Here is a 57,671-nt window from a genome sequence, read left to right on the forward strand (position 1 = left end):
TTAACGAACAGTTTCGGAATAAGGGGATAGGCAGCAGGTTACAAGAATTTGTAATGGAAACATTTCCTAAGAAGAATGTAATATTAGTGGCCGACGGAGAAGACACTCCCAGAGAAATGTACAAAAAGCAGAGCTATAAGTATCACGGATTTAAATATGAAGCACAAAAAATATATCAAGATTAGTATTCATTAGTTGTTCAACAAGTAAGAGTAATGATTTTTTCGTGGGTATGGATTCCACCACCAAGTCCAATTACCATACCGTTAGCGATATATTCCATAGCAGCTTTGGCACATGCCTTTTTTGGATTCATGTTAGCACCCCATTTTTAAAAGTAGTAAAAAATAACCATTAATAATTATATATATCCGGTTAATGATAGTAACGTAATAAGTAAATTTTAAGGAGAGGTTTATATGCCACAACAAATTGATGTAAATCAGTTAGACCAAGCAAAAGGTAGTGCATCGTTAACAAAAGAATTATTAACACAAGCTATTGAAAAGTCTTCGTCAGATCAGGCAATGTCAAAAGAAGCAATAAAACAAGCACAGACTGAACTTGCACAAGCACAAACTGCAGTTAGCCAAGTACAAAGTTCTATCATGGCTCAAGAACAACAGCAACAAGCAAAACCAGAATAACCTTCTCCATTTAATTCTAGCACAAACGATTTAAAGCGCCAAAACACTAGATAGTTTGTCTAACCTACTACCAATAGGATGAATGAAGGGAGCCTGGCATTAAGCTAAGGCTCCCTTTAACAACGCTAGATATAGCTTGTAACACAATTGTCATTACTTTCGTTGATTTGCTATTGAATCGTCTAGTCCCTTTTCATTACAATTAAAGGAGTATGTAAAATACACTTTTTAAACAGTAAAGTATAAAAGGGGAGTTAGTATGACTATTCAAAATCAACCTATCTTAGATGAAAAAACAATTAGTATTATAAAATCAACAGTACCAGTACTTGAGGTTCATGGAGAAAGTATCACAAGTCTCTTTTATCAACGACTTTTTGAAAATCATCCAGAATTAAAAAACATTTTTAATCAAACAAATCAACAAAAAGGAAAACAATCAAAAGCACTAGCTGGTGCTGTTTATGCTGCAGCTGTTCATATTGATAATCTAGAAGCGATACTACCTGCAGTTAAACAAATTGCGCATAAACATAGAAGTCTGAACATTTTACCAGAGCATTACCCAATTGTAGGGGAACACTTATTAGCTGCAATTAAAGAGGTACTCGGTGATGCTGCTACAGACGAAATCCTGAATGCATGGGAAAAAGCGTACGGAGTTATTGCTGATGTATTTATTCAAGTAGAAATTGATATGTATAAAGAAAATGAAGATAAAATAGGAGGCTGGAAAGGTTATCGTGACTTTGATGTAATGAAAAAGGTAAAAGAAAGTGACGTTATCACATCTTTCTATCTAAAACCAAGTGACAATGGATCGATACCATCATATCAAGCAGGACAATACATAACAGTCAAGATAGAAGAGGGTGCACCTTATAACTTCTTGCGCCAATATAGTTTATCTAGTAGATCCAACAATGACTATTTTAGAATAAGCGTTAAAAGGGAAGCTGGAATTGATGGTAACCCAGACGGAGATGTATCAACGTATTTGCATGATTTTGTAGAAGAGGGAGATACGCTTCCGTTAAGCGCACCTTCAGGTGATTTTGTTTTAGGAGAAAGCGAGAAACCACTCGTGTTAATTAGTGGTGGTGTTGGGTTAACGCCATTAGTTAGCATGTTAGAAACGGCTGTAGTAGAACAACCGAATCGTCCGATTTACTTTATTCATGCTACACAAAATAGTAATGTACACGGGCTAAGAGATGCAGTAAAAGATATTACAGATAAATATAGTCAAGTAAAGAGTTATGTAGTATACGATAATCCATTGGAAAATGACCAATTCGATAAAGTAGGATTTGTAGATTTATCTTGGCTTCAATCTATTATTCCAACCAACCAAGCTTCATTTTACTTCTGCGGTCCAGAAGGTTTCATGCGCGTAATTAATCGTGCATTAAAAGAATGGAATGTTGCGGAAGAAGAAATAAACTTTGAATTCTTTGGCCCTGCAGGAAGTCTTGACTAAAATAGAAAGGTGAACGTGGTATTGATGTCTTTCATTCTTTACTTTTTGTCTATTCATAAATTGTGAATAAGAAAAGTTAAATATTTAGCTAAAAACGTTCAGGAAAGGGTGGTTATCCCCAAAACTGAGCGTTTTTAATTGCAATTTATACCGTTATTTATGGTGTTAAACATACCATTTTTTAGTGCGTTAGAATATAAAATGAAGGTGTATTCTTCACTTATCTTTTTTCTATAATAATACGACTTAGTATTAAAAGCTTTAAATAATGGTTATATTACACAATAACCCAATGAGGGAGTTGTGTTTCACTCTAACATTGGATAGATAAGTCATAACATGCACCAAAAAGAATTAAATGTGGATAATCTTTAAACTACTGTCACTCTATCTTCGTACAAAAAGTAGTAATTACGATTCATTTATCAGAAACTAAATATCAATTATTGAAAACCAATGCTCATTCATATAAACTGAACGGATTAGAAAGGAAATGAGGTGAAAGCATGAAGGGAATAAAACGATTTCTATTCCTTACTATAATGATGCTTTTTATTACTGCTTGTAGTACAGAAGCACCGAATGATGAAAAAAATAATTCAACCGATCAAACTAATGACGATATAGTACAGGAAGAAGTATATGATCAAGATAACAATAATGGAACTGATAAAGCAGAAAATGAACAAGACAATTACCCAGAACTATCTTATATTAGTGAGAAAATAGATATCGATCGTTATGATCTTATAGTAGAAACGGATAATCAAGGTTCGCGTGTATTATTCTTTACATTAGACAATAAAAAGTACTATAAATCTGTTTATATTATAGAAGAACAACGTTTGAAGTTATTAGATATTGATCAAGGTGGAGAGCCGTTAATCAATGGAATAATCAATGAATAAGTCGATGTTAATCGGTAGTAATAAAAAATAACCGATTTGTTTCACACACAATTTAATGGGTCAAATTAGATAAGGGATATAGCGTTCCTTGGGCTGATGTAGGTTTAAAATGGGGTAATAAAATTGCTATGCGAGAGAATGTATTTAATTATAATCGTACATTTTAACTTGAAAGCAGTTGAAAATACATCTGGGAAAACAATTAAAAGTGAAATGCGCTCCACAGTAGCTTATTTACTATGGAGCGTGATCAAATAAATTAATTTGGTCGATAAACATTCTCTACCAACGCGATTAGACAAAGAACTATAAAAACACCCACAATTCTTATAAAAGAAAGTGGGTGCTACATTCATTACTTATTTCTGAGCTGCTTTACTCGCTTTTTCATTAACAAACAGAGCAATGATTACACCTAAAATTGCAAGAATAGAAGCGAATATAAATGCACTACTATAACCGTTAAGTGCGGCATCATTAGCTAATTGTATTTTTGCATCACTCTGTGAGAGATCTGCTAAAGCTGCCATGTCCGGCTGATAATTTTTAGTTCCAGTCGATAATATTGTAAACAATATTGCTGTTCCAATAGAACCAGCTACTTGCTGCAGCGTATTTGCCATCGCTGAACCGTGTGCATGCAAATGGTCTGGAATTTGATTTAGTCCGGCAGTCATTACTGGCATCATCGCCATTGCAAGTCCGAACATACGAATGGCATAAATTGTTGATATGAATGCCAATGGTGTATCCATATCAAGATTAGTGAAGAAAAATGTAGTAACTGCTACAATTGTTAATCCAGGTACAGCAAGTACTCTTGCACCATATTTGTCAAATAGCATACCAGTGATTGGCGACATAATTCCAATTACAATTGCACCAGGAAGTAACACTAACCCTGATTCAAGCGGTGAGAACCCACGCAGTGTCTGCATATACATCGGTAAAATCATTTCGGCACCAATCATCGACATCATAACGATCATGGTGATCACAAGAGATAACGAGAAAATAGTAAATTTGAATACTCTAAATTCTAATAGTGGTGTGTGTAATTTCAATTGTCTCCATATGAATAGTCCAAGAATAATTGCTCCAGCTATAATAGAAATAACTACAATTTCACTAGTCCAACCTTCTTCTCCAGCGGTACTGAATCCATATAATAATCCACCAAAACCAAATGAAGATAGCAGAATCGATAGGATATCAATTTTAGGTTTAGTAATTTTGGTAACATTTTTCACCTTAAATGCAGCTAAAATGATCGTTAAAATAACGATTGGTAACACGACGTAAAAAAGTGAACGCCATGAGAAGTATTGTAATAATATTCCTGATAAAGTCGGTCCGATTGCTGGGCCAAATGAGATGACAACTCCAGCCATCCCCATTGCTGCTCCACGTCGCGCTTTAGGAATAACAGTTAAAATTACTGTCATCATAAGTGGTAACATAATTCCAGACCCTGTGGCTTGCACGATCCGACCTGCTAATAATAACGGGAACGTGTGGGCGATGGCACTAATTGCTGTACCTAATCCGAAAACAGAAAAAGCGGTTAAAAATAATTTCCTTGTTGAAAAGGTCTGAATTAAAAAGGCAGTAATTGGAATCATAATTCCGTTTGTTAATAAAAAGGCAGTGGTCAACCATTGCACCTTGTTTTGGCTGACATCTAAATCAACCATAATACTAGGCAATGCAGTTGCAAGTAGCGTTTCATTTAAAATGCCGACAAAGGCACCAATCAACATTACTGCTAACATCGCTCCCATTTTTTCGTTCTCTACTTTATCTTGTTTTATTGCTTGTGACATAAATTATTTCTCCCCCTCGATCAAGTTATCAACTAACTTTTCGAAATGTATTATTTTTTTCTCTAATTCCGGTTGCTTCTTTAAATATAATGACAATGCTTCTATCAGATATAATGCAGGATGCTCTTGTTGACATTCTCTTCGAAGGTTAGTTAAGCAATCCAATAACTTTGCTTTTTCATTATCAGAAATGGACAAGCTTTCTACTGTAGGCTTGATCATCGAAAGAACATCATCTAATTGTTCAGGTATTGATAGTAAACTTGATTGATTCGAACTACATAACAGTTCTTCGTTAAGAATGGGTTCCATATCTACAATCGATGCAGCAAGTGTATCCATATGTGCAACGACAAAATTTGTAAGCTTTTTAATAGAGATCGTTATACCTTGAAAGACAATTAGTGAAATATACTCCTTCATCATGCCTTCAAGAATAATCGTTAAATCCCAAACCATTGTCTCAATTTGGTCACCATATACTTCTAAAAGTTCATCTTTATGCCTTCTAATTATACGCGTACGAAAATCCTCATTCATTTTAGACATTACATCGTCATTTTTGTGTGGAAACTCTTTGAACATGATTAACAAAAAGGAGCGATTTTGATGAATTTGTTCTAACTCTATTTCTAGCTTTTTAGTGAATACTTCTTTTTTATTTAAAGAAGTAGATAAATGAAGGGAATCTAATTTTTGATATAATTCTTCATGATGATTTTTCATTAATTCAATAAATAATTGTTCTTTCGAATCAAAATGGTTGTAAAACGCGCCTTTAGAAATAGTGGCAGTTTTGGCAATTTGCTGAATAGATGTATGGTGATAGCCTTGATCAGCAAATAACTTAATGGCAGCTTGTTTCAGCTCTTGTTTTTTGCTAATTGTCATCCCTCCTGAATAAACGCACGGTCATTTTATGTAACCGATTGGTCAACGATCATAAAGATTATCATAATTAATAGTTAACCTATTGTCAAGAAAAGCGCACGCAAATAAAAAAAGCCTCTCTCCATTTGGAATAGATAGCTTTGAATTACTCGTTTATTTTATTATAAACAGTAAGATACACACACGTTTTCAAGACATAAAGCGCCATTAACTGAAGTCCATTAAACTTTTTAAGTCTGCTTGGTTTTCAATCACATCTGCTAGCGTATAGGCATCTAATACTTGAAAAAAGGCAAGTAGTGCTTTATTTAATGCGTGTTTTAACTTACAAGCTGGACTAAGGATACATTGATTTGTTTCCCTGTTAAAGCATTCTAGGATCACAAAGTCATTCTCCATCAACCGTACTACTTTTCCGATGTTAATTTCATGCGGATCTTGCGCAAGTTTTAATCCACCATTTCTACCCCTACTAGTTTGAATGAAACCTAATTTATTTAGCTGAAAAACGACTTTTCGAACATGTTCTATCGAAATAGAATAGGTGTCTGCTATTTCTTTAATACTAGTTAACGTATTATCCTCTTTTGAACCAGCCAGCATTAAAACGCGCAAGGCATAGTCTGTGTGTTTTTTTAAATGCATTTTCTTCACCCTATCCAACGTATGTTTACTTGCAATCATATCTTATTTCCAATAAAAAGTCTCATAAAAAGATTGAAAACTTAATATTCAATCTTCTCTACATATTCAACCATGGTAATCGCTTACAAAAACGAATAGAATAGATTACATAGACAATTTATGCTTGAGAGGAAGCGATTAAATGAAAGTATTATTTATTGGTGGAACAGGGCTTATTAGCAAAGAAGTTTCAAAGGCAGCTGTAGAAGGAGGGATTGAGCTTTACTTATTAAATAGAGGGAACCGAAAATCTTTCGTACCAGAGGGGGCTAAAGTGATTTATGGTGACATTAACAACCGAAAGGAAATGAATGCGTTATTAGATAAGCAACATTTTGATGTGGTTGTTAACTGGATCGTATTTAAAGAATTGGATATTGAGCGAGATATTGCTTACTTTACTGGTAAAACAGATCAGTATATTTTCATTAGTACTGTCGCTACTTATCAACGACCTCCGCATCATTACATGGTCGATGAATCAACGCCACAGCATAATCCATGGTGGGAATATGCTAGTGATAAAATAGCGTGTGAAGATAGATTGAGACAGGAATTTCGTGAAAATGATTTTCCAATGACAATTGTCCGACCTTCACATACATATGGAAATACGAGTATACCGTTTGCTGTTACAAGTGGCGAACATCCGTGGACATTGATTGATCGGATTATAAACGGCAAGAAGATTATCGTACCAGGTGATGGAAGCTCATTATGGACAATCACCCATAATACCGATTTTGCAAAAGGTTTAGTTGGTTTATTGGGAAATAGCCAAACAATTGGGGAGGCCTTTCAGATCACTTCTGATGAGGTTAAAACATGGGATCAATATCTTGGTCTTTTAGGTCAAGCTGTTGGTGTTAAACCAAGGATTATGCATATGACCTCAGAATGTATATCCCTGTTTATGCCGGAGTTTAAAGGATCGTTATTTGGTGATGCCTCTACTAGTTATGTTGTTGACAACAGCAAGATAAAATCCTTTGTTCCTAGCTATCAAGCAACAACTAATTTTGAGGATGGGATACAAGAATCGATTACTTATTTTAGAGAAAATCCGGAATTACAAACAATTGACGATGAACTAAATGTAAAAATGGATAACGCAATAGCGATCTATGAGGCGTTTTTATCGCAAATTAAATAGAAAGAAAGCGTCATAACCTATCTAGAGGTATCTGACGCTTTCTTTGTTTTTTTCGTTTCAGTTAAATAACTTAGTACACCGATTGCAACACCGAGCATAGCACCACCTGCCACTTCAATTGGCAAGTGACCGAGCATTTCTTTTAATTCTCGATCTCGTTTTTCGTGGTAAACGCCACTTTGGTCAAATGAAAGTTCGTCTATTTGTTCATTCAAGTCATTTACGGCAATCGCAATTTCTCCCGTTTGCCAACGAATTCCCATTGCATCATACATGACAATTAAACCAAAGATCGTACTAACGCCAAAATCTACTGAGGGTACACCCTTTTTCAAGGCTACATATGTAGTAAGGGATGTAACGGCGGAGGAATGCGAACTTGGCATATCCCCTGTACCAAAAAGTTTTGTCCAATCCCAAATGCCGTTTTCCAAATAGTTTAATGGTACCTTTAAAAACTGTGCTGTAACTATTCCTGTTAAAGCCGTTGTAATCGCGCGATTCATCATTACATCACCTCTAGGTATAAGATGAGAAATAAAGGCTTATTTTATACAGGAAAATTATGAGTTTATCTTTAGTTTGTAAAATTAGAGCGATTCAGAAGCATGCATTACAATTTTTTAACTTCATCGCGCCAATTATAAATAGGTTCCCAACCGAGTATTTCCTTACGTTATAATTGAAAATACATGATCTGACGTTAGAAAAGAGGTATGCAAGCTAGTTATAGGTGGGAGGGGTTTTAGCCAAAAAAAAGCTAATGGATGAGTGTATAAATAACTCTTCCATTAGCTTACTTCTAGTAGGGTAAAAAGCCTCCGCCAATTTGTTCAAGTGCATTTGCGATGATACTAGCACCTAAAACCGAAATAACAACTGACATCGCAATAAACATAAGTAAAATGGAATAGTATATATCCAGTCCTTTATCGTTAGAAGGTTGGGAAGAAGCTGAAAAGACCGATACAATTGCTGCAATAGAAACTAACATAAGTGAAAAGGAACTAAGCATAACACCAAGAAATGTAGCAGATATTAATGATGAAAATACTGCGATTAACATTGCTGCAGTTGGAAGGATCATTAATAGTCCAAATTTAGCAGTAATAAGAAAGAGGGAAACTTTCTCAACTTTCATTAGCTTTACAACACCGAATACAATGACAATAAAGGCAGCGAATATAAGTGAAGTGAATAGGACAGGTAATAAATATGCTCCCCAAAAGCTAGGGGTGCTCCAACCTTTTAATAGATTAATATAAGTGTGTAATGGAAATAAAAGAGCGAAAAGAATTAGTGTAATTAATCCATTTGTTTTATCTGCCTCGATAACTTGTTTACTAGCATGATAGGGTTTTACTACAGCATCTTTTAACGTGCTTATATAACCTGAACTAATCTCCTTAACAGATTCCATGAATTGATTTTCGTTTGTTTCGTTGGTGCTTGTAGCGACAGCCGTTACTTCTAAGTTTGCTGTTTCCGTTGTAGCAGCTATATCATCACTTGCTGGCTTTCCACAATTGGAACAAAACTTTTCTTCGTGAGATAATGGATGCCCACATTTTGTACAATGCATAATAAATCTCTCCTCTTTTTAATAGTATTATAAATACACATAGGTTTTTTATATAAAACCCATCTTTACAATAGTATGGTAACTTCATCCAAAATTCAAATGCACCTAAAATCATAAATAATGATAGAGTCCTAGTATAAAAATCCTATGCTTATAAATCAGACATTTTGCTTAAAAACGTTTAATGAAGGCAAGTATAGCACATCAGTCAACTGCTAAGATAAAAGTGTATTTTTATTATTTTACATAAAAAGGGTTTTAGCTAAGTATATAAGCCTGCTTTTACCACTGTGAGTTAAAAACAATTATATGGAAAAAAATGAAAGTTGGTTCCAAATACCTATATGTATTATAGGAAATTAATTGTAAAGTTAATAATAACCAAATATATGACTGTTTTTGTACATATATGAATTAATTGAGAAGATTTAGGCTTATTATGAATACTAACTAGTAAATACAACATAAGATGATACACTGTTTTATGTTTTTTGTTTTTTTCTTTATTTAAAAAATGTTGGAGGCATAAGATGGATAATAAACATATGCGCATTGTTATAATTCTGGGCGTTCTTTCCCTTGTGCTTATTCTAGGTGGGGTATTGAAACTACTTGCTATAATTTAAAATATCCATTTTGGGAGGGCGAAAATGAAAAAAATCAGTTTAATCATTGCAGATCAAGATGCGACGTATATTGAATCGTTTGCGCGTTACATAAGAAATTCTGAATTTGCTTCACGTTTTGATGTAAAGCTATTCTCTCAACAAGAACGTTTAGCGCAATTCTTATCTAGTGGGGAACATATCAATGTCTTATTATGCTCACCAGAGCTATTATCTCCACCGAAAGATGAGAAGTTGGTCGATTCCATTATCCAATTAAAAGAAGAGATGGAAGAAGATACGGCTTATCCGCAAGTGCGTAAGTATCAACCTTTAGGAAACATACTGTCAGAAGTATTACAGGTTCATTATGAGCGTGGTGGAAAAAAGGAAAAGAAACAAATGAGTGATGGAAGTACGGAGGTAATCTCTGTGTTTGCAGCGAGTGGTGGTACTGGTAAGACGACGGTAGCATTTAATTTAGCACGAGAGATGGCTGACCAAGAAGCGACTGTTTTATATTTGAATTTGGAATTAATTAATTCTACGCCACTTTTATTTGATGTAACGAATAAAGAGTCGTCATCCCCTTTACTCTATTATGTGAAAACAAATGAGGAACAACTGGCAGCCAAAATAGAGGAAATGAGCATTACGGATAGCGAAACAAATATTGACTATTTTCATTTAGCCCCAAGTGCAGAAGAAATGAAAGAACTTACAGAAGAAGAACTGGAACAACTAATCAACACCTTGGTAGGTATCAACAAGTATAACTACATAGTGATTGATTTAGACAGTTCGATAGACGAGCGTTCCTTGACTGCGCTTAAGTTAAGCAATCATATTTGTTGGTTACTAAATAATGATAGCTACAGTTTTCATAAAACAAGTCACTTGTTAGAAGAACTTCATGCATTTTTAAATGATGCGAGCTTTAGCGACCGTGTATCGCTAGTTTTAAACCGGTATACAGGTAAAGTAAATACGAAATTAGAAGACTATGATTTGGATATTGTTGCTTACTTACCATACGTACCGCAATGGAAAGAGGTAGTCAGAAGCGAGCAACTCTCCTCGATTCCGATTTTCAATCAATATATTCGAGAGCTATATCAGCATGTACTCGAATCTAGAGGTGTGCTCCATGATGGATGAACAAACAACACAGGCGCTAATTGATCGTGTTAGAGAAACGTTAAATGAACGCCAAGAAATGAATGATGAAGAGTTACAGACGTATATAGAAACGCTCGTCTTTGATTATGCAAGCCAATATCAACTAACAGCAAATAAGATGAAAACACTTGTTGAGCGTGTATACAATTCATTTCGTGGTTTAGACGTCTTACAACCTTTGATTGATGATAAAACAGTTACGGAGATTATGATTAACAGTCATGAAGAGATATTTGTCGAACGTAATGGAGCAATTGTTCAATCAGATGTTCACTTTGAAAATAGTGATAGGTTAGAGGATATCATCCAAATGATTGTTGGTAGAGTAAACCGGACAGTAAATGCATCAAGTCCGATTGTCGATGCGCGCCTTCAAGATGGTTCCCGTGTCAATATTGTTTTACCGCCAATCGCATTGAAAGGTCCAACCATGACGATCAGGAAGTTTCCGGAGAAGGCTTTAACAATTGAGGACCTAATTAATAAAGGTTCGATAAGCAAAGAGGTTTCTGAATTCATTTATAAGTTAATTTTAGCAAAATATAATATTTTTATAAGTGGTGGTACAGGCTCTGGTAAAACGACTTTTCTAAATGTGCTTTCTAATTTCATCCCAGAAGAAGAACGAATTATTACGATAGAGGATTCTGCTGAATTACAAATTAGTAAGATCCCTAACTTAGTAAGCTTAGAAACACGAAATGCGAACACGGAAGGTAAAGGGGAAATAACCATTCGTGATTTAATAAAGTCTTCCTTACGAATGCGTCCAGACCGAGTCGTTGTAGGGGAAGTACGTGGCGTAGAAGCATTAGATATGCTACAAGCGATGAATACGGGTCATGATGGTTCTTTATCGACAGGTCACTCGAACTCAACGATTGATATGATTAGTCGTTTAGAAACGATGGTGCTAAGTGGGGCTGATTTCCCAATACCAGTTATTCGAAAGCAAATTAGTTCTGCACTTGATATCATGATTCATTTATCGCGTTTACGTGATCATTCACGCAAAGTAGTAACCATCAGTGAAATGATTGGTGTGGTAGATGGTGATATTCAACTTAATCCAATATATGAATTTGTTGAAGACTCCGAAGATGAGAATGGCAAGATAGTTGGTGCGTTGAAACCAACAGGGAACGCGCTGCAAAACACATTGAAACTAGAGTTAGCTGGGTTAGCTTAGAAATAAACAAGCTAAAAGGAGGTGAGCAAAATAGACGTTATTTTGTTAGCTGTATTAGCGGTAGTCATTACAGTTATTGCATTTATTATTTATGATAAGAAAAAGAATAAACCTAAAGAAACATCTGAGTTAACCAAAGAAAAGCCTAAACCACTTGCAGAAACAAAAGCTAGTATGGGGGCAATTGACTATAATACGTATGTTTTTAAGAAACCGGAGTATATTTTTATTTCTGTAGCGGCTGCTGCTCTTCTTTTTGTGATTGGCTATATTTTTTATCAAAGTGTGATAACAGCTGTTATTTTTTCAGCACTAGGATTTTACTATCCTAAGTTGCGTAAGGAAAAACTAATTCAAAAGCGAAAAGATGAACTAAGCCGACAGTTCCAGCAAGCGTTATTCTCATTATCCTCCTCACTTGTTGCTGGTCGTTCGATTGAGAATGCGTTTCTAGAAGTAACAAAGGATTTATATTTAATGTATCCGGATCCGAACACATTGATCATTAAGGAATTTGAACTTATTAATAAACGAATTGCGAACAGAGAATCAATTGAAACTGCGATAGAAGACTTCAGCAATAGAGCAGCTGTTGAAGACATTACAAACTTTACAGATGTTTTTGTGACGTGTAAACGAACAGGTGGGGACTTGGTTGAGGTCATTCGAAGAACCTCGAACATGATTAGTGAAAAGTTTGAGATTCAGCAAGAAATTGCCGTTATGGTTGCGCAAAAGAAGTTTGAATCAAATGCTTTAGCTGTAGCGCCACTTGTAATGATTGGCCTGCTCACCTATTCATCAGGTGATTATATGGCACCACTGTACCAATGGTCTGAATTAGGGCCAGTTGTGATGACAATCTGTTTAGTTGCGTTAGGATTTTGTTTTTGGCTTTGCCAACGAATAATGAATATTAAGGTGTGATGGCGATGGTACCGATAGTGATTACTAGTGTTGTAATAATCGGCGCTGTATTAACACTGTTTGTGTTAGCAGGTAAACAATACAGTACCTTTATTGAGGAGAATAAAGCAGACTTTCAATTTGTATTTCTGGCACCTGCCTCTTTGTATCTAATAGATAAGACGAAATTAATCGAACGGTTAGCAGGACGCTTAATAGTGATTCAGCAAAGGGTTGCCGTGTTGTATATGGCTGGTAAAGCTGTTCCACAATATACGAAAATGTTTCTCGCACAAGTTGTCTCTAGTGCGCTGATCTGTTTGCTCGGTGGTGCGGTATTTGCTTTGTTGGGCGGTGGTGACAAGCGGTTCATCGTCATTGGACTCATATTAGCCTTGATTTTGCCGGCAATATCGATTCAAAAGCTAGGAGAAAAGACAACAAGACGCAAACAAGATATCATCTTCGAGCTTCCAGAATTCTCTAGCAAGGTTGCGTTATTAGTGAATGCTGGTGAAACAGTTCAAAAAGCGATTGTTCGTTGCACATTGATGAAGCAAGATAATCCAAATCCACTGTACAAAGAACTCGGTGAAGCAGTAACAAAGATTCGCAACGGGGAATCCTTTGGTCATGTCTTGGAGGATTTTAGTAAACGATGTGCCGTACAAGAGGTATCCGTATTTACGACTACTATTCTATTAAACTACCGCCGTGGTGGCGATCAATTATCGTTATCATTACGAGAATTATCACAGGGTTTATGGGAAAAACGAAAAACGATTTCTAAAACCCGAGGTGAAGAGGCTTCATCTAAATTAGTCTTTCCAATGGTATTAATATTTGTAGTTGTTTTAGTTATCGTAGCATTTCCAGCGCTTAGAATATTTTAATGGTGTAATCAAAGATCAAGTCGGAAATGGATAAAGTTATTTGTGCCGTTCTTGGTATTTGTAAAATAAATAGACAAAAGGGAGTAATTTATATGCAGAAAATAAAAGCAGGTATTATCAATTTTTGGAATGATGAAGAAGGAATGGGTACGTTAGAAATCTTACTTATTGTAGTTGTCCTAGTAGCTGTTGCGTTATTGTTTAGTGATCAATTAACTTCATGGGTGGAGAAGCTTCTTGAAAATATTGACACCAAGATACCTGGAGAATAAATTAGGGAACTAATGAAACAGTCCTATTTATTGTAAATAAGACAAGAAAGGATTCCTATGAGCCTTTTAAAAAGAATAAAGCAGCTAAGGCGAGAAGAAAAGGGAATGTTCACTTTAGAGACAACGTTGATCTTCCCAACCATTTTTATCGTTACGATCGCAATGATCCTATTTAGTCTGGTCATCTACCAAAAAGTAGTCATCTTCCAGCGGGCGCACATCATTGCAGAACGCGTCGCCTTTACTTGGGATAATAGTGAAAAAGATTTTGAAACGGGTGCATTTGAAATTTATGAATACCCGTCAATGGATGATCAGGATGGTTTGTATTGGCGCACGAATTATATTGGCGAAACTTTTATCAAGAAAGTTTTTGGTGATGATATAGGGGATAGTGGCGTTACAGATGATAAGATCGAACACGCGAATACGGGTGGTCAAGCAATGTTTCCGAGTGGTAACGTGACGATTGAAGCGCCAGCTAGTGTAGCGATTAACCCCCAAGTGAAGGTGACTGTGACAGGCAATTTAAAAGTACCTGATATTGTTGGTTTGATATCAAGTGGTGACTTTGAAGCGACGGCATATGCGTCGGTCAAAGACCCAGTCGAACTAATCCGGATGACAGACTTTATTATTCAGTATGGGATGGAGATAAAGGATAGCATTTCAAACTAAGATACAAAAATAAAGCAAAATAAAACAAAGTCATTTATGTGAAGTTGCTAGGGAGGGGTGGCCAGTGAAAAAATTCATACACAAAATAAAAACTGACGTTAAAGGGTCAGTTACGCTCTTCTTCATCTTAATAACAGCAATAGTTTTTGCGTTTAATGCAATTCTAATTGACTATGCCCGAATCCTAGCAGCAGAACAGCAAACCGAATATGCCCTGCAAAGTGCAGTTCGTTCTTCATTAGCTAGTTATCAAAGCGAATTAAGAAATTATGGCTTGTTTGGAATCGAAGAGTCTGAAGCACAAGATATATTTGATAAAATAATCAAGGCGAATATTGAATCTGATGTGGATGAAGAATCGTTTCAATTCATTAATCCAAAAATAGTGGACAGCAGTTTAGTAGCATCACGTCCGCTAGCTAACCCAGACATCTTGGAGAATCAAATCCTTGAAGAAATGAAATACAAAGCACCAGTAGAAATAACGAAGAACTTACTAGAAAAGTTTAGTTTTGTTTCAGAAGCAATGCGGAGCGCCTCAGAATTCGTTGATATCGCAGAAGAAATTCAAGAGGATTTTGAAGATCGTGAAGAGCTCCTTGATGATTCAGAAGCAGCATTAGAGAAAGGGACAAGTGAAAAAGCCTCGATTAAGAAAAGGCTTGATACATTTAAGGAAAGTATGATAGAAACCAAGGGAAATGATTATCCTGAGGTTATTAGTTTTAAAGACATAGTAGTGCACTATGATACCTATAAAAAAGCACCTCAAGTGATAGAGGTGTTGGAAGAATCTAATGCAGCTTTAAAAGATAAGAAGACTGCGCTGAAGAGTAAAAAAACGAGCACAGAAGAAGCCTTAGAAACACATAAAAAAGATTTAGAAGAAATGGACGATGATACACCCGATTCTGAGCGAGAAGAGCTAGAAGAATTCATCGAAGAAGCAGAGGAAGAAATAAAAGATATAGAAGATAAAATCAAGAAAAATGAGAAAGAACAAGCAGATAATGAAATATTAATTGATGAAGAAGAACAAGACATAGAAGATTTTGAAAAAGATGCAAAAGCAAAAGCAGAAGAAATGGAGACTTTAATAAAAGAAATAGTCGACGACCTTGAGCAAGTCAAGGAGGACATAGAAGCTGCAAAAGTGCATAATCAGGCAATCCAAGATGCAATAGATAAGGCAGAAGAAAATAGTGAAGACAACTATGGGAATGCGATAAGTAAGGCAGAGGCACCACCAGATGGAAAGATAGATGAAGCTATAGGTGAAATGGAAGCAAACACGGAAGAATTTAAGAACTATCCATATGATCCCTCTTACTTCGAACAGATTAGTGCACCTGTAGATGCAGCAATCGAAAAATTAAAGGATATCCCAGACATTGTGTCAGGTGTCAAAGACGCTATTGAAAAAGACGACACAACGCAAAAAAGTTTACAAGGAGATTTAAATAAAATCAATGAATTGCTTGACGGTGGGATAGCAGAAACAACAAAAGGAACGAAGGAATTAATCGATGACCGAAAAGAATTTAAAGAAAGTGAAACTGCAGCAGCAGATGAGACGAAGGCGGAGAATAATAATAACAAAATACAGGAAATGTTAGATGGTTGGGATGAACTGGTAAGTGATGATGAAATATATACACAATTAGAAGAAATTATTGCTGATTACAATGCGTTGGCAGAGGATGAGGCAAAATTAGAAAAAATAGTTATAGGCGATGACGCTAGTAAAAGTGCTGGCGATGCAATGGACTTGGTAGATAGCTTATTCAGTAGTCTAGGAAATGTATTAGTACATTCCCGTGACAAATTATACGTAAATGAGTACGTATTGATGCATTTTGAGAGTGCAGAGCCTACTGGTATTGGTAATTCTGAGGATTATAAGTTTGATAATCGTGAAGTTGAGTATATTTTGTACGGTTTAAAAGAACCAGGAGCTAATTATTCTGCCGCACTGGCTCAACTGTTTGTTATTCGCTTTGCATTGAATTTCATTGATGCTTTTGCAGACAAACTGGTGACAAAAGTACCAACACCACTAGGGGTATTCGTTGCAGCTTTAGCTTATGCGTTGGAGCAAACGTATAAAGATATGAATGCTATAAGTGATGGTCGGAAATCACCACTCATGGATAAAATAACACCCAAATTAATGTTAGATTATCATGATTATCTAAGGCTATTCTTATTTATGAATCCAAGTGGTGATAATCGATTAAAACGAATCATGGCAGTGATTGAAAAAGATACAGAATTAGAATTGACCAAACAAATGACTTATGTGCAGGGTAACGTGACAGCATCCTCACGGTTACTGTTTGTACCAGAAATAGCAAAGACCCTCGATGTGACTGGCGCATTAAATGGTGATGTGGATGGTAATATGTTTGAATTTACAAATGAAGCACATTTTTCATATTAAAAAGGAGTGTATAAAATGAAGAATCTAATAAAGTTAATAGTAACAGGAATGGTAATAGCGTTTGTACTAGTAGGTTGTAACAATGATGATGAAGCTAATGAAACGAGTGAAAATCAAGAGACAGAAGACTCGAATGAAGCGTCAGAAACAGCAGGAGAAGCAGAAACGGATGAGGCTGAAGGGGAGGAATCAACCAGCGAAGAAACTGATTCCTCAGAATCTAAAGGGGAAATATTAAGTTTAGGTGAAACTGGAACAATGGAAACGATATTAGGTGACTTTGAAGTTACACCTACGGGAGTTAAATTCCTAGAAGAAATTGAAGATGGAGGTTCGAATGTTGAACCAAGTAATGAAGTCTTTATAGTGGTGGATGTTACTGTTAAGAATATTGGTGATGAGGCATTTGAGAGTGGCGAAAGTATTACAGCAGATCTTTTTGATATGTCAGATGCTGGTTTAGGTAATACTCCAGGATATAGTTCTGTAGAAGATTTTGATGGTGAGGTTGCTCCTGGAGAAGAAGTTTCTGGGCAGTTAATATTTGATTTTTGGGAAACAGACCCTTATATCCTTATATTTGGATATGGATATACTAGTGATTTATCGAATGAAGTAACGTGGGAATTCACTGCTGACGAAGCAGAGTAATATTTTAATAGAATACTTCAAAGAAAAGGGTTGATGCAGATCTCCCTTTTCCTTTTCTGGCAATTGACATAGTGGATTGTAGGAAAAGGAAAGGGATGAGATCTGAGAGGGGTGTATAAAATGAAGAATCTAATAAAGTTAATGGTAATAGGAATGGTAATTGCGTTTGTACTAGTAGGTTGTAACAATAATGATGAAGCTAACGAAATAAGTGAAAATCAAGAGACAGAAGACACGAATGAAGCGTCAGAAACAGCTGGAGAAGGCGAAACAGATGAGGCTGAAGGGGATGAATCAGCAAGCGATGAAACTGATTCATCAGAATCTGAAGGAGAAATTTTGAGTTTAGGTGAAACTGGAACATCGGAAACGGTATTGGGTGATTTTGAAGTTACACCAACGGCGGTTAGATTCTTAGATGAAATTAAAGATGGACCTTATTCTGAACCACACAATGACGGTGTGTTCGCAGTGGTAGATGTTACTTTAAAGAATATAGATGACGAAGCCATTGAGAGCAGCGATATTACTAATGTACACATTTTTGGTGAGGATGGAGATAGTGTAGTTAGTAATCCGACATTTCCCACATTAGAAAATTTTGAAGGTGAGATTGCTCCGGGGGAGGAAATGTCTGGGCAGTTATTATTTGATACTGGGCAATCAGATTCTTATAAACTTGTATTTGGATATGGACGAAGTACAGTGTCCAATGAATTGACTTGGGAATTCACTGCAGATGAAGCTGAGTAATATTCTAATAGAGATAGAATAGTTCAGAGAAAAGGGTTGATGCAGATCTCCCTTTTCCTTTTCTGGCAATTATGAAGGTAGATTGTTGGAAAAGGAAAGGGATGAGATCTGAGAAGGAGCGTTTAAAATGAAGAACCTAATAAAGTTAATGGTAACAGGAATGGTAATAGCGTTTGTACTAGTAGGTTGTAACAATGATGATGAAGCTAATGAAACGAGTGATAATGAAGTAACAGAAGATTCGACTGAAGCGTCAGAAACAGCTGGTGAAGCGGATGAGGCGGAAAGTGAGGGATCGGATAGTGATGCATCTGACTCATCGTCAGATTCCAAAGGAGAAATTTTGAGTTTAGGTGAAACAGGAACAATGGAAACGATATTAGGGAATTTTGAAGTGACACCAAGTGCGGTTCAATTCTTAGAAGAAGTTGAAGATGATGGTTCTTATGCTGAACCTGGTAATGGTGTGTTCGTAGTGGTGGATGTTAAGGTGAAAAACATTCATGACAAACCTCTTGAAAGTAGCGATATTATTAGTCTAGATCTAGTTGATAGGGATGGGGCTGGATCGACTGACAATCCAACATTTAGCTCAATAGAAAGTTTTGAAGGTGAGATTGCTCCTGGAGAGGAAATGACTGGTCAATTGATATTTAATCATTTTAAAGAAGATTATTATCAACTTCAATTCGGAGCAGATTTAAGCACGGTATCAAACGCGGTAACGTGGGAGTTCACTGCAGATGAGGCAGAATAAATAGTATAAAGAAAAGGGTTGATTTAGATCTCCCTTTTCCTTTTCTGGCAATTGACGAAGCTAGATTGTAGGAAAAGGAAAGGGAAGAGATCTGAGAAGGAGCGTTTATAAATTGAAGAATCTAATAAAGTTAATGGTAATAGGAATGGTAATTGGGTTTGTACTAGTAGGTTGTAACAATGATGACGAAGCTAATGAAACGAGTGATAATCAGGTAACAGAAGATTCGACTGAAGTAACTGGAGAAGACTACGAAGCAGAAGAGGCTGAAGGGGATGAATCAGCAAGTGACGAATCTGACTCATCGTCAGATTCTAAATTAGAAATTTTAAGTTTAGGTGAGACTGGGATAATTAAAGATAGCATTGGTACATATGAAATAACCCCAACTTCTTTTGAACTTTTAGAAGCTACTGAAGAAGCTGAACCAAGTAATGGAGTATTTGTACTTATTAATTTAACTATAAAAAATATTGGTGATGAATCAGTGGATAGTAGTGGTTTAGTGAATGATAGTGCAGCGCTTATAGATAGTGATGATATTGCAGAATTTAATGAAGATTATTATAAATTTGTTGACGCATTCGATGGTGAAGTAGAATCTGGAGAGGAAATTTCAGGTCAGTTATTATTTGATCAAGCTAAAACAGACAATTATAGTTTGATGTTTGGTTATGGTTTAGAAACAGTATCAAACCAAATAAAATGGGGATTTTCCGCAGAAGAGGCAAAGTAAGTTTTAGTTTTGAAAAGAGTTTAATCTGAGGAGTCAAGCTGGAGTGTATATAAAATGAAGAACATCATAAAGTTAATTTTGCAGGAATGGTAATTGCGTTTGTACTAGTAGGCTGTAACAATCATAAGGCTAATGAAACGAGTGAAAATCAAGTAGCAGAAGGCTAAAATGAAACAACAGAAGAAGAAGTGAATGAAGCTAAAAGTGATGAATCAGATAGTGATGTACCTGACTCATCATCAGATTCCGAAGGGGAAATTTTAAGTTTAGGTGAACGGGAACAATGGAAACGGTATTGGGTGATTTTGAAGTCACGCCAACGGCGGTTCATGAACGATTGCACCTGAGTGCTCGGATAACGCCCCGTCAGTGACTTTCACTGACCGATTTACTTTGTAAAGGGGGTGATGCAAACAGCGTGACTCGTAATGGGTAGACAATATAAAAAAGATAGGACGATGATTGATGAAAGCAAAAACAATAGCAATTGTAGGAACAGCCGTAGCACTTAGCCTAATGGTGCTAGCAGGGTGTGGTGTTGACGAAGAAACAGGTTTAGACATTGTAAAAAAATCAGTAGATCAATCAGAGGAAGATGATAATTTTGAAAATCTATCTGAATTTGATGGTGAATTTTACGATTTAGGTGAAGCCGTAACCATTACAGATGAATACGCAACCTATGAAGTGGTCGTATCAAACCCGCGATTAACAGACGATACGGAAGACCTCGGTAAATTAGACAACAACCGATTATTAGTGGATTATACCATTAAGAAAATTGGCGATGACACCATAGAAATGCATGGTAGTGGTGATTTAGACGCTGAAGTTTACCATAAGGGTGCAGGGGACAGGATAGACAGAATGGGCGAAACAAGAGTCTCGAGTTTAGCCTTAGACGCTTTAGACACAGACGACACGGTTACAGGTACTATGATTTATCTCACAAACAAAGAGGGGTACTATCAGATTGTACTGACACCGGGGCATATAGAGGTCGACAGTGAAGGGTACGGGATACCAAACCCTGAACTTAACAGGCGTTTTGAGTTTGAGGTAAGAAAACCAGAAGAACCAGAAGAAGAATAAACAGACAAAGGGTTAGTGTCAGCACTAGCCCTTTCTTAGAAAAAGTTGAAGATGGGGATTCTTATGCTGAACCAGGCGTTGGTGTGTTTATATTGGTGGATGTTACCTTGAAAAACATAGATGAGGAAGCCATTGAGAGTAGTGATATTGCAAGTGCAGACCTTTTTGATATTAGTGAAGATGGATATGGTGTAGGTAATAGCCCTGGATATAGTTCAGTTAATGATTTTGAAGGTGAAATAGCTCCTGGAGAGGAAACGACTGGTCAATTATTATTCGATCATTTTGATGTGGATCTCCCTTTTCCTTTTCTGGCAAATACGAAGGTAGATTGTAGGAAAAGGAAAGGGATGAGATCTGAGAAGGAGCGTGTATAAAATGAAGAACATCATAAAGTTAATTTTTGCAGGAATGGTAATTATGTTTGTACCAGTAGGTTGTAACAGTGATGATGGAGCAGAAGACTCGACTGAAGTGTCAGAAACAACTGATGAAGAAGTAGATAATGACGCTAGCAGTGAGGAAACAAAAGATTTAGAGGAAGAAAATACTGCTGAGGAAGAGAGTGGTAATGATGGACAGGGCGTACTTAGTTTAGGAGAAACCGGTCAAGTAGAAAGCACAATAGGAGATTATGAAGTAACTGTTGAGTCATTTCAAATTCTCGATGAATTTGAGGATGAGAAATCTTTAGATGAAGTATTTATACTTGTGAATTTTTCGTTAACAAATATTGGAGAAGAAGTGATACAGGGAGAAGATGTATACAGAGCAAAAATATTTAATAACGGGGATATCGGGTATGGAAATATTTCTGACTTTGAATCTGTTGAAATACTTAAAGGAGAAATAGGTTTAGGTGAAACAGTGGAGGGCCAGTTCCTTTTTGATCAAGAGAACTCAGATTACTACGAATTAATAGTTAACTATGCTCTATCTACAGTTGCTACAGAGTTAACATGGCGTTTTGATGCAGATGAGAAAAGTGGTTAAAACTAGAATTTCTCCTATTCCAGTATCTATAAGAATGGATTTAGACATAAATATTTTTAAAAATTAAAAATATAAAAGGAGTTTTATTTTGAATAAAAAAATTGTTTTTGTTTTTGTTATACTACTTATTTTAATTTTAGCGGCCTGTGGAGGAAGCGAGTCAACAAAAGGCAGTGGTAATTCCTACTCTCTTAAAGAGGAAATTAAGTTTGAAACAGAACCATCTAATTCCATACATATTGATAAGGCGGGTCAAGTTGTTTTGTTTGGTGAGGATGTTGAAGGTAAACAAAATACATACACGATGAAGGTTTATGTGGATGGTGATGTGCAAACCTTGGAAGGTGAGGGGTTTAATATGCATTCTAACCTCACTCATTCAGGGAAAGTAACTAGTTATCAATCGGATATTGAAGCTGGAACAGATGGTGGGAATTTATATACGTATAAATTCTATGATCCTATCAGTGATGAAAGTAAGGACTATGTAATTGATAAAGATGAGTATTTAACATTTACTTACAAGAGTTTTATGGTAGAGGACAGCAATGGAGAAGTAGTAGAGGGAATAAAAACTAATCATGTCAAAGATGGTAAAGATGCAGTAGAAGTTCTTTCTATTGATTTAGAATCCGATACGATGGAAACCATTGACCTTACAACAGAATTAGAAGGGTATTATGGGGATAGCTTCTATGATACCAATGTACATTACTCATTTGATGGACAGAAATTATTTATTCTAGCTCGGGTTAATACGAATGAAGACTATGATGGTCCAGCATCAGAAAACACAGTATTTATTTATGACCGAGAAACGAAAGAAGTAGAAAAAGTACTTGAACAAGACGATTCTATCTATTTTCTTGATCAGGACTATATAAGCTCTGCTGATGGAAAGTACCTATATTTTGTAAAACATATTCAAGTCGAAGATGACTCTGTTTTAGGAGTTAGAAACAGAAGTGAATTATATGCACTTGATATTGAAACAAAAGAAGTAAAGGAATTAGGTCAAGGAGATTCACCATCAGCTATAGATGAAAATCGAATTTTTTACATAGATAATAAAAAAGGAGAGTTCTATATTCAAGATGTTGATAATGGTGAAAGTAATCTGATTTACACAGACGAAGACTTTGATGCAGAGACGATGAGAATTGTTACCGCATCGATAAGTTATGACGGAAGTACATTTGCTTACATATTGGAATATAAAGGGGATGGCGAAGAAGTAATTAGGATCGTGAAATCTAAATAGGTCTAAAAGTCCAGTGAGTAATTAGATTATAGTGAGCTTTGATACGATGTTATAAACCTTGAAAATCTCAAAATATATGTTTAAGAATAGAAGTATTATAAGTTTCAAGGTGATCTTTTGGGAGGTGACAAAGATGAAATTACTTCGTAGAAAAGAAGATGGGAGCATTACATTGGAAGCGGCTGTATTTATGCCTTTCTTTATTTTATTTCTAGTATTCTTGCTTTATATGATCAAATTTGCGTTAACAGATATTGCGTTAAATCGTGCAACTTCAGAAACAGCAAAGCAGATTGCAACACAAGTGTATCCATTGCAAGTAACGAGAGATGCAGTCGAAAACGTGGTCACGGATAAGTATGAGGAGATTACGGCGGATTTAGGAGACAACAAAGCATTAATCGAGAATGAATTAACCGCGTCTTTAACCGCAGACCTAATTGGTAAATTAGAGGAGGGAGCTAACGGAATGGCAGCAGATGCTTTAACTATATTGGTTCAAAGCTATTTAGTTGAAGCAGATCAAATGAATATTGTCGAAAAGGATAATGTAAAAGTGAAAACAGTAGTTTTACCAGTTATTAGTGGTGCAACGACGGTTGAAATCGTAACAAGATATGAGATAGATTTGCCTATTCCATTTATTGAGCGAACGTTTATTTTGGAGAAAAAAGCGGTTGAAAAAGCTTGGTTAGGTAATGGGGTAGAAGATTAGGATTAGGAGGTGGAATGAATATGGCCATGAATTATTATATTTTAGCAGTTTTCATTTTGATTGCATTTTATAAAGATGTACGATACAGCAAGATTCCGAATTGGCTGACAGTAAGTGGCGTCTTTTCAGGTATTGGTTACTTTTTTATCGTTGATGGTTTTCCTGGCTTTTTCTTCTCGGCTCTTGGGGCTGTTGTTAGTACTGCAATATTACTTTTACTTTATTTATTCAAGGGAGTCGGTGCGGGAGATGTTAAGTTATTCGCTGCTATTGGGGCGATTACAGGGATGGAATTCTCCTTATACAGCATGATGTATTCGATTTTATTTGCTGGGTTAATTGCGATGCTCTTACTACTGTATAGAAGGAAATTTGTTAAACGAATGGTGTATATCTGCTATACATTTATTGTTTCTATATTTTCAAAAGACAAGGAAATGAAAACAGAGCTTAATCAAACAGAAATTGTTCGTTTTCCGTTTATGTATGCTGTATTTCCAGGCGTAATTGCGACAGTTTACTTATTTTATTAAGTTGATTTTAAGAAAAGAGGGGGGAAGTTCCATGCGTCCGACAATTTCTAATTTGAATTATGATTTCACCCAACAAAATGGCCATTTCATGATCATTAGTCGAGAAGGAAATCCATTAACAAGTGATGATTTAGCAGCTATTCAGGTCAATATGCTGAAGTCCAATGAGATTGAGAAAGTATTGCCGATTGAAGTAGAGGAAATTGATTTTCATGTCAAACTATATTATGAAATAACAGCGAAAAAAATTCTATCTCAAGTACTACGTGAGAAAAAGTTATCGATGCAAGAATTTTATCAATTGCTTTATCAGATTGTTGCAGCAATCGATGCAAGTATGGAATATATGTTGGAAGAGCAAAACTTCATTTTGGATGAGGACTTTATTTTTATTGAAAAAGACTTCCAAGATATTCATTTAACCTATTTGCCATTATCACAAGTGTCAGGGAAGCCTGAATTAAGGGATGAGTTTAAAGATTTGTTCTTTAAGTTAGTTGGACATGTTAATGAACTAACAGGTAGCGGCGTACAACAGTTGACCAATTACATAAATGATCCAAGTTTTAATGTGCATGCCTTAAAGAAAAAGTTGAATACCTTAAGAAATCAATCAAACACAGCTGCTCCAGTAGTAGATAAAGTAGAATATAGACCAAATCCAATCTCAGAAAAGAAACCTGTGCAACCCCAATCTGTATCCAAGCCAGTAGCAATTAAACCAAAAAAACAGGTGGAAGCAAAAGAAACAAAAACACAAACGGAAACAGAAGAGAAGAAGGGGCCGAGTAAAGTTATCGTTATTTGTTTAGCGATTTTTGGTCTAGCGATCGTATGGAAACTATATCAAGCGTTAGCAAGTGAAGCGATGCTTTACATTAGTGTTGGTCTATCCGTATTTGTTGCAGCTGCTTCTTACTACTTTATGTTTGTTTATAAAAGTTCGGGTTCAAAAGAAGCAAAAACAGACAAGAGTAAACCAGTGAAAGAGAAGAAGCAAAAGACGAAGAAAAACCAAAAAGGTGATAACGTAAAGGAAGGTATTTCGCCAAAAGAAATAGATGAAGTAGACGATGTCCAACAACAAGTATCTGCAACTACAGATGGTAAGACATACTTCCAAGAGCTCCAACATCAAACAACGTTACTCTCTCAACCAGATCAAACTGTATTGTTAGATGAGAGCACCCCACCACAAAAAGACGGAGCATTTTTTGAAATTAACCGAAATGGTAAAACAGAAAAGATATTTTTTAATCAGTCGCCATTCTTAATTGGTCGCGATGCTGCGACTGTTCATTACATGGAAGATGCAGTTGGTGTTTCACGTACGCATATTGAAATAAACCAAGCAGAGGAAGCTTTTACGATTAAAGACTTGGGTTCAAAAAATGGTAGTAAGCATAATGGAGAAGCAATGGTAGCGTACAAAGTGTATCAACTAACTGATGGCGATCAAATTACAATTGGAAAAGTAACATATATTTTCCGAAAAGGTTAAACACATGTTGAATAGAGTGAAAAATGCATGGGAATATGGCTTAGCCACAGATTGCGGACCAGTGCGACAAGTGAATGAGGATCAAGCGTTTTTACGTATTTTCACAGATCCGAATGCAGATCAACTCATGCTTGTAATGGTCGCAGATGGTATGGGTGGTTACCAAGGTGGTGAAGTGGCTAGTCGAATGGTCATTGATCAGATTAATCGTTGGTTCACGAATAATATCGACCGGATTTTTAGCTCTACCCATCCTTTTTTGACATTGCGAATCGAGTTAAACAAGCTTTTAATAGAATTGAATCAAGAGGTAATTGATTATGGAAAGCGCAATGGGAAGCAGCTAGGTACGACACTTTCCCTGTTGTTGCTATACAAGGGAAGATCGTTGCTTGCCCATGTCGGGGATAGCCGAATTTATCAACTCGAACACGTGACAAAATGCTCGAATTACTTGCAAACAGAGCGCATTTATCAAGCGGATGAGGAAACAGAAGCCTTGGAAGGGGAAACAACGCTGAGGCAGTTAACCGAAGATCATACATGGGTTAATCGACAAGTTCGAGAAGGAAAGTTATCCAGACAAGCGGCGCGTACACATCCAAAGCGAAATGTATTAGTGCAATGCTTAGGTATCGAGAATCATCTTGATCCGTTTTTTGCTGAGAATTCTTACCAAGTAGGTGATTTCTTCCTTCTCTGTAGTGATGGATTTCATGAACTATTCTCTGATGAAAGTATTTTAACACTAGTAGAGCACTATCAGAATAATCAACATGACTTGCAGACATTTACGGAAGAGTTGATTCGTGTCGCTAATCAAACAGGTGCGACAGATAATATTACGCTGGTAATTATTAAACCTGTGGCTACAAAAGTTAAAAGGAAGAAGCGTATGGTACGTCTTTTCTTATAGGTTGTTAGTTGATATGGAATGAAAAGGAGGGATATTGATGGACTTTATCACTGGATATTACTCAAGTATTGGACAGAATAAACAAGCCAATCAAGATGCACTCTTAATTAAAACAGCAGATACATCAAAAGGAAAAGTAGGCATATTTATCGTTTGTGATGGGATGGGCGGTTTAACACAAGGGGAGCTAGCGAGTGCTACGGTTGTTAGGGGAATGTCTGATTGGTTTTCGTTAACGTTACCAGTACTCTTGCAGTCAGATGATTATAGTAGCAGTATTCAACAAAGTTTAGATGCAAGAATTAATTTGTTAAATGAAAAAATTATAGCCTACGGTCAAGATAATCAGGTGCAACTTGGCACAACAATAACGGCGTTTCTCGTGATAGATACGCATTATTATATTGTCCAAATTGGTGATAGTAGAGCATATGTAATCACGGACTCTCCGCAACAGTTAACAGAAGACCAATCACTTGTTGCTCGTGAGGTTGCCAGAGGTAATATACCAAAAGAAGAGGCGCAAAATCATCCGAAAAGGCATGTGTTACTTCAATGTATCGGTGTTAATAATACGATTGATGTTGTTATTTCAACTGGGACACTGACGCAAGGGATGTCCTTTTTGTTATGTACAGATGGTTTCTATCACAAGTTAAAAGAAGAAGAGTTTGTAGCTAAACTATCTGATCCAACGATTCAAACGAAAGAGACGGGAGAAGCTATCCTCAAGAGTTTAGTAGATCTGGTTAAACAGCGTGGAGAAGTAGATGACATTTCTGCATTGTACATCAAAGTTAGCTAGAGGGGAGGAAATAAGGTGTTACAGATTGGTTCAGTTATTGATGGTAGATATGAGATTCTGAAGGAAATCGGTCGAGGCGGTATGAGTGTTGTCTACTTAGCAATGGATAATCGGCTCAATAAGTCATTAGTAGTAAAGGATATTCGTAAACGAGAAGGTAGTAATGATGAACTGTTAATCAATAGTTTAGTTGTTGAAGCAAACATGCTGAAGAAATTAGAACATATTGCGTTGCCGCGAATCTATGACATTATCGAATCAAAAGGCGATATATACGTCGTAATGGATTATATCGAAGGCGAATCGCTCAAAGAAAAACTCGATAGAGAAAAAATCATAGCGGCCAAAGACGTAACAAAATGGGCGAAACAATTAAGTGATGTCCTCGGTTATTTACATACTAGAAAGCCTAACCCAATTATTTATCGAGACATGAAGCCTGATAATATCATGTTAACGCCAGATAGTGCGATTAAACTGATTGATTTTGGAATTGCCAGAGAATTTAAAGTTGATCATTCGACAGATACGACTAATTTGGGAACAAAAGCATATGCATCCCCCGAACAAATTTCAGGAAAGCAAACAGACGCACGAACAGACATATATAGCTTAGGTGTGACCCTTTATCATCTGGTTACAGGAAGAAGTCTTAGTGAGCCACCCTTTGAAATTAAACCAATTCGCTATTGGGATCCATCTTTACCCGAAGGATTAGAGCACATTATTCATAAATGTACGCAACTTGAGCCAGATAACCGTTACCAAAGCTGCGCCGAACTTTCTTTTGATTTAGCTAATATCGAAAAGTTAACCCAAGGATATAAAAAGGAGTTAGTTAAACGATTAACAGTTTTTCTAATTCCGACAGTATTATTTTTAGGGTTTACTACTACTTCCATTTTAGGTTATTCAGGTATGAAAAATGAACAGTTTCAAGATTATATCGGATTAATGAACGAAGCAAGTAGCCAATTGATTGATGGTGATGAGACAGAAGCCATTAGTATGTTGGAAACTGCAATGGCTGTGGATAATAAAAGAGCAGATGCCTATATAAGTCTACTAGATTTATATATTAATAGAGAAGAAACGGATATTGGCTTAGCTAAGATAGAACAATATATCGACAATGGTTATGGTGGAATTGATAAGAATGAAGCAGTTTTATTTAAAGTAGGGATGACGTACTTTGATATAAAAAAAGATTACAAAGCGGCCCTAAGCTACTTTAGAGAAATAGACGCTGAAGATATACCGGATGTCCAGTATTATAAGACATTAGCAACGACAATGAGTAGTTTAAACATTGACTATCAAGCGTTCTCTGAAGAGTTAGCAGCATTTGAAACTTACACGGATGGACTTGCGAATGATAATAAAAAAATCGAGAATTATTACGCACTAGCAAATATTTATTTATCCTATAAAAGTCAAATTCAAGAAGCGAATACAAAGGCAATCACGTTACTAGAAAAGACCATGGAGATGCTAGTGATTTTAAACGATGATGCACTAGATTTGCAATATGAATTAAATTTCCAGCGTAAAGTTGCGCAAGCCTTTTATAGCAGAGGCATTAACTCGAATGATACGTTAAGCGCGCGTGAGGACTTTAATCAAGCAATTGAATATTACACAATTTTATTAGATGCAGGCGTTGCGGACAAACAAGGTGTTATGGTAACGATCGGTACCATTTATCAAGAGATGGGTTCTACAGAGCATGCAATTGAACAATATGCACGGACGATGGAAGAGTATCCTGATAGCGTTGATGCTTATATTAAACAAGTAAACCTGCTTCTTGATGTCGAACAAAACAAAGAAGAAGGAAAAAGAAATTACAAGAAAGTAAAAGAAATCTATCAACAAGTAAAAGCAATAAAGGCTGCCGCAGAAGATGATGGTTTTCAGAAATTAACTAGACGGTTACAAAACGCATCGGTGTTATAAGGAGGTACTAAATTGGGATATCAAATCATGTTTTATGGTGGATTAGGTTTAGCTATACTTACCCTTCCTATTGCTATTTGGCTATTTATTAAACTAGATATTTTACAAGTAATAGAGGATTTAACAGGCCTTCGATTGCAAAAAACAAACAAAAAGCGTTCCTTTCAGTATCAACCGAAGCTAACAGAAAGCGGAAAAAACACATCCAGTCAAATTATTTTGAAAAAGGAACCAGCTTTAGTTGCTTTAAGTAATGTCGTAGAAACGGAGAAGTTAATCGATTCTATCCCAGAAAGTAAGCCAGTATTAGCTGAAACCACTTATCTTGGTGATGATAACGAAACGGTATTATTAACAGATGAGCTAGACTTCAACATAGATGAGGATATTATGGTAATTGATTCGACTAGTAAACAAAAAATAGGAGGAGAACAAGATGGCAGCTACGTATAAAAGTAATAAAAAGTTATTTTGGATCGTAACACTAGCTATAGTTTTCTTATCAATAGGCATATTTGGTAATCATGTATTTTCATCTAGCGAGCTTAGCGTGAAAGTTAACTATAAAGATGATACGTGGGACACTAGCAAAGCGTATCCTTTTGAAAAGAATTGGCTAACAACAGAGGAGCAAGTGACCTTCACGATTGATCTCAGCACTTATTACAATCAATTGGAAGAAGAACAGGTTGTAACTGATCCTGATCAGCCCTTTAAGCTGAGTGCAACCTATTCAGGAAATGAGATAGAGCTAGACAAAGTAGAGTCCCTCTTGTCAGAAGAAGGAGATTTTCAAGGAATCTATCAAGTTAGCTATCAACTACCACCAGAGGAGGATGGTCAGCTTGATATCGAAATGACTGTCTTGGAAGCTGATAATTGGGGTATTACGACCCAACAAAATCCAATTACCTTTGCAATAGTTAAAGATACAAAGTCCCCTGATGTAACAGTTGATGTTGATGGGGTAGAGCCAGGTGATATCTATTATCCGAAAGCTGTTGGACAACCGACATATCCAACACTTGATATAAAAGTAGAAGATCTTAACTTACTAAAAGATACGTTAGTAATGACTGTTAATGGTGAAGCGGTTGATCCAGGTTGGGAAATAGATGGTACGACAGCAAAAAGTAGTTACAAGGTGGAAAATGATGGCGATTATATCATAGATGTAATTGCTCAAGATATTGCTAGTAATGAGACAAGTAAGAAAGTGGCCTTTGCGGTACATAATGAAGAGCCTGAACTTACTGTCTCTGCTGGTGGAACTAAAATTGAGAATAACGCTTATGTAACAGAAGAGTCGATTCAATTTGTGATAAACAATGGTGTATCTATTGGAGATGCAGCAATTGAAGTTACGAAAGATGGAAATCCGCATGAAGACATAGAAGCCATTACAATTGAAGGGAAAACAGCAACAGTAACAGATGATTTTGCCGAAGAAGGAACGTATCAGGTAACGGGTTTTGTAAAAGATGCAAATGACGGAAAGAGTTATGATTTAGAGTCTTTCACTTTTATCGTTGACCGTGAGGCGCCGAGTATATCTATTCTAGATAAGAGTGGAAATGAACTCGGGGCAAACTATGGTGAAGTGATTGGAGATGTGACAATCCAAGTCAACGATACAAATTTAAATAAAGATGAAACAACAGTTACTATAACGCGTCAGAAAGAAGATGGTAGTGAAGACGTAGATATTGATTTTGAATTTGATAAGACAACAGCAACAGCTGTATACGATTTTCAAGAACAAGGATTATACACGATAAACGTGCTCACAACTGATCTAGCAGGTCGCACGTCAGAAGTTACGCAAGAGGTTATATTGGATTTAAAAGACCCAGAAGTTCAACTAAAAGACGTTACGAATGACCAAGATTTAAACTCTTTTTACAAAGAAGAAGTAGAAGTAGAATTTATCTTATCTGATTTAACACTTGATTTAGAGAACTCTAAATTTGAAGTAAATAAGAAAAACCAGACTTCAGGTGAGATGGAAGCCTATTTAACAAAAGATGACCTTAATAATGGGGATTTTCTTTCCTCTTTGACACACACTTTTGGTGAAGGTGTGTTTGAGATTAATATCGAAACGGTTGATTTATTGGGAAATAAAAAAACGCAGAGTGAAAGTCTCGTGATCGACCTCTATGATCCGATTATAGAGATCGATTCCTCAGTAGAAGATGGCGATCATCTAACGCGCACTGCTATTACTGACCAAGGGGTGAATAAACTTTTTCCAATTACTATTGAAGAATTAAATCTTCACTCACAATCGGTTAAAGTTAAAAGAACAAATGCAGCTGGAGAAGAAGTTGTATTAGAGGATGTTGAAGTTGGTAAATGGGAACAGTCTGAAGAAAATGAATCGATCCAGCAATTTGTTTTTAAAGAAGGCGTCTTTGATGAAGACGGTAATTATGAGTTAGTTGTAGAAGCGAAGGATAGCTCAAATAGAACGAGTTCTAAGGAATTTACCTTTACAGTCGATAATATAAAGCCAGTAATCGAACTTTCTGAATTAGCTGCATATGAGAACGAAAGTGTAATAGCAAACATAGCAGTAACAGAAAATAATTATGCTACGAATAATGTTTCGATTGAAATATTAAAGCAAGACAATGATGGTTCCTTTGCAGTGTATGAAAATGATAGCTTTGAAACATGGGAAAACAAAGCAATAGTTTCAGATTCAGATTTATTATTTGATGAAGATGGTACGTATAAAATTAAAGTTCGTGCTACAGATAAAGCAGGAAATAAAGCAGATGAAATAGTTAAAACTTTTACAGTAGATACGAAAGCACCTGTATTAGTAATTGATGGAGTGAAGGATCATGAACATTATAATAAAGACATAAAAGTTGATTTCTCAGCAAACGATGAGAATATCGATTTGGAGAACACTATTATTCAAATTGAAAAGTGGAATGATAGCGCAAATGATTATCAAAAAGTAGAAATTGATGAGGAACTGTCTGTTATATCAGGTCTTGTGTCGTTAAGCCACAAATTTACAGATGAGGGCATGTATCGTTTGCGCTTAGCGGTAACAGATAAAGCTGAAAATAAAGCGGAAGAGGAAATTGTGCATTTTACTATTGATAAAACAACTCCTATTACAGCAATAACGAATATCACCGATCAAAAATTTTATTCATCGAATCAAGCGGTCACCTTTTCAGTGGTGGAAAAGAACTTCTTATCGAATAATGTATCGTTTACTGTTATGCGAAATGGTACAGATTATACCGATCAAGTAAATAAAATGGTCGGAGAGAAGTGGATGAATAAAAGTAAAGAAGCCGCGATCACTTATGATTTCGAGGAAGATGGATTTTATACGGTTAGCCTTCGTGCGATAGATGCTGCAGGTAATCAGGTTGATGAAATCACCAAATCTTTCACAATTGATGCAGCTTATCCTAATATTGTGATCGAAGGTGTGGAACAAAACAAGCATTATGACCAAGATAAAGAAGTGGAAATAAAGATTCAAGATGATAGTTTTGAAACGAATAAAGTAGAAGTGACAAGAGACGGCATGGCATATAATGTAGGCGATTTTGATATTACCAAAGTATTCTTTGGTGATTCTACTGCAAAAATAACACATACCTTCAAGGAAGAGGGAGAATACACGATTTCCGTTGAATCAATTGATAAATCAGGTAATCGCTCTACTAAAGAGATTACTTTTACCATTGATAAAACAAAGCCAACTATTGAGCTTGGAAAAGATATTGCTCCGTTTATTACGAGCAAAGCGATAAATGAACAAGGTGTAACAAAGCTTATCCCAATAACGGTTGCTGAATTAAATTTGAAAGATAAATCCATAGAAATAACACGAACAGGTGTAGATGGAAAAGAAGAAACATTTAAAAAATCAGACATAGGTAATTGGGAAAAAGTAAATGAAACAGCTTATCGTTTTATGCTAAAAGACTCGTTTTTTGCTGTCGATGGTGATTATACGATTACGATTAATGTCGAGGATAAAGCCGGTCAATCTGTAAAAGACTCGCTGCAGTTCACGGTGGATAATAGTAAACCAACAATTAAGTTAAGCAAAATCGACAAGTTTAATGAAAAGGCAGTTACTCAAACCATTCAAGTAGACGAATATAATTATCGCAGTAATGATGTCACCATTAATATGTATAAGGAAAATAGCAATGGCAAATTTGTTACGTATAATCATTCTGCTCTAAGTAATTGGGAAAACAATAAAGAATCAAGTTCGTTAGATTTTAAATTTGAGAACGATGGTAAGTATAAAGTCGAAGTAAAAGCAGAAGATGCATCTGGAAATAAGGCGACAACACAGTCAAATACTTTTACTGTTGATACGATCACACCAGAATTATCACTTTCAGGAGTGAGAGAAGGCGTACACTATAATACAAATAAGAAAGTAACAGTAGCTGTAACAGATCAAAACATTAATCCGAGTAACACCAAGCTTTCTGTTACAAGACTAAATCATTCGTCTGGAAAAATGAGACCATATGATACAGCTACGAAACTTAATTTCAATCAAACAAGCGCATCATGGGCCTACACTTTTAGTACGGATCAAGAAGGGACGTACGAAGTGAAAATAAGTGCAACGGATAAAGCAGGGAATAAAGCCGATGCGAAGAAAGTGAAATTCACAATTGATAAAACGGCACCAATGTTATTTGCTAACAACGTAAAAGATAATGCATTTTATTCAATTAGTAAACGAGTAGGATTCCTTATTGATGAAACGAATTATCAAGAGAATAGTGCGAAATTCACTGTACAAAAGGATGGGAAAGACATTACTCCTACAGTCGAAGGAAGTAAGGGTAGTGACTGGAAGTATGCTAGCAAAATTTCTTCGTTAAATTATAACTTTAATCAAGAAGGTTCTTACACGATTAATATGAGTGCAAGAGATGCGGCAGGGAACAATGCGAAGTCCGTACAAAAAACGTTTGCGATTGATACGATTAAACCAACAATAGACATTGAAGGTGTATCTGATAACGAATACTATAACGTAGATAAACCCGTATCTGTTTCAATTAAAGACGTGAATTTAGATGCGAATACGATTCGAGTCACAAAGGACGGCGCAGCATATAATGTAGGTGGTTTCTCGATAACCGACAATGGTTACCAACAATCAATCGCGTCCTTAAGTCATCGTTTTAGCCAAGAAGGTGAATATGAGATTTTCGTTGATGCAACAGATAAAGCTGGTAATCAATATAGCAAACAAGTTGCCTTCACTATTGATAAAACGGCACCAGAGTTAACTCCGAAAATGAGTGGAGATAATACAGTTATTAAAGACGGTTCATATATTAATAAAGTATTTACACCAATCTTTTCTTTAGACAATCCAGAAGAAGATACCATTGAATCTGTTCGATTAAATGGAGGGTCGAATCTGGCAGGAAATGTACCAGTAGCTTCAAAAGAAATGTTTTATGAGTATCAGGTATTGGCGTCAGATAAAGCAGGAAATACGACAACACTAAATATTAGTTTCACCTTGGATACGACTATGCCAAGATTAACAATTACTGGTATTCTAGAAGGCTATTTTAATGAAAATATGGCTCCTAGGGTCATATATTCAGATAAACATTTAGATGAAGAAAGAACATCTGTTACATTAAATGGCGAACCATTTGAAAATGGGGCACTATTAGATAGAGAACAAGATTATATTTTAAAAGCTGCAATTACCGATTTGGCGGATAATAGTAGTGAGCGTACGATTGTTTTCAGTATTGATAAGACAGCACCAATTATCCAATTTAAAGAGGCGATTTCTGGTCAATATTTAAATGAAACGATCATACCAGAGTTGTTCATAGAAGATATGAGTGCGTATGATATTATCACTTTAACATTAAATGGTAACCCTTATAACCTAGGGGATCCAATTGAAGATGAAGGGAAACATGTCCTCTACTTTGAAGTGAAGGACAAAGCTGGTAATATCCAACAATTAACAGTTGAATTTATTATTGATAAGACGAATCCAGAGGTATTGTTTGAGGGTGCTGAAGCGGATGAAGAGTACTATGATCCAATTGAGTTATCTATCCAGTTAGAAGATTCAACGGATACAATCAAAACTGTTCTAATCAACGGAGAAGAATTTGTTGGAGAAGTTACGGAAGAGGATGGCAATCTTTCAGTTAAGGTTAACCTATCTGAAATAGATGCATATGAAGTGGAAGTTATTGCATATGATCAAGCGGGCAATGAAGTGAATCCAACGCTTTCTTTTGAAATTGTGGATAAAGATATTTTAACTAAAGTATATGAGAACAAACCGTTATTTGCGGGAACCATTATAGGACTACTTGCTTTAATTGGTGGTGGCGGAACACTTTTAATAAGAAAGAGAAGAATAAGCCTAATTGATAAGCCAGAAGTAGAATAATAAACCTAATAGGCCTTGTGTTACTAGATTAATAGTGACAGAAGGCCTTTTTTGTTAAGCATCATTGCGTATCATCTTACTAATTTGTATGCTAATCTATTAGTGCAAGGTCATTTCGAAATACTTCGAGAAGCTCTTTTGTGTGATAAATGACTTTATCTGGTTGTGCTAGCGTGGTTGGCTTCCTATGCCTGTGATTTAACCAAATCGATTGCCAGCCAGCTTGTTTAGCTCCTACAACATCGTTTTCAAATGAATCACCAATATAGATAGTTTTTGTTTTGTCTAATTGTAACTTTTCTTCAATATAGTTAAATACTTCTGGTACCGGTTTGGCATGTCCAATTTCCCCGGAAATAAAAAAATGTTCTTCTGGAATCCACTTTGCTAAACCCAGTTGTTTGATTTTCATTGTTTGATGGTCTTTTTCTCCATTTGTAAGAACAGCTAGTTGTTTTTTCTCTCGAAACAGTGCATCCAATAATTCCTCGACTTCTTTAAAGAGCGTTATATTATTTTGCTCCGCTAAATATGTAGCTTGAAAGTCAATTGCTTCTTGATAGCTAATCGTTATGCCGAATTCCTTACAAGCTTCAGTGATTCGATACGTTTGTAACTCTTCTGTAGTTACCTCGCCCGTTATACTTTTATGAAATAATGCATCACTATATTTTCTGCTAGCTATGTAGAGTTCGGTATGCTCTTCGTCCGTAAATGTTCGTCTAAACTGTTTAATTACTGCTTTCTTAAAAGGTAATGTTTGATCATAAAGTGTGTCATCTACATCAAAAATGATTGTATCCAAAATTGTTTCCTCCCTAAATGTAAAACGAGTCTGCTGTTAATCATAACATGCTAGATTGATAATGATGAGCAGTTTTTGGCAGTGATAGATAATTAGCTTAATTTTTTGAATATTGTAAGTTGAAAGTAAATAGGAATGCTGTTAAAATGATCACAAAGATTAAAATATTAAAATGGTTTAAAAGAATGATGTTTAATAGATTGCGTGTTTAAGATATATTTGTAGATAAAAAAACAGATGGGTGTGGTGACATGAATAGAGTGTATAATTTTTCAGCTGGACCGTCAATGCTTCCTTTACCAGTGTTAGAGAAGGCACAATCAGAATTGTTGAGCTATCGTAGCTCAGGTATGTCAGTAATGGAATTAAGTCATCGTTCAGCTTTGTTTATGGATATTATTACAGGGGCAGAAAAGCATTTGCGACAATTGATGGTGATTCCAGATAACTACAAGGTACTGTTTCTCCAAGGTGGCGCTTCACAACAATTTGCAATGATACCAATGAATTTGCTTGTTAAAAATGGAAAAGCTGATTATGTAAATACGGGCTCATGGTCGAAAAAAGCAATAAGTGAAGCAAAGAAATTCGGTGATGTTCGCGTAATAGCCTCTTCTGAGGAGGATAACTTTACTTACATACCAAAGATTGATCGAAGCATGATTGATCCAGAAGCTGATTATGTTCATATTACTACCAACAATACAATAGAAGGAACAGCTTATACAGAGTTCCCAGATACAGGTGATGTGCCATTAATCGCTGACATGTCTTCTAACATTTTATCAGAAGAGATTGATGTATCAAAATTCGGTTTAATCTACGCTGGAGCACAGAAAAACATCGCACCAGCAGGGTTAACGCTTGTGATCATTCGTGAAGATTTAATTGGTCATGCGCCGGATAGTTGTCCGACGATGATGGATTATAAAACGCATAGCGAAAGTGGATCGCTTTATAATACGCCACCGACTTATGCCATTTATATTGCTAAGTTAGTTTTTGAATGGTTGAATGAGCTTGGTGGTCTTAAAGAGATGGAGCGTATTAATCGCAAGAAAGCACAAATTTTGTATGATGCCATTCATGATTCTTCGATGTTCGCTTCACCAGTTAAAGCAGATAGTCGTTCGTTAATGAACATTCCGTTTGTTACAGTTAACGGAGATTCAGATTTAGAGGCTGCATTTATTAAAGAAGCGCAAGGATTAGGACTTGAAACGCTAAAAGGCCATCGTTCCGTAGGTGGTATGCGTGCAAGTATTTATAATGCAATGCCATTAGCAGGCGTTGAAAAGCTAGTTGGTTTTATGAAAGAATTTGAAGAAAATTACAAATAAATAGGTTGCGGGAGTGGTAATGATTCAATCATTGCCGCTTTTTTGTATAAATCTTACTCAGATTGGAGGATTAGTGATGACTGAAAGCAAGTGTATCTATTGGTCGAATTTTACTGTTGGAGAGTGGCATTTTTATTTGGCTGCGACTGCAAAAGGTTTATGTTATGTTGGTTCACCAGATAGTAAGTGGGAAGAACTTCAAAGTTGGATTATGAAGAAGTTTAGTAATGTTAACTTAATAGAAGACAACCAAAAGCTAGCACCATATAAAAAGGAGTTGACTGCTTACTTTCAGGGGGAACTAGCAGCCTTTAGTTTTGCTACTGATTTACAAGGAACTGTATTCCAACAGAAGGTGTGGCATGCACTGCACCATGTACCATATGGTAAAACGTATAATTACGCGCAAATAGCCGAGTTGATTGGGAAGCCGACTGCTGTTCGTGCAGTTGGAACAGCAATTGGTGCAAACCCGGTTCTTGTTTCGGTTCCTTGCCATCGCGTAATTGGAAAAGACGGAACATTAACAGGCTATCGTGGTGGTTTAGAAATGAAAACGCATCTCTTGAAACTGGAACAACGCACATTCAAACAAGATTTATCATAGATAAAAGAACGATTCCTTATTAACATTGGAATGGTTCTTTTTTGTTGTGAGATAATAGTGATAATCACGTATAAAAAATAAGTGTTTTTTGCTAATAATGCTGTTATAATTTGTTTTTACGCTATCCTAAAAGGGAAAAGAGAGAGCATATGAATCCGATAAATGTATCATATAAAATGCCGGCAGAATGGGAAAAACATCAACGCACGTTTATCTCATGGCCTGTAAAAGAATCAATGTGTTATCCTGAAGATTATGCGACTGTTGCCGAGGGTTATCGTGCTATTGTAGAAGCGATAGCTGTATATGAGCCTGTTACTGTTTTGGTTAATAAGACAGAGCTAGAGAAGGTAGAGTCACTTTTTACTAACGTAGCTATTGAACTACTTGCTATCGAACATGATGATGCGTGGCTACGTGATAATGGGCCAACGTTTGTTGTCTCAGAGGCTGGTGAAGTTGCAGGTATCAACTGGATATTTAATGCGTGGGGAGAAAAGTACACACCATGGGAGTTAGATGATCTTGTTGCATCAGAAATATTATCGAATTATCAAGTTAAACAAATAGATGCACCAATCGTAATGGAGGGTGGTTCGTTTCATGTAGATGGAGAAGGAACGTTAATTACCACAGAAGAATGCTTACTCCATCCAAATCGAAATCCATCATATACAAAGGTAGAAATTGAAGCTTATCTAAAAAAACACCTAGCTGTTTCAAAAGTTATCTGGTTGAAAAATGGTTTAGATGGTGACGAAACAGATGGTCATGTTGATAATATTGCTAGTTTTATTGCGCCTGGGAAAATAATGATTCAGGTATGTGATGATCAAACTGATGCAAACTATAAGATTACCCAAGAGAATCTGGCTATATTAGAAGAGGAAGTTGATGCACAAGGGAGAAAATTAGAAATTGTGAGAGTCCAACAGCCATCACTTCGAAAAGATGGTGACGACCGGTTAACATTGAGTTACCTTAATTTTTATTTTGTTAATGGCGGTATCATATTGCCGGTGTTTGGTGGAGATGCAACGGAAACAGACAAAGTTGCGATCGAACAATTCAAGCAGCTCTTTCCTGAACGTGTGATTCATCCGATTGATGGAATGGCAATTATTCGCGAAGGTGGTAACATTCATTGTATGACGCAACAAATGCCTATTAGTAGGTGAAAAGGAGAGAGTGTAAATGGCCAGAAATGTAACTGTCGCAGCTACTCAAATGAGCTGTTCCAATGATATAGAAGATAATATTACAAAAGCTGAAGTGCTAGTTAGAGATGCTGCCAAACAAGGCGCACAAGTTATCTTGTTACAAGAACTATTTGAAACACCATACTTCTGTCAAAAGGAAAAACCGGCTTATTATAGCTATGCGACTGAATTAGATAAAAATAAGGCGATCCAACATTTTCGACAAATCGCAAAAGAACTAGAGGTAGTTTTGCCAATTAGTTTTTATGAAAAAAAGAACAATGCTAGATACAATGCGCTTGCGATGATTGATGCAACAGGTGACGTATTAGGCACATATCGTAAGAGTCACATTCCTGATGGTCCTGGTTATGAGGAGAAGTTTTACTTTAACCCAGGCGATACGGGCTTTAAAGTTTGGGAAACACGCTATGGAAAAATTGGTGTTGGTATCTGTTGGGATCAATGGTATCCAGAAGCAGCAAGGGTGATGGCGTTACAAGGTGCTGAAATGTTGTTCTATCCAACAGCAATAGGATCAGAACCGGAAGATGCATCGATTGATTCGAAAAATCATTGGCAAGCATGTATGCTGGGACACGCAGCTGCGAACTTAATGCCAGTTATCGCTTCTAATCGAATTGGTGCTGAAACGGATGAAGATTCAGAGATTACTTTTTATGGCTCTTCATTTATTGCAGGTCCGGAAGGGAATAAACTTGCAGAAGCGGGAAGAACAGAGCAAGAAATCTTACTTGCGACATTTGATTTAGACGCGTTAGATGCACAACGGATCGAATGGGGTATTTTCCGTGACCGTCGTCCAGAACTTTATCACGCTATTACGACAAATGATGGGCATCAACCAGTTAAATAACATAAAAAATGGTCCTCGCTATAAGATGAGAGGGTCACCTTTTTTTAATAGTACAGGTTGGGGGAATGTTGTTTTAATGGTGATAAACTGTTATATTATATAGTGTAAATAAAGTATAACAGGGGGGATTTTTTTGAAGAAATTAGTAAGTGTTTTGGTTTTATTAATGGTTTTAGTTGCATGTGATAGTAGTAGTGGTGAAGAAGCAAGTACGTGGGATGAGATAGAAGAATCAGGTGAAATTGTTTTTGCAACAGCAGGTACGCTATATCCAGCATCCTATTATCCTGAAGGGTCTGATGAGTTAACTGGATATGATGTCGAGGTTATCCGAGAGGTTGCGTCTCGATTAGATTTGGAAGTTAATTTTGAAGTGATGGCTTATGATGCCATGCTGGCTGCTTTACAATCTGGACGTGTTGATATTATTACAGCTGGTCCTAGAGAAGAAAGTGAAGACAATTTCATTTTCAGTCAACCTATTAAATACTCTTATTCGACAATGATTGTCCGGTCGGAAGATCATTCTGGAATAGAAAAGCTTGAAGATTTAGAAGGAAAAAAAGCTGGAGGAGCTGCAACGACTGTATATAGCGACATTGCAGAAAAGTACGGGGCTGAAGTGGTAACTTACGGTAATGCAACCAATGATGTCTATTTACGTGATGTAGAAAATGGTCGAACAGATGTTGTAATTAACGATTACTATTTACAATCGCTTGCATTAGAAGCTTTTCCTGAGATGGAAATTGAATTACATCCGGATTTAAGATTCCATCCTCAAACAGTTAGTGTTGTCGCTGACTTAGGTAATGACGAACTAGGTGAAAGAATCGAACAGACGATTAGCGAAATGAAAGAGGATGGGACGCTGACTGAAATATCTGCAGAATTCTTTGGTGGTCAAGATGTATCACAAGAAATCACAGAAGATATTGAAGAAATAGATGGAATAGAATAAAAACATTGAATAGTCTTTATAAAAATCCCTGGAGGTTTGAAGAATCTGACCTTCGGGGATTTTTTTATAGTGACTTGATATAAAATAGACTTTGCTACGCATTAATAATTCTTATATTCTATCCGATATAAAATAGAAGACATTTTATAAATAAGGTTCTTTTGCAACCTTGGTACAAGTGGAGGGTTACTTTTGTACACACAACCAGATCTTAAATATTTTATAGTTTTAAACGGTGAATATGATTGGCCTATCGTCTTTTTATCTATACTTATTGTTTGTTTCGCTTCTTATGTAGCAATTTCAATGAATGATCGGATTCAAAAAAATAGTTTTTTTGATCGAAAAATATGGATTTCATTAGCGTCGGCTGCCATGGGTTTTGGGATATGGTCGATGCATTTTGTTGGTATGGGTGCATACATGCTTCCAGTTTCAATGAGCTATGATCATAGCCTAACGATATTGTCGATGATTCCAGCCTTTGGTGCATCATTTCTTGCTTTCTATTTAGCGAATCGATCAGATAAGTCCTGGTTTCTCTACGTATTATCAGGATTTATAATGGGAGTTGGAATCAGTGGAATGCATTATATTGGAATGGAGTCCATGATTATGGATGCGAAATTCGTATATAATCCGCTATTTGTTTTCCTTTCAATAGGTATTGCAATACTCGCTTCGTTTGTTGCGTTGTATATTTTTTCTACTTCCCGAAAAAAGCAAATGCAAGGACGATTAATGAAAATGCTAACAGCTATTTTATTAGGACTTGCTGTTACGAGTATGCATTATACAGCAATGCTCGGAACAACGTTTTATCTCAACCGAAATTACTTGATTACGAATAGCACTACCCATCAAATGGATACGGCTTTCTTAATTACTGGTATATGTATTGGTGTGGTTAGCTTATTAGTTTTATTAATGCTATCCGTATTTCTTGATCGCTATATTGATTATCGTGTCAGTTTTTTTGATACACGTACAAAACTTCCTAATGCGCGCCTATATGAGAAAACGCTTAGGCAAACGAGTTCGACTAAGTCCTTAGCAGTTTGGCAAATTAACAATTTCGAAAAAATGAATATGATATATGGCTATCAATCTAGTGATGAATTAGTCGATTTTATAGCAGAAACATTGCAAAAAGTCCGTATTCCACAAATAACACTATATCGTTTAAAAGATAATCAATTTGCTTTTTTAACCAATCGGTCTGATCAGTTAGAGCAACTGAAACAGGCAATGTTAGAAGTCTCTGAGAGTTGGAGTAACCCGGTGGTGATTGCAGATAATCATATTATGATTGAAGGTGTCTGTGCAATTTCAACGATTACGCCAAAAGACGACATTAGGGATTTATACAATTATGCACTATCGGTACTGGAACACCCAACAACCGTTTTTCAACGAGAGGTGATGCTGTATGATCCAATTATTCATACATATTCGTTTGACCACAAAATAATGGAAGGTATAGATCGTGCGATGGCTGAGAATCAACTTTTTCTTGTTTACCAGCCGAAAATATGTGCTGAAACAACGTCGATTTCAGGATTTGAAGCTTTAATTCGGTGGCAACATCCGGAATACGGGCTGTTATCACCTATTGTTTTTATTCCGATATTAGAGCGATTTAAGCGTATGAGGGATTTAACAGATTGGATTATAAAAAAGGCATGTTCGCAGTTAAGAGTCTGGCAAGAAAACGGTCATCTAGAATGGAATATGGCGATTAATATTCCTGGTGAATATGTTAGCTCATCCCGATTAGTTGGGGTGTTGCAGCATGTTATAAAAGAAACGCAATTAGATGCACAAAGAATTGAATTAGAAATTACTGAAACAAGTTTTGTCGAGTCTATTGATACGGCAATTTATTCGATTGAAACTTTCCGTTCGTTAGGTTTTAAAGTGGCTCTAGATGATTTTGGTACAGGTGTATCATCTCTTTCTTATTTAAAACAAATGCCAATTACTACATTGAAAATAGATAAAACATTTATTGACCATGTTCCCGGGTCAGAAAAAGACGCAGCGATATTAAAAGCAATTATCGATCTTGGACAATCGCTTAATTTAACGGTTGTTATTGAAGGGATTGAAACAAAAGAACAATATTCTTTCTTAACCAAACATAGTTCAGCTTTATTATTGCAAGGTTATTACTTTGCAAAACCGATGGTAGCAGATGAAATAGAGGAATGGATAAAACATAATCACCCCTTGATTTAAAAAGGTGTGATTATTTTTTATATCCTTCTATTTCTGTTGTTGCAAAGGTTACTTTATTATTGGTTAAGGATTCGATTCTTGCTAAGGATTCTACACGATAGCCTTTAGAAAGTAATGTAGTTGCCCCTGGTTGAAAGGATTTTTCAATTAAGATGCCGATTCCACTTACCTTTGCTTTTGCTTGTTCGACAATTGTAGCTAGTCCGAGAGCGGCCTGACCATTAGCTAGAAAATCATCAATAATTAGGACATGATCCCCTGGTTGAATGTACTGTTTAGATACAGTGATGTCATTTGATTCTTTTTTTGTGAAGGAATATACAGTTGCTGTGTATAAGTTGTCTATTAGCGTTAGTGATTTTCTTTTTCTAGCAAATATAACAGGGACTTCTAACTTCAATCCGGTCATGATTGCAGGAGCAATGCCAGATGATTCAATAGTTAAAATTTTTGTGATCTGCTCATCGCGAAAAAGCTTGGCAAATTCTTTTCCGATTTCCTTCATTAAAGTTGGATCCATTTGATGGTTGATAAAGGAATCGACCTTAAGTACCTGATCACTTAGCACGATACCCTCAGCTCTAATTCTGTCTTCTAATAACTTCATTATATATTCCCCCTTCAAATGATCATATTCCTGCTTTTCTACGAGATAATTAAGATGTTTAAGTTACTTTGCATTATATAGGATTGTAAACAGATTGAAAACCTAATAGGTAAAAACAAGTTGGAATTGCTTTAATAGAACTAAAATAAAATATTTTAAAATAAATGTTGCAAACGTTTTCTTGCGATGCTATAATAAATTTATCAGTTAGGAATGTTACCGCTTTCGGGCATAACCTGAACTGATTTGAACGCCACATTTACGTGTGTGTGCTCAAATCAGTTCGGGTTTTTTGTTTTTAAAATATAATAACAGAAGGAAGGGTTTATTATGAAATACGAACAGTTGTCAAAAGACATTATCAAAAATGTCGGTGGAAAAGAAAACGTTATCAGTGTTGTTCATTGTATTACACGTTTACGTTTTAAGTTAAGAGATGAAAGTAAAGCAAACACAGAAGTTTTAAAAGATATGGATGGTGTCGTTACTGTCATGAAGAGTGGCGGTCAATACCAAGTAGTTATTGGTAACCACGTGTCTGATGTGTTTAAGGAAGTAGTTGCTGTCGGAGGATTTGATACTACTACAGATCAAGATGAGGACGATCAAGAAAAAGGTAGTTTATTTGATCGCTTCATTGATATGATTTCTGGAATATTCACGCCAATACTTGGTGTGTTAGCAGCTTCAGGTATGATTAAAGGTTTTAATGCATTATTTGTAGCAGTTGGATGGTTAGATGACACAGGTGGAACATATCAAATATTAAATGCAGTAGGGGACGCACTATTCTATTTCTTACCAATACTCTTAGGTTATACAGCAATGAAAAAGTTTGGTGGAACACCATTCATAGGTATGGTTATTGCGATGGCGTTGGTTTATCCTGCACTAGAAGGAATACCAGCAGCAAGCGATCCTTTATATACATTGTTCGCTGGAACGATGTTTGAATCACCTGTGTATATAGAATTCTTTGGTATTCCAGTTATTTTAATGACTTATTCTATGTCCGTTATACCGATTATCGTTTCAGCATTTTTCGCAGTAAAAATAGAAAAATTCTTAGCAAAAGTAATACCTTCAGTTGTTAAAATGTTTTTAGTTCCAATGTTCACATTGCTAGTTGTTATCCCGTTAACTTTTATTATAATCGGCCCGATTGCAACATGGGCAAGTCAAATGTTAGGGGATGTAACTGTTTGGGTATATGATTTAAGTCCAATTATTGCTGGTATGTTCCTTGGTGGTTTTTGGTTAGTATTTGTTATGTTTGGCCTACACTGGGGTCTTGTTCCAATTGCAATTAACAACTTTACGGTTAATGGATCTGATGCAATCTTAGCGTTAATCTTTGTTCATTCATTTGCCTTAGCGGCAGCTATTTTAGCTATTTGGATAAAAACAAAAAATGAGAAAACGAAAACACTTAGTGCACCGGCATTTATCTCAGCAATATTTGGTGTTACCGAGCCTGGTATGTATGGTATTGCCTTACCACTTAAGAGACCATTTATATTTACGCTTATTTCATCAGCAATTGGTGGAGGAATACTAGGATTCTTTGGTACAACAGGTTATGTGATGGGTGGTCTTGGAGTATTCCAATTCCCTAGCTTTATTCATCCGGAAGAGGGTATTAACACAGCGGTTATCGGTTCACTTATTGCAGTTGTGGTTGGATCAGTTTTAGCTTTTGTATTAACTTATCTTTTCGGTGGAATTAACAAACAAGAAACAATTAAACCAGAAATAGATGCAGATAAATCTGTTGCAGTTACTACTGAGCAAGTGGATCTTGTGAATGGAGAAGTAATTACTAGCCCACTTGCTGGTGAAGTTAGACAATTATCAGAGATTAAAGATGAATCATTTGCTTCAGGTGCAATGGGTAAAGGTGTTGCTATTGAACCAATCGAAGGTAAATTATTCTCACCAGTTACAGGAACAATTACAGCGTTATTCCCTACCAAGCATGCAATTGGCATTACAACAGAAGATGGTGCAGAAATTCTGATTCATGTTGGTATGGATACTGTTAATCTAGGTGGTCAATACTTTACGAGTTATGTAGAGCAAGGTGATAAAGTTGAAAAAGGTAAATTGCTTATTGAATTCGATCTAGTTGAAATTAAGAAAGCGGGTTATCTCGTTACAACACCAGTAATCGTTACAAATCCAGATAAGTATGGATTAATCTCATTTACTGAACAACATATAGTTAAACCAACAGAAACATTGATTACGTTAGAGAATGATGCTAAATAGAAAGAATTAAGAAACAACAGTGCAGCAAGGTGAGTAGTAATACTCCTTTGCTGTGCGTTGTTCCTACATAAAAGTTAATGTAATAGATTAAATAGGAGGAATTCAATATGACAAATAAGACCAATTTCCCTGAAGATTTCCTATGGGGTGGTGCAATTGCGGCTAACCAAGTAGAAGGTGCACATTTAGAAGGTGGAAAAGGCTTAACAACAGTTGATCTTTTACCAACTGGAAAAGAACGCTTTGATATTATGCTAGGCAACATAGATTCTTTTGAGCCAAAAGAAGGTGTCTATTATCCGTCGCATGAAGCGATTGGTTTTTATCATAAATTCAAAGAAGATATCGCATTATTTGCTGAGATGGGTTTTAAAAGTTTACGTTTATCCATTGCTTGGTCAAGAATTTTCCCAACTGGAGAAGAAGAAGCGCCAAATGAGGCAGGACTTCAATTTTATGACGATGTATTTGATGAATTGTTGAAATATAATATTGAACCAGTTGTCACAACGTGTCATTTTGATGTACCTGTACATTTAGTTGAAAAGTACGGTAGTTGGAAAAACAGAAAAATGATTGGACTTTATGAAAAGTATACAAAGACAATTTTCAAACGTTATCAAGACAAAGTGAAATATTGGATGACATTTAATGAAATCAATATGTTACTTCACCTTCCTTATATGGGAGCGGGTATTGTTATAAATGAAGGGGAAGATAAAAATCAAGTACTTTATCAAGCGGCGCATCACCAATTAGTGGCGAGTGCTTTAGCGGTTAAAGCATGTCATGAAATTATTCCTGATGCTAAAATTGGTTGTATGCTTGCAGCTGGAATGACGTATGCCTATTCATCAAATCCAGATGATGTATGGAAAGCGATGGATAAAGATAGGGAATCATTCTTCTTTATCGATGTACAATCCAGAGGCTCGTATCCAGGATATGCAAAACGTTTCTTTGAAGATCAAAACCTTGATATTAAGATGGAGGCTGGTGACGAAGAAATTTTACGTAAAAACACAGTGGATTACATCGGATTTAGCTATTATGCGAGTCGCTGTACCAGTGCTGATCCAGAAATATTAAAGGATCAAACAGAAGGAAATGTATTTGGCTCTGTAACAAATCCATATTTAAAAACATCTGAGTGGGGATGGACGATTGACCCTAAAGGTTTACGTATTACAGCAAATCAGTTGCATGATCGTTACCAAAAACCATTATTCATTGTCGAAAACGGTTTAGGTGCAGTGGATGTTCCTGAAGAAGATGGTAGTATTAATGATGATTATCGGATTGATTACTTACAACAGCACTTTGTTGAAATGGCTGAGGCTATTAAAGATGGTGTTGAAATCCTTGGTTATACAAGCTGGGGACCAATTGATATTGTAAGTGCTAGTACTGGCGAGATGAAAAAACGTTATGGCTATATTTATGTTGATAGAGATAATGAAGGAAATGGGACATTAGATAGAAAGAAAAAGAAAAGTTTTGATTGGTACAAGCAAGTTATCAAAACAAACGGTTCAAATTTATAAGCACCATCTTAAGAAGAGCGAAATGAGCTCTTCTTTTTTTGTGAAAGAAAGTCTTAAAAGTCTGCTGTCGGTCTATCAATCGACAAATATTCATTTTACTTGAGTAACTTCCTATAAGTCACAATTATCATCAACTGCGACGTAAGCAGCTTATTACCTGCTACGGAATCAAAGGCTATCGCTTTCCGTGGGCACAACCTCAGCTATCTATAGAAGCAAAGAACGCTTCTATAGAGGATCTTCGGTTCGTGCTGTTCCCACAGGAGTCTCAAGCCTTTGCTTCCTTCGCGCATATAGAGTTACTATTCACTTGTTCGCAATCAATTACAAGTAATAATCAGAAACTTGATAAATGGACTGATAGCGAAATCAGCAACTGAGGTGGTCGAGATTCCTAGAAAATAAAAAGCTATTTTATTGAGTAATTAGATTCTCTGTATTATCTCTTATTACAAATTTATCGCCAGTAAAATAGATAAGTTATCTTTGTGTTTGTTATTACTACAAACAAGCGGAGGAAGCAAATGGTCGACTCTCCAGTGGGAACAGCACGGACTGAAGATCCACTTAGTAAAGCGTTTTTTGCTTTACTAAGTTAGCTGAAGTCGTGCCCACGGAAAGTGAGACCATTGGCTTACGTAGCGTGTCTAAAGTAATTGATTTTTGTTTGTGATAAGAATGTTACGTCGCAGTTTCTCTCAACTTTGACGTTTAAAATTGAGTTGTAAAAATGTTTGGGGATCCTTTTGACCTGTTTTCCCCTATTATATTGTAAAAGATTGCTTGTAAATTCTGAAATACTATATTTTTTAATAATAACTTCAGAGGTTATAGTTTTTTAGTAATGAACGCACCTAGGCCTATTAAAATAAACAAAAACATCATGTATACGATTAGGATTTCGATTTCGATTGTTTTAACACCTATAGCGAAAAGGATAAGGAGCAGAGCACTACTACCAAACAAAACTATATACAAAACAAGCAAAAAATACCGCTTAAATAGCAAAAGAGTTCTCTCATCGATTGCTGGAATGTTTCCATGTTTTTTCTTGCGATAATAGGATAGAAAAAAGAAGATACCCAAGCCTCCTATTGTTCCGATTAAACTAGATGAAATTATTTCTGAAAGTGATAAGGGAATCTCTTGCCCTCCTTTTTCAAATAAAAGATATAGTCCTAAATATCCTCCAAATAGAACACAAGATATTAAAAAGGCAAAAATAAGTATTTGATGCTTCTTCTTCATGTTTTCGTATCTCCTTCGTCTAAATAGAATAATGTATCAAAAGGTATATCAAAATAGTTAGCTAATTTTAAAGCGAGCTCTAAGCTGGGGTTATATTTATTTTTTTCAATTGCATTAATCGTTTGACGTGTAATTTGTAAGTCTTCTGCCATTTTTACTTGTGTAATCTGCCGGCTTTTACGCGCTTCCTGAATGTGGTTGATAACCTTCACGAGCCACACTCCTTTCAATGAAAAATGTAAAGATATCTTTACATATAAAATAACGGTTATTATAATAAATGTCAAGATATCTTTACGTTTATAGTGCTAACTTTATTTGAATACGTTAAAATAAAATGAGATAACAGGAAAGGATAGATGGTATGAAAAAAGTGGCGGTATATTGTGGTTCTAGTAAAGGGAATAGCCCGATCTATATGGAACAAGCAAGAAGGTTAGGTGAAATTCTAGTAGCAAATGGAATTGATCTGGTTTATGGTGGTGCAACGGTTGGGTGTATGGGTGCTGTGGCAGACGGTGTGTTAGAAGCAGGTGGGCAAGTTATTGGTGTGATTCCTAAAAAATTAGCTGACGTCGAAATTGCTCATCAGAATTTAACTGAAATACATGTAGTAGAAACGATGCATGAAAGGAAAGCATTAATGGCTGAATTAGCAGATGGTTTTATAGCACTGCCTGGAGGTTCTGGGACATTAGAAGAGTGGTTTGAGGTATTCACATGGGCACAACTTGATTACCATCATAAACCGTGCGCGCTTTTAAATATAAATCGTTACTATGATCCGATTGTAGCGCTCTTTGACCACATGATTACCGAAGGATTTGTCAAAAAAGAATATAAAGAGCTAATTATGTTAGAGGAAAACGCGGATGCTTTACTAACTAGGATGACGGACTATCAACCGCGCTATATTCATAAATGGTAAACAAATAAAAAAGTAAGGCAGGAATTATACCTGTCTTACTTTACGAAGCTTTTTTCTATTTCTTGTTGCTTTAATTCTCGACGCAAAATCTTACCGCTTATTTTTGTTTTTGGTAATTCGTCGATTACTTCAATTTCTCTTGGAGCAGAGTGAGCAGCCAATTTATTTCGAACAAAAAGACGAATTTCTTCCGTTAATTCTGTGGATGCATTGTATCCGGTTCGTAACGTAATGAACGCTTTTACTATCTCACCGCGTAAGGCATCAGGTTTCCCAATCACGCCAGCTTCAGCAACTGCAGGATGTTCAATTAATGTACTTTCTACTTCAAAAGGTCCAATTCTTTCACCAGCAGAATTGATCATATCATCATTTCGACCTTGGAAAAATACATATCCTTCTGAGTCTTGAAAAGCTAGATCGCCAGAAATATACCAACCTTCATATTGGAAATAGGAATTATATTTGTCGTTATTTCCCCAAATTTCTTTCATTAATCCAGGCCATGGTGTCTTGACAGCTAACTGTCCTACTTCACCGTTTGGGAGTTCTTTACCTTCATCATCTAATATACCAACATATATTCCTGGGAATGCTCTACCCATAGAACCAGCTTTAATAGTTTCAGAAGGTAAGTTCACAATTAAATGGCCACCTGTTTCGGTCATCCACCATGTATCATGAATGCGTAAGTTCAATGTATACCATGCCCAGCTAATGACTTCTGGATTTAATGGTTCTCCAACACTTAGCACATGGCGAAGGGAGGTTAGATCATAATTTTTATTAAGATCTCCTTGTGCCATTAACATCCGGAAAGCTGTTGGTGCACTATACCAGGTTGTCACCTGTAACGTTTCAATTAATTGGTACCAATTTTCAGCCTTGAAGCGGCCACCTTGAATGACAATCGTGGCTTTGTTTAGCCAAGGTGCAAATAAACCGTAGACACTTCCAGTAACCCAACCTGGATGCGATGTACACCAATATACATCATCTTCTTGAATATCAAGTACCCATTTCCCTGTTTGGTAGTGATGAATGATCGAGCGGTGGGCATGAAGTACACCTTTTGGTTTGCCTGTTGAACCACTCGTATAATGAATAAGCAACCCATCTTCTGGATCTACCCACTCAATTAAGGATGCATCACTTTCTGTACCATATGTTTTTGATTCAATATCTTCTGTATATAAAATCTCTTTTAATGAAGGGATCAGGTTTTTCTTTACACGTTTTCCAAGCGTCCTATCGGTAATTAATAAGGTTCCTTGGCAATCGTTGATGCGATCTTGTATTGCTTCATCCATAAATCCTTCAAATAATGGACCGGCAATTGCGCCTATTTTGATTACTGACAAAATTGAAATATAGCAAGCAACGTTTTTTGGTAAGAAGATAAAAACGCGATCCCCTTTTTTTACGTCATTTTCTTTTAAAATTCTAGCATAATGATCTGTCTTTTCTTTTACCTGTTGGAAGGTAAGTGAATAGCTCTCCTCTTGATCAACATAATGGAGTGCGATTTTATCCCCATATCCGTCGGCGACGTGCCGATCAATTGTTTCATATGCTGCATTCATCTTACCCGTTTCACCATAATATAAAGCTTCTTTAGCTTGATCCCACTCGAATGTTTCCTTTGTTTCTTGATAATTTGATAGATTATATACTCCACTAACAGGAGTCAGTTCAATAGCCATCGCTGATTTCCCCTTTATTTGTTTAACATATCTGTCTATGACTAATTCTTTCGATTGAGGTCTAAACTTTCTAATATATCAGATTTACATTTTGCGAGTTCCTGACTGCCTCTATTGCGTGGTCTTTGTTCGGTTAAAGTTATCTCACGATCAACTTCCCCAGGTTGACCGCGAAGGATAAGGATTCGGTCGCATAAATAAGTAGCTTCATCTATATCATGTGTTACAAGTACAATAGTCGAATTGTAAGCTTTCCAAATATCAAGAAGTAGATCTTGTAGTTGCATTTTAGTGAACGCATCTAATGCGCTAAAAGGCTCATCTAATAAAAGAATTTCTGGTGATGTTACGAGTGCACGTGCAATTGCTACGCGTTGAGCCATTCCTCCTGACAATTGACGTGGATATAGGTTCTCATTGCCAACAAGTCCAACATTCGCAATATATTCTTTCGCACGTTTCTCTCTAGTTGCCTTGTCACCTTTTAGACCAAAAGTGACATTATCTAATACGGTCAGCCATGGCAATAGACGTGGTTCTTGAAAGATAAAACCTGTCGTATCATGTACGCCTTTAGAGGTACTCCCATTAATTTCAATTTCACCTTCGTAACCATCATCCAAACCAGATATCGCTCGCAATATCGTGCTTTTTCCACAACCACTTGTACCTAGTAAGCCAACAATCTCTCCAGGTTGAACAGATAAATTAACATTTCGGACGGCTGTGTTTCCGGCGAAGGTTCGACTAACGTTACGTAATGCTAAGCTCATGTTGGTTTCCCCCTGTTATGTTTTTATGAATCGATCTTGCCAATGTAGTGAGCGATCTTCTAGAATCTTTAACAACCAGTCCGATAATTTACCAATAATTGCAAAGAGAATAATGCTGGAAATGATTGTTTCTGGTGATAGTGTATTCTGTCCTAATACAAGTAAATAACCAAGCCCTTGACTTGCCCCCATTAATTCAGCTGCAACAACGAACATCCAACCAAGTCCCAGTCCACTGCGTAAACCAATTAAGAAGGAAGGTAATGACGCTGGCAATATAATCCGGCGTACTTGCTGAAAAGGTGTTAATTTGTACATTTTACCAACTTCAATTAATTTTCGGTCTACACCTAAAATACCGCTAACAAGATTTAAGTAGACAGGGAAAAACACCCCAACTGCAATCATCGTGATTTTGGATGTTTCCCCTATGCCCATCCATAAGATAAATAGGGGTACCCATGCTAGTGATGGAATGGAACGAAAGGCTTGAATAATTGGATCAAATAGCAGTTCAGCTTTATGATAAAAACCAACGAGCGAACCTAATAGAATTGCGACAAGCGTTCCGATTATAAAGCCAGCAAATACACGGTAAACGGTAATGCCGATATGGCCCCATAATTCACCGGATTGAGCCATTCCAAAAATAGTTAAGAATATTACTGAAGGAGCTGGAAGTTGATAGGAAGGGAATACCCCTGCTCGACTAAGCAACTCCCAAAAGAGAAGCAATATAACTGGTAATATACTTCCTAGAATAATAGTTTGTGAGCGTTTATTTCTAGCCTTTTTGAGCTTCGCTTTTTTTGCTTGACTCGCAACATATGCTCCTGAAACATCAACTTCATTTTTAGACATTCGTTATTCCTCCCACTTATTCAATTGTTTCTTCTGCGAAAGAGGGATTAATTAATTCATTTGTAAGTTCTTCGATATTAGCATCAGCATCAATAACTTCCCCATCTTGCAAAATGACTCCAGATTCAATCAATGCTTCAACATGAACGTCACCAGGAATTGGATTAGAGAAATCGTTTCTCTCTAATTGGATTTTTGCAACTTCCACATCAATTTCTGCTTCTTCAGCTAACAGTTCAGCAGCTTCTTCAGGGTTATCAATTATCCAATTTCTTGCCTTTTCATAGACTTTAATCACACGATTTACGTAGTCTGGATAATTTTCAGCGAATTCATTTCTTACATTTAAGAAACCGTACGTATTAAAGTCTGCATTTCGATAGAACAATGCAGCATCTGCTTCAATTTCTAGACGTGCCATATGAGGATCTAGTCCTGCCCAGGCGTCAACTTGACCAGATGCAAGTGAGGATGCACCGTCACCGTGCTGTAAGTTAATGATCTCTACTTCAGAAGGGTCAATATTCTCAGCAGCTAATGAACGTAATAAGAATATATAGGGATCTGTTCCAATTGTTGCAGCAACCTTTTTCCCTTTTAAGTCAGCTACTGTTTCAATGCCTGAATCTGGATTTGTTACGAGTGCTGTCCATTCAGGTTTAGAGTAGATATAAACATTTTGAATTGGTGAGCCATTTGATTTGGATATTAAAGCAGCGGCCCCGGCAGTAGAACCAAAGTCAACACTATCACTATTTAGAAACTCTAAAGCTTTGTTACTTCCTTGACTTAGTGCCCATTCAATTTCGATACCTTCTTCTTCAAATTCTTCCTCAGCCCAACCAAATTTCTTTAAAACTAAACTAGTTGGAGAGTAGTATGCGTAATCTAAACGGATTTCTTCTGGACCAGTTTCTTCTCCACTTGTATCAGATGAACAACCTACAGCTATTACCAATACAATACCTACAAGAATAATTGCTAGAAAACTTCTTACATCAATTAGTGCTATTCTTTTCAATTTTATTCGCCCCTTTGTTTTTACTAAACGATTTATATCTCTATAAATTTAACTGTGATACCTTTTAGATTTCACATGCATATGTTGAGATTGATCCGCGTAAACGTTGTGCTTCTTTATAGGTACATCTGTTATGAATTACTTCTAATCCTGCTTCACTTGCAATTTCAGCTGCTTCTGGTGAAACGACACCTTCTTGTAGCCAAAAAACTTTTGGTTTTACTTCAACTGCTTCTTTTGCAACTCCGATTGCTGCTTCTGGACTTCTAAATACTTGAACAATGTCAATTGCTTCAGGAATACTCTTTAGATCTGGATACGCTTTTTCCCCTAGTATTTCTGTTTCTCGTGGGTTAACTGGAATGATCTTATAACCTAAACGTTGCATTTTTCTTGCTAGACGGTAACTTGGTCTTGCTTCTTTACCGCTTAACCCAACAACTGCAATCGTTTTTGGTCTTGTCTTTTCAACGCCATCTATTTCAAATCGTTCATAAGGTGAATTTAACGCCCATTTAATTACCCCTTCATCATTGATAACAATGTCATTTGTTTCGCCTTCACCAATACCTGTTGCTTTAACTAATGCTTGATTTAAATCGTGAATAATATCATCAAGCGATTCAAGACCTACAGACAGTCTTACCAATTCTTCTTTAACGCCTGTTTCAATTAACTTCTCTTTTGATAATTGTTGATGTGTTGTCGAAGCTGGGTGAATGATTAATGATTTAGCATCTCCAACATTGGCTACATGTGACCAAAGCGAGACATTATCAATTAACTTTCTTCCTGCATCTCGACCACCTTTAATACCAAATACAATAATTGAACCGAAACCATTGTTTAGAATTTCCTTTGCTAATGCGTGTGAACTGTGATTTTCAAGCCCGGGATAATCAACCCAGTCAACTGCCGGATGTTTCGCTAAATACGTTGCTAAATTAATTGCATTTTCATTATGACGCTGGACACGTAAATGTAAGGTTTCTAATCCTTGGATAAGTTGAAAAGCATTATATGGGCTCAATGATGCACCAAAATCACGTAACAATTGAACGCGAACTTTTGTACTAAATGCTAACGTTCCAAAATCTGTTGCATAGCGAATGCCGTTATAGCTTGGATCAGGCTCTGTGAAAGTTGGGAATTTTTCTGAGTTCCAGTTAAATCGACCACCATCAATGATAATGCCGCCGATTGTAGTACCATGTCCGCCAATCCATTTTGTAGCGGAATGTACGACAATATCAGCACCAAGCAAAATAGGTTTACACACATAAGGAGTGGCAAAAGTATTATCAATAATCAAAGGTACGCCAGCCTGATGAGAAATTTCGGCAACTTTCTCAACATCTAAAACTTGTAAGTTTGGGTTTCCAATAATTTCACCAAAAACTGCTTTTGTTTTATCTGTAATTGCTTCTTTAAAATTATTTGGATTACTTGGATCAACAAACTTCACATTGATACCATACCGAGGTAATGTAATCGCAAAAAGATTGTATGTCCCTCCGTATAAGTTAATCGCTGCTACGATTTCATCTCCCGCACTGGCTACATTTAAAATAGACAACGTAATCGCAGACATACCTGATGACGTTGCAACTGCTGCAACACCGTCTTCTAATAGAGCTAATCGTTTTTCGAATACTTCAACAGTTGGGTTACCAATTCTAGAATAAATGTTACCTGGTTCATCTAGCGAAAATAATCGCTCGGCATGTTCGGAGTCGTGAAATACATAAGACGTAGTTTGATAGATTGGTACTGCACGTGAACCTGTTGTTGGATCAGGAGCTTGCCCACCGTGTAACGCTAAAGTCTCGATGTCATACGTTGTGTTTTTTTCTTTTGTCATTGTAAAAACCTCCTGTAATGGTGTATAAAAAAAGCCTTCTTCTTTAAGAAGAGGGCGGAATTACATTGCATGCTCTTCTTATCTATCAGAATAAATCTGCTGGAATTAGCACCTTTTAAGAAATAACTTAATGGTTGCTGGGTATCATCGGGCCAGTCCCTCTACCACTCTGGATAAGAGTTATATAGTTTTATTTAAAAATAACACCCACTTTCAACTGACGATGAAAGTGGGTGTTAAACCGCGAATTACTTCATCATCCAAAGCATATGCTTTGCTGGTAGGGGCACCTTGCTGTGCAGGTTGCCGTGGAGTCGTTAAGCCAGATCTTTCGTCCACTCTGTATAAATGATTAATGTTAAATAGAAGTATACCATACATATCTGATG

General features: G+C 36.3%; 51 protein-coding genes and 2 riboswitches (1 of these 53 only partly in view). Of the genes, 37 read left to right on the plus strand and 14 right to left on the minus strand.

Annotated elements, in window-relative coordinates; all coding sequences use genetic code 11:
* The 4 genes from D2K60_RS01020 to D2K60_RS01035 form a co-directional block, all read left to right on the plus strand.
* Positions 1-185, plus strand: the end of a protein-coding gene (locus D2K60_RS01020) for a GNAT family N-acetyltransferase (RefSeq protein ID WP_117168140.1). The gene continues 574 nt to the left of window position 1, outside the view; the window shows 185 of its 759 coding nt (coding positions 575-759); its start codon lies beyond the left edge, outside the window; its stop codon occupies positions 183-185.
* Between the two features lie 234 nt (positions 186-419).
* Positions 420-647 carry a hypothetical protein gene (locus tag D2K60_RS01025; RefSeq protein WP_117168141.1) on the plus strand — a complete coding sequence of 76 codons (228 nt, stop codon included), beginning with the start codon at positions 420-422 and terminating at the stop codon, positions 645-647.
* Positions 648-906: 259 nt separating this feature from the next.
* Complete coding sequence (hmpA, locus tag D2K60_RS01030) at positions 907-2,127, plus strand: NO-inducible flavohemoprotein (protein ID WP_117168142.1); 1,221 nt, start codon at positions 907-909, stop codon at positions 2,125-2,127.
* Positions 2,128-2,633: 506 nt separating this feature from the next.
* A complete protein-coding gene (locus tag D2K60_RS01035) occupies positions 2,634-3,035 on the plus strand; it encodes a hypothetical protein (RefSeq protein WP_117168143.1) in 402 nt (133 codons plus the stop codon).
* Between the two features lie 359 nt (positions 3,036-3,394).
* Here the strand turns inward: D2K60_RS01035 and D2K60_RS01040 are convergent, their stop codons facing one another.
* The 3 genes from D2K60_RS01040 to D2K60_RS01050 all read right to left on the minus strand — a co-directional run bounded on the left by D2K60_RS01040 (position 3,395) and on the right by D2K60_RS01050 (position 6,394).
* Positions 3,395-4,858, minus strand: coding sequence for an MDR family MFS transporter (locus D2K60_RS01040; protein WP_117168144.1), 1,464 nt, complete (start codon positions 4,856-4,858; stop codon positions 3,395-3,397).
* Between the two features lie 3 nt (positions 4,859-4,861).
* Positions 4,862-5,749, minus strand: a complete 888-nt coding sequence (locus D2K60_RS01045; protein WP_117168145.1) for a TetR/AcrR family transcriptional regulator — start codon at positions 5,747-5,749, stop codon at positions 4,862-4,864.
* Positions 5,750-5,956: 207 nt separating this feature from the next.
* Positions 5,957-6,394, minus strand: coding sequence for an RrF2 family transcriptional regulator (locus D2K60_RS01050; protein WP_117168146.1), 438 nt, complete (start codon positions 6,392-6,394; stop codon positions 5,957-5,959).
* Between the two features lie 181 nt (positions 6,395-6,575).
* Between D2K60_RS01050 and D2K60_RS01055 the strand changes: the two genes are divergently transcribed.
* Complete coding sequence (locus tag D2K60_RS01055; RefSeq protein WP_117168147.1) at positions 6,576-7,586, plus strand: NAD-dependent epimerase/dehydratase family protein; 1,011 nt, start codon at positions 6,576-6,578, stop codon at positions 7,584-7,586.
* A 17-nt stretch (positions 7,587-7,603) separates the two neighbouring features.
* Here the strand turns inward: D2K60_RS01055 and D2K60_RS01060 are convergent, their stop codons facing one another.
* The gene (locus D2K60_RS01060) at positions 7,604-8,095 is read right to left on the minus strand and encodes a divergent PAP2 family protein (protein WP_338048323.1); all 492 of its coding nucleotides are present in this window, start codon (positions 8,093-8,095) and stop codon (positions 7,604-7,606) included.
* Positions 8,096-8,388: 293 nt separating this feature from the next.
* Positions 8,389-9,168, minus strand: coding sequence for a zinc ribbon domain-containing protein (locus D2K60_RS01065; RefSeq protein ID WP_117168148.1), 780 nt, complete (start codon positions 9,166-9,168; stop codon positions 8,389-8,391).
* A gap of 650 nt (positions 9,169-9,818) precedes the next feature.
* On the opposite strand from D2K60_RS01065, the gene D2K60_RS01070 reads away from it, so the two are divergent.
* From D2K60_RS01070 to D2K60_RS01180, 23 genes are all read left to right on the plus strand, one after another.
* Positions 9,819-10,931, plus strand: coding sequence for an AAA family ATPase (locus D2K60_RS01070; RefSeq protein ID WP_117168149.1), 1,113 nt, complete (start codon positions 9,819-9,821; stop codon positions 10,929-10,931).
* A complete protein-coding gene (locus tag D2K60_RS01075) occupies positions 10,921-12,141 on the plus strand; it encodes a TadA family conjugal transfer-associated ATPase (RefSeq protein ID WP_162880661.1) in 1,221 nt (406 codons plus the stop codon). Before D2K60_RS01070 ends, D2K60_RS01075 begins: the two co-directional genes overlap by 11 nt.
* Positions 12,142-12,162: 21 nt before the next feature.
* Positions 12,163-13,068 (plus strand): type II secretion system F family protein, encoded by a 906-nt coding sequence (locus D2K60_RS01080; protein ID WP_240335206.1) that lies wholly within the window; start codon positions 12,163-12,165, stop codon positions 13,066-13,068.
* A 5-nt stretch (positions 13,069-13,073) separates the two neighbouring features.
* On the plus strand, positions 13,074-13,940 hold the full coding sequence (locus D2K60_RS01085; protein ID WP_162880662.1) for a type II secretion system F family protein: 867 nt from the start codon (positions 13,074-13,076) through the stop codon (positions 13,938-13,940).
* A 92-nt stretch (positions 13,941-14,032) separates the two neighbouring features.
* Positions 14,033-14,212 carry a Flp1 family type IVb pilin gene (locus D2K60_RS01090; protein WP_117168152.1) on the plus strand — a complete coding sequence of 60 codons (180 nt, stop codon included), beginning with the start codon at positions 14,033-14,035 and terminating at the stop codon, positions 14,210-14,212.
* A gap of 105 nt (positions 14,213-14,317) precedes the next feature.
* Positions 14,318-14,890, plus strand: coding sequence for a hypothetical protein (locus D2K60_RS01095; protein ID WP_117168153.1), 573 nt, complete (start codon positions 14,318-14,320; stop codon positions 14,888-14,890).
* 64 nt (positions 14,891-14,954) lie between these two features.
* On the plus strand, positions 14,955-17,330 hold the full coding sequence (locus D2K60_RS01100; RefSeq protein ID WP_117168154.1) for a DUF5702 domain-containing protein: 2,376 nt from the start codon (positions 14,955-14,957) through the stop codon (positions 17,328-17,330).
* 15 nt (positions 17,331-17,345) lie between these two features.
* Positions 17,346-17,981, plus strand: a complete 636-nt coding sequence (locus D2K60_RS01105; RefSeq protein ID WP_117168155.1) for a DUF4352 domain-containing protein — start codon at positions 17,346-17,348, stop codon at positions 17,979-17,981.
* Between the two features lie 120 nt (positions 17,982-18,101).
* Complete coding sequence (locus D2K60_RS01110; RefSeq protein ID WP_117168156.1) at positions 18,102-18,734, plus strand: DUF4352 domain-containing protein; 633 nt, start codon at positions 18,102-18,104, stop codon at positions 18,732-18,734.
* A 127-nt stretch (positions 18,735-18,861) separates the two neighbouring features.
* Positions 18,862-19,491 (plus strand): DUF4352 domain-containing protein, encoded by a 630-nt coding sequence (locus D2K60_RS01115; RefSeq protein WP_117168157.1) that lies wholly within the window; start codon positions 18,862-18,864, stop codon positions 19,489-19,491.
* A 112-nt stretch (positions 19,492-19,603) separates the two neighbouring features.
* Positions 19,604-20,227: a DUF4352 domain-containing protein gene (locus D2K60_RS01120; protein ID WP_117168158.1), complete on the plus strand. Its 624-nt coding sequence runs from the start codon at positions 19,604-19,606 to the stop codon at positions 20,225-20,227.
* Positions 20,228-20,692: 465 nt separating this feature from the next.
* Positions 20,693-21,319, plus strand: a complete 627-nt coding sequence (locus D2K60_RS01125) for a hypothetical protein (protein ID WP_117168159.1) — start codon at positions 20,693-20,695, stop codon at positions 21,317-21,319.
* Positions 21,316-21,696, plus strand: a complete 381-nt coding sequence (locus tag D2K60_RS01130; protein ID WP_117168160.1) for a DUF4352 domain-containing protein — start codon at positions 21,316-21,318, stop codon at positions 21,694-21,696. Before D2K60_RS01125 ends, D2K60_RS01130 begins: the two co-directional genes overlap by 4 nt.
* A 1-nt stretch (position 21,697) precedes the next feature.
* Positions 21,698-22,312: a DUF4352 domain-containing protein gene (locus D2K60_RS01135; RefSeq protein ID WP_117168161.1), complete on the plus strand. Its 615-nt coding sequence runs from the start codon at positions 21,698-21,700 to the stop codon at positions 22,310-22,312.
* 88 nt (positions 22,313-22,400) lie between these two features.
* Complete coding sequence (locus D2K60_RS01140; protein ID WP_117168162.1) at positions 22,401-23,573, plus strand: TolB family protein; 1,173 nt, start codon at positions 22,401-22,403, stop codon at positions 23,571-23,573.
* A gap of 133 nt (positions 23,574-23,706) precedes the next feature.
* Entirely contained in the window at positions 23,707-24,288 is a 582-nt protein-coding gene (locus D2K60_RS01145) for a TadE/TadG family type IV pilus assembly protein (RefSeq protein ID WP_162880663.1), read from the plus strand.
* A gap of 20 nt (positions 24,289-24,308) precedes the next feature.
* A complete protein-coding gene (locus D2K60_RS01150) occupies positions 24,309-24,821 on the plus strand; it encodes an A24 family peptidase (protein ID WP_162880664.1) in 513 nt (170 codons plus the stop codon).
* Positions 24,822-24,852: 31 nt separating this feature from the next.
* Complete coding sequence (locus tag D2K60_RS01155) at positions 24,853-26,322, plus strand: DUF6382 domain-containing protein (RefSeq protein WP_117168165.1); 1,470 nt, start codon at positions 24,853-24,855, stop codon at positions 26,320-26,322.
* Positions 26,323-26,326: 4 nt separating this feature from the next.
* Positions 26,327-27,238, plus strand: coding sequence for a PP2C family protein-serine/threonine phosphatase (locus D2K60_RS01160; RefSeq protein ID WP_117168166.1), 912 nt, complete (start codon positions 26,327-26,329; stop codon positions 27,236-27,238).
* Positions 27,239-27,275: 37 nt separating this feature from the next.
* The gene (locus D2K60_RS01165; protein WP_117168167.1) at positions 27,276-28,043 is read left to right on the plus strand and encodes a PP2C family protein-serine/threonine phosphatase; all 768 of its coding nucleotides are present in this window, start codon (positions 27,276-27,278) and stop codon (positions 28,041-28,043) included.
* Between the two features lie 15 nt (positions 28,044-28,058).
* Positions 28,059-29,999: a serine/threonine-protein kinase gene (locus D2K60_RS01170; protein WP_117168168.1), complete on the plus strand. Its 1,941-nt coding sequence runs from the start codon at positions 28,059-28,061 to the stop codon at positions 29,997-29,999.
* Between the two features lie 12 nt (positions 30,000-30,011).
* Positions 30,012-30,452 carry a hypothetical protein gene (locus D2K60_RS01175; RefSeq protein ID WP_117168169.1) on the plus strand — a complete coding sequence of 147 codons (441 nt, stop codon included), beginning with the start codon at positions 30,012-30,014 and terminating at the stop codon, positions 30,450-30,452.
* A complete protein-coding gene (locus D2K60_RS01180; RefSeq protein WP_117168170.1) occupies positions 30,436-36,441 on the plus strand; it encodes an Ig-like domain-containing protein in 6,006 nt (2,001 codons plus the stop codon). The genes D2K60_RS01175 and D2K60_RS01180 overlap by 17 nt, the downstream gene beginning before the upstream one ends.
* Positions 36,442-36,532: 91 nt before the next feature.
* On the opposite strand, the gene D2K60_RS01185 is transcribed toward D2K60_RS01180, so the two are convergent.
* Positions 36,533-37,246: an HAD family hydrolase gene (locus D2K60_RS01185; RefSeq protein ID WP_117168171.1), complete on the minus strand. Its 714-nt coding sequence runs from the start codon at positions 37,244-37,246 to the stop codon at positions 36,533-36,535.
* Between the two features lie 251 nt (positions 37,247-37,497).
* On the opposite strand from D2K60_RS01185, the gene serC reads away from it, so the two are divergent.
* From serC to D2K60_RS01215, 6 genes are all read left to right on the plus strand, one after another.
* Positions 37,498-38,586, plus strand: coding sequence for a 3-phosphoserine/phosphohydroxythreonine transaminase (gene serC, locus D2K60_RS01190; RefSeq protein WP_117168172.1), 1,089 nt, complete (start codon positions 37,498-37,500; stop codon positions 38,584-38,586).
* A gap of 76 nt (positions 38,587-38,662) precedes the next feature.
* Positions 38,663-39,193 (plus strand): methylated-DNA--[protein]-cysteine S-methyltransferase, encoded by a 531-nt coding sequence (locus D2K60_RS01195; protein WP_117168173.1) that lies wholly within the window; start codon positions 38,663-38,665, stop codon positions 39,191-39,193.
* A 149-nt stretch (positions 39,194-39,342) separates the two neighbouring features.
* Entirely contained in the window at positions 39,343-40,371 is a 1,029-nt protein-coding gene (locus tag D2K60_RS01200) for an agmatine deiminase family protein (RefSeq protein ID WP_117168174.1), read from the plus strand.
* Between the two features lie 16 nt (positions 40,372-40,387).
* Positions 40,388-41,269, plus strand: a complete 882-nt coding sequence (gene aguB / locus D2K60_RS01205; RefSeq protein WP_117168175.1) for an N-carbamoylputrescine amidase — start codon at positions 40,388-40,390, stop codon at positions 41,267-41,269.
* Between the two features lie 133 nt (positions 41,270-41,402).
* Positions 41,403-42,230, plus strand: a complete 828-nt coding sequence (locus D2K60_RS01210; RefSeq protein WP_240335208.1) for a transporter substrate-binding domain-containing protein — start codon at positions 41,403-41,405, stop codon at positions 42,228-42,230.
* Positions 42,231-42,422: 192 nt separating this feature from the next.
* Positions 42,423-44,468, plus strand: coding sequence for a bifunctional diguanylate cyclase/phosphodiesterase (locus D2K60_RS01215; RefSeq protein WP_117168176.1), 2,046 nt, complete (start codon positions 42,423-42,425; stop codon positions 44,466-44,468).
* 10 nt (positions 44,469-44,478) lie between these two features.
* Here D2K60_RS01215 and D2K60_RS01220 read toward each other — a convergent pair whose 3' ends face one another.
* Entirely contained in the window at positions 44,479-45,075 is a 597-nt protein-coding gene (locus tag D2K60_RS01220; RefSeq protein WP_117168177.1) for a xanthine phosphoribosyltransferase, read from the minus strand.
* Positions 45,076-45,405: 330 nt separating this feature from the next.
* Between D2K60_RS01220 and D2K60_RS01225 the strand changes: the two genes are divergently transcribed.
* Both D2K60_RS01225 and D2K60_RS01230 read left to right on the plus strand, forming a co-directional pair.
* Complete coding sequence (locus tag D2K60_RS01225) at positions 45,406-47,343, plus strand: beta-glucoside-specific PTS transporter subunit IIABC (protein ID WP_117168178.1); 1,938 nt, start codon at positions 45,406-45,408, stop codon at positions 47,341-47,343.
* Between the two features lie 107 nt (positions 47,344-47,450).
* On the plus strand, positions 47,451-48,887 hold the full coding sequence (locus D2K60_RS01230; RefSeq protein ID WP_117168179.1) for a 6-phospho-beta-glucosidase: 1,437 nt from the start codon (positions 47,451-47,453) through the stop codon (positions 48,885-48,887).
* Between the two features lie 828 nt (positions 48,888-49,715).
* Here D2K60_RS01230 and D2K60_RS01235 read toward each other — a convergent pair.
* Together D2K60_RS01235 and D2K60_RS01240 are read right to left on the minus strand one after the other, a co-directional pair.
* A complete protein-coding gene (locus D2K60_RS01235; protein WP_117168180.1) occupies positions 49,716-50,135 on the minus strand; it encodes a hypothetical protein in 420 nt (139 codons plus the stop codon).
* A complete protein-coding gene (locus tag D2K60_RS01240; RefSeq protein WP_117168181.1) occupies positions 50,132-50,347 on the minus strand; it encodes a helix-turn-helix transcriptional regulator in 216 nt (71 codons plus the stop codon). Before D2K60_RS01240 ends, D2K60_RS01235 begins: the two co-directional genes overlap by 4 nt.
* 152 nt (positions 50,348-50,499) lie before the next feature.
* Here D2K60_RS01240 and D2K60_RS01245 point away from each other — a divergent pair, with 152 nt between their 5' ends.
* A complete protein-coding gene (locus D2K60_RS01245; protein ID WP_117168182.1) occupies positions 50,500-51,063 on the plus strand; it encodes an LOG family protein in 564 nt (187 codons plus the stop codon).
* Between the two features lie 35 nt (positions 51,064-51,098).
* On the opposite strand, the gene acsA is transcribed toward D2K60_RS01245, so the two are convergent.
* The 5 genes from acsA to D2K60_RS01270 form a co-directional block, all read right to left on the minus strand.
* Positions 51,099-52,766, minus strand: a complete 1,668-nt coding sequence (gene acsA, locus D2K60_RS01250) for an acetate--CoA ligase (RefSeq protein ID WP_117168183.1) — start codon at positions 52,764-52,766, stop codon at positions 51,099-51,101.
* A 41-nt stretch (positions 52,767-52,807) separates the two neighbouring features.
* Positions 52,808-53,539, minus strand: coding sequence for an ABC transporter ATP-binding protein (locus D2K60_RS01255; protein WP_117168184.1), 732 nt, complete (start codon positions 53,537-53,539; stop codon positions 52,808-52,810).
* A 15-nt stretch (positions 53,540-53,554) separates the two neighbouring features.
* Positions 53,555-54,400 carry an ABC transporter permease gene (locus D2K60_RS01260; protein WP_117168185.1) on the minus strand — a complete coding sequence of 282 codons (846 nt, stop codon included), beginning with the start codon at positions 54,398-54,400 and terminating at the stop codon, positions 53,555-53,557.
* Positions 54,401-54,416: 16 nt separating this feature from the next.
* Entirely contained in the window at positions 54,417-55,421 is a 1,005-nt protein-coding gene (locus tag D2K60_RS01265) for an aliphatic sulfonate ABC transporter substrate-binding protein (RefSeq protein ID WP_117168186.1), read from the minus strand.
* Between the two features lie 64 nt (positions 55,422-55,485).
* The gene (locus D2K60_RS01270) at positions 55,486-57,282 is read right to left on the minus strand and encodes a PLP-dependent aspartate aminotransferase family protein (protein WP_117168187.1); all 1,797 of its coding nucleotides are present in this window, start codon (positions 57,280-57,282) and stop codon (positions 55,486-55,488) included.
* A gap of 75 nt (positions 57,283-57,357) precedes the next feature.
* A riboswitch (SAM riboswitch) is annotated at positions 57,358-57,462 on the minus strand.
* Between the two features lie 70 nt (positions 57,463-57,532).
* Positions 57,533-57,633: riboswitch (SAM riboswitch) on the minus strand.
* Positions 57,634-57,671: the final 38 nt, after the last annotated feature.

The sequence above is a fragment of the Paraliobacillus sediminis genome (assembly GCF_003426055.1).

Excerpts from the sequence above, each read along its gene's own strand:
- D2K60_RS01165 (WP_117168167.1), top strand. The coding sequence starts at position 27,276 with ATGGACTTTATCACTGGATATTACTCAAGTATTGGACAGAATAAACAA.
- D2K60_RS01090 (WP_117168152.1), top strand. The coding sequence starts at position 14,033 with ATGCAGAAAATAAAAGCAGGTATTATCAATTTTTGGAATGATGAAGAA.
- D2K60_RS01085 (WP_162880662.1), top strand. The coding sequence starts at position 13,074 with ATGGTACCGATAGTGATTACTAGTGTTGTAATAATCGGCGCTGTATTA.
- D2K60_RS01045 (WP_117168145.1), bottom strand. The coding sequence starts at position 5,749 with ATGACAATTAGCAAAAAACAAGAGCTGAAACAAGCTGCCATTAAGTTA.
- D2K60_RS01105 (WP_117168155.1), top strand. The coding sequence starts at position 17,346 with ATGAAGAATCTAATAAAGTTAATAGTAACAGGAATGGTAATAGCGTTT.
- D2K60_RS01060 (WP_338048323.1), bottom strand. The coding sequence starts at position 8,095 with ATGATGAATCGCGCGATTACAACGGCTTTAACAGGAATAGTTACAGCA.
- D2K60_RS01235 (WP_117168180.1), bottom strand. The coding sequence starts at position 50,135 with ATGAAGAAGAAGCATCAAATACTTATTTTTGCCTTTTTAATATCTTGT.
- D2K60_RS01070 (WP_117168149.1), top strand. The coding sequence starts at position 9,819 with ATGAAAAAAATCAGTTTAATCATTGCAGATCAAGATGCGACGTATATT.
- D2K60_RS01135 (WP_117168161.1), top strand. The coding sequence starts at position 21,698 with ATGAAGAACATCATAAAGTTAATTTTTGCAGGAATGGTAATTATGTTT.
- D2K60_RS01155 (WP_117168165.1), top strand. The coding sequence starts at position 24,853 with ATGCGTCCGACAATTTCTAATTTGAATTATGATTTCACCCAACAAAAT.
- D2K60_RS01150 (WP_162880664.1), top strand. The coding sequence starts at position 24,309 with ATGGCCATGAATTATTATATTTTAGCAGTTTTCATTTTGATTGCATTT.
- D2K60_RS01055 (WP_117168147.1), top strand. The coding sequence starts at position 6,576 with ATGAAAGTATTATTTATTGGTGGAACAGGGCTTATTAGCAAAGAAGTT.
- D2K60_RS01025 (WP_117168141.1), top strand. The coding sequence starts at position 420 with ATGCCACAACAAATTGATGTAAATCAGTTAGACCAAGCAAAAGGTAGT.
- D2K60_RS01195 (WP_117168173.1), top strand. The coding sequence starts at position 38,663 with ATGACTGAAAGCAAGTGTATCTATTGGTCGAATTTTACTGTTGGAGAG.
- D2K60_RS01095 (WP_117168153.1), top strand. The coding sequence starts at position 14,318 with ATGTTCACTTTAGAGACAACGTTGATCTTCCCAACCATTTTTATCGTT.
- D2K60_RS01035 (WP_117168143.1), top strand. The coding sequence starts at position 2,634 with ATGAAGGGAATAAAACGATTTCTATTCCTTACTATAATGATGCTTTTT.
- D2K60_RS01200 (WP_117168174.1), top strand. The coding sequence starts at position 39,343 with ATGAATCCGATAAATGTATCATATAAAATGCCGGCAGAATGGGAAAAA.
- D2K60_RS01115 (WP_117168157.1), top strand. The coding sequence starts at position 18,862 with ATGAAGAACCTAATAAAGTTAATGGTAACAGGAATGGTAATAGCGTTT.
- D2K60_RS01160 (WP_117168166.1), top strand. The coding sequence starts at position 26,327 with ATGTTGAATAGAGTGAAAAATGCATGGGAATATGGCTTAGCCACAGAT.
- D2K60_RS01125 (WP_117168159.1), top strand. The coding sequence starts at position 20,693 with ATGAAAGCAAAAACAATAGCAATTGTAGGAACAGCCGTAGCACTTAGC.
- aguB (WP_117168175.1), top strand. The coding sequence starts at position 40,388 with ATGGCCAGAAATGTAACTGTCGCAGCTACTCAAATGAGCTGTTCCAAT.
- D2K60_RS01145 (WP_162880663.1), top strand. The coding sequence starts at position 23,707 with ATGAAATTACTTCGTAGAAAAGAAGATGGGAGCATTACATTGGAAGCG.
- D2K60_RS01270 (WP_117168187.1), bottom strand. The coding sequence starts at position 57,282 with ATGACAAAAGAAAAAAACACAACGTATGACATCGAGACTTTAGCGTTA.
- D2K60_RS01230 (WP_117168179.1), top strand. The coding sequence starts at position 47,451 with ATGACAAATAAGACCAATTTCCCTGAAGATTTCCTATGGGGTGGTGCA.
- acsA (WP_117168183.1), bottom strand. The coding sequence starts at position 52,766 with ATGGCTATTGAACTGACTCCTGTTAGTGGAGTATATAATCTATCAAAT.
- D2K60_RS01050 (WP_117168146.1), bottom strand. The coding sequence starts at position 6,394 with ATGCATTTAAAAAAACACACAGACTATGCCTTGCGCGTTTTAATGCTG.
- D2K60_RS01180 (WP_117168170.1), top strand. The coding sequence starts at position 30,436 with ATGGCAGCTACGTATAAAAGTAATAAAAAGTTATTTTGGATCGTAACA.
- D2K60_RS01260 (WP_117168185.1), bottom strand. The coding sequence starts at position 54,400 with ATGTCTAAAAATGAAGTTGATGTTTCAGGAGCATATGTTGCGAGTCAA.
- D2K60_RS01110 (WP_117168156.1), top strand. The coding sequence starts at position 18,102 with ATGAAGAATCTAATAAAGTTAATGGTAATAGGAATGGTAATTGCGTTT.
- D2K60_RS01075 (WP_162880661.1), top strand. The coding sequence starts at position 10,921 with ATGATGGATGAACAAACAACACAGGCGCTAATTGATCGTGTTAGAGAA.
- serC (WP_117168172.1), top strand. The coding sequence starts at position 37,498 with ATGAATAGAGTGTATAATTTTTCAGCTGGACCGTCAATGCTTCCTTTA.
- D2K60_RS01225 (WP_117168178.1), top strand. The coding sequence starts at position 45,406 with ATGAAATACGAACAGTTGTCAAAAGACATTATCAAAAATGTCGGTGGA.
- D2K60_RS01255 (WP_117168184.1), bottom strand. The coding sequence starts at position 53,539 with ATGAGCTTAGCATTACGTAACGTTAGTCGAACCTTCGCCGGAAACACA.
- D2K60_RS01040 (WP_117168144.1), bottom strand. The coding sequence starts at position 4,858 with ATGTCACAAGCAATAAAACAAGATAAAGTAGAGAACGAAAAAATGGGA.
- D2K60_RS01245 (WP_117168182.1), top strand. The coding sequence starts at position 50,500 with ATGAAAAAAGTGGCGGTATATTGTGGTTCTAGTAAAGGGAATAGCCCG.
- hmpA (WP_117168142.1), top strand. The coding sequence starts at position 907 with ATGACTATTCAAAATCAACCTATCTTAGATGAAAAAACAATTAGTATT.
- D2K60_RS01065 (WP_117168148.1), bottom strand. The coding sequence starts at position 9,168 with ATGCATTGTACAAAATGTGGGCATCCATTATCTCACGAAGAAAAGTTT.
- D2K60_RS01220 (WP_117168177.1), bottom strand. The coding sequence starts at position 45,075 with ATGAAGTTATTAGAAGACAGAATTAGAGCTGAGGGTATCGTGCTAAGT.